Genomic DNA, 57,671 nt, shown 5'->3' with positions numbered 1-57,671 from the left:
CACTGCCGAGACGGAACTACAAAGTTGCCGATGGGGGTTGACTTTAAACCCAAAATGTTGTAGCCATTCCAGCAATTCCCACTGCGTCTGAATTTGAGCGTACTCTGTCGGTAGATAGAGCGTATAGGCAAAAAAATCCAACCGGCGCGCTGCCACAACTTTGGGATCGAGTTGCCGTAGGGTTCCTGCCGCAGCATTGCGGGGGTTGGCAAAGGGCATTTCGCCGTTATGTTGTCGTTTTTGATTGATTTGCTGGAAACTTTCCAGGGGAATCAGGGCTTCCCCGCGAATTTCTGCCCAAGCAGGTGGGTTATTGCCATACAAGCGCAGGGGAATGGTGCGGATGGTTTTAATATTGGGGGTGATATCTTCTCCTGCCGTGCCATCGCCGCGGGTAGCCCCCCGTACCAAAACCCCGTTTTCGTATCTCAACGCCAGGGCACTGCCGTCAATTTTTAACTCGCAAACGTATTCGGAGGGCACGTCTCCACCCGCCAGTCGCTGCCAGCGACCTTGCCAATCGGTAAATTCTTCGATGGTAAAGGCATTTTCCAAACTATACAGAGCAATGGCGTGCTGTACCGTGGGAAATTCGGTAGCAGGCTTTTCCCCTACCCGTTGCGTGGGGCTATCGGGAGTAACCAGCTGGGGATATTGCGCCTCCAAAGATTGTAGCTCCCGGTACAGCCGGTCGTATACCTCGTCTTCCATAGTGGGATGGTCCAGTACATAGTAGGCGTAGCTAGCTTCTTGCAGCTGCTGGCGTAGTTTCGTTGCCCGTGCTGTCACATCCTGGGGTGGGGATTCGGAAGGCGTCATGGCTTACTGAGGGGCGCTAGCGAAAGTTGGGCAGGTATCTTGAAAGAGATGCAATCAATGCAAAGTTGGCGTATTTTGCATACCTTTCGTTTAGATAGTATGAAAATACGCCACGAAACCCGACAGGGAAACTTGCTTCTGCAGTTGGGTTACATGCCGGGGAGATTTAAACCTTCGGTGATTTCTTCCATGCGTTCGCGCATGGTGGTGGTGGATTTGGTGTAGGCATCTTGCAGTGCTTCGGTAACCAAATTCGATAGGGAATCGGCACCTTCCCCCATGACATCTGGCGAAATTTCTACGCGACGAGGTTCTTGGTTGCCGCTCATGACAACTTTCACCATGCCGCCGGCAGCTTCGCCGGTTACCTCCATTTCGTCGAGTTCTTCTTGCAGGTTTTTGGCTTTGTCTTGAACCTGTTGGGCTTTCTTGATTGCTTCGGTGAGCTCTTTCATTTTGCCCAAACCGAAGCCAAATCCCTTTCCTTGTCCTTGTGTCATGATTTCACTCGCAAACGAACGGTTGAAAAATGGTCTGTTTTCTAGGCTACCTTTGATGTTCCCCAGCTTTCAAAGCAAGTCGATCGCTCAAAGGTGAAGAATTGCCAGGAAGTTGGCAGGATTCCGTTTTGGCTCTCCAGGATAGGGTGTATTTTCCACCGATTCGGGGGGTGGATTTTGGGCTAGCCTGGGGAGAAAAAACTACTTCTAACTATAGCATTAGGAAAGCTGGATTTTGGCAGAATGCTTGCGCGATCGCCGGGCTAATAAACAAATTAAATTCCCCACAATCATGAGCCGAGAATTGGGAAAAAACGAACTGCGATCGCTTCTTTGGAGAAAGTTTGCGCACGTTTGTCCCCCCCAAAATATGCCAGTAAACGCTGCTCGTACGCCAGTCGGCAAGCAGGAGGATTGGCAAAGATTGCTGATAGCTCAAACCAGCACTTGAGTGGGTTCGCTCAAGTCGGGAAAGTCTCCTAAAATTTTCACTTCCGGTTGCAGTTTGATGGACCAACGGTGGGCAACTTGTTCTTGCACGTGGCGAATCAACCGGAGAATATCGCTGGCACTAGCTTTCCCACAATTGAGAATAAAATTAGCATGTCGTTGGGCGACTTGTGCCTGACCGATTTGATAGCCCTTCAACCCCGTTTGTTCGATCAGCCAACCGGCGGCATAGGGATAGCAATTGCGAAAGACACTGCCACAGCTGGGGCGGTGGTAGGGCTGGCTGCGGCGACGCTGGCGCAGTTGGGCGGCGGTATCGGCCACCACCTGTTCGGGATCGAAACCGGGTTGTAGCTGCAGGATCGCTTGGGTGACTACGCGATCGCTTCCTTGTAAAATGGAACGGCGGTATTGATAGTCTAAATCTGTCGGGGCGTACCCTTGGCAAGTACCATCTGGTTCCAACACCTCCGCCCGCACCAAAATATCCGCCATGCAACTGTTGTGTGCCCCCGCATTCATGACCGTGGCCCCACCCACGGTGCCAGGGATGCCCACCATCCATTCCAAACCGCGCCAACCCAGTTTCGCCGCTTGCCAAGCCAAACGAACCAGGGATTCACCGGCAGCTACCGTTACCTGTCCGGTTTCCGCATCAAAATGAGCGCCGTTTAGATGGCGAGTACAAACCACCAAGCCGGGTAAGCCACCATCGCCAATCAACAAATTGGAACCAGCCCCTAATAGGGTAATGGGAATATCTTGCGATCGCCCCCAAGCCAGAGCAGCCAGCAACTGCTCCCTATCCCTGGGGGAAGTATACCATTCAGCTTCACCGCCAACGCGAAAAGAGGTGCGATCGCGCAGGGAAACACGGGATTGAATAGCACCTTGCTGTTGGGGTAGCCAAATCAACGGGCAAGCCAACGTGTTGGCATGGTCTCCCCCTGCAGGTAAGGAATTGGCGTGACGGTCCAGAGAAGAGTCGGAACTAACCATAGCGTGTGACAGTGTTTCGATGGGGTTATCAAGGTTGATGCATGCACCCTACATCCAGGCAAACCTCTAAGTTTCCAAATTACCATTGACAAGCTCGTTGGCTGGAAGAAGCCGGCTTGCCTGCCAGGGCAGAAAAAACAGCGGTTGGATACGGCAGCAGAGGGGTCCCAATAGCAGCCTTTTCTCTGCCATCGCGATTTCCTAGCAGTAGGAACTGGAAGCTGGGGGACGGTCCCAAAAGCGGTAAAACTCCATAATTTCCGGAATGACTTGGTTTAGATTGCCCGCTCCCAGGAACAAAACCACATCCCCCGCACGCAAAATTTCTTTCAAACGGCGGACCACATCCGCCAGCGACGGTTGGTACTCGACCCCATCGTGATATTGTGCGATCGCTTGCGTCACGCACTCTCCGTTCAGATTTTCCAAATTATTTTCCCCAGCCCCATAAATATCGCTAACAATTGCCAGATCGGCGGCGCTAAAGGCCCGGGCAAAGTCTAATAAAAATCGTTGGGTACGGCTGTAGCGATGGGGTTGAAAAACAGCAATCAAGCGGCGTTGGTTCTGTGCGGGGTTGTCTGTAGCGCTGCGGTCGTCAAACTCTTGCATTCGCAACCGCGCCGCCGCCAGGGTCGCTTGAATTTCATTGGGATGGTGGGCGTAATCATCTACAAATAAAATACCACCGTACTGACCGCGAATCTCAAAACGGCGGCTGGCCCCTGCAAATGTTGCGATCGCGGCGGCAATGGTGGGAAAATCCAAACCCAACTGACGGGTCGCCGCCACCACCGCCAGGGCATTGCTGAGGTTATGCTCTCCCAACAACTGTAACTGCAACTCGCCCAAGACGCGATCGCCTTCCAGCACCGTAGCCACTGTTCCTGTAGCACTGTAGCGGACATTTTGCACGGTATAATGGGCCCCCCTATGGGGGTGAATGCTGTAGCCGATCGTCGAAGGCAACGCCTGCCGTACCGTCTGACAATCAGCACATCCCACCACCGTCTCGCAGCCGTGGGCAAAGGTTTGAAATGTGGCCACCACCTGTTCCAAACTCTGATAGCAATCGGGATGGTCCAGTTCGATGTTGGTAATAATACCAATTTTGGCCTGCAGCTTCACCAGAGAACCATCCGATTCATCGGCTTCCGCCACAAAATAAGGGGTCTTGCCCACGCGAGCATTGCCCTGCCACGTGGGAACTTCGCCACCAATGGCCACGGTAGGGTCCCATCCCGCTTCCACCAACACGTGACCGGCTAAACTGCTGGTGGTGGTTTTACCGTGGGTGCCAGCAACCGCTATACTGGCATCGTACTGCTGCATGAGAGCAGCCAGCACATCCGAACGGTGAAAAATAGGACATCCCAAATCAAGGGCGGCTTGGTATTCTACATTGGCGGGATCGATGGCAGAAGAACAAATCACTTGCGGTACGCTCTTACTGGCAGCGCATCCATTGGCCGCAGCAGAGGTAGCTTCCGGATGGGGGCGATCGCCATTTTGGGCGGCAGCAAAACTGTTAGCAGTAGAGGAAGGGAACACCTGATTGTTGGGGTACCGAACCAAGGAACTGGTTTCCCGCATGCCATCTTTTTGAAACCAGTGCAAATTTTCAGCTTCCTGCCGCGAAAAAATCCGAACACCGGTTTGCTGCAAACGCTGGGTAATATGACTCGAACGAAGGTCGGATCCGTATACAGGCAACCGGCGTTTCGCTAAAATATAAGCCACCGCAGACATCCCAATCCCCCCTATACCGATGAAATGAAACGGTCTGCCACTAAAATCAACAGAATTCGGCATCTTAATCTTGGCTCCTCACAAACCACACCACTGGTGAATAACACGCGATATCATATCAACAAACTTCTATCTGGTAAAATCCCGATGCGGTTGTGGAAAATTTGGCTTGCCAGCGTGGTTGCATCCAGAAAAAACTTACAGCGGGAACTTTTGCGCGCACCTTTAGCAGCTAGTTGGCAAATGGGAGGGGAGACAGGAGCACGGGTAGCAGCACCAAACCACATCAAACAGCTATTGGGAAGAAAAAGCCAAAAAGAACTTCCTAGAGGACAACAGAGCACCTTCATAAATTCCTTAGAACATTTTCGGCGATATATGCACTTTTTTTTCGGCCGAAAAACGATTTTTTCCGAAAAATTGTTCCCCAAAATTCCCCAGGGGGGATTGAAAATTTCCCAAGCAACGGTGTATGGCGCAAAAAATTGGTATTTTGGGAGGAACGTTCGATCCGGTACATTGGGGGCACCTGCACTTAGCAGCCGCCGCCCAAGCACAAGCGGGATTGGATCGGCTGCTTTGGCTCCCGGCGGGGTCTCCTCCCCACAAAAGCGATCGCCCCCTAGCCCCATGGACCCATCGCCTGGCTATGTTGCAACGCGCGATCGCCGGCGATCCCATCTCTACCATCTGTACCATTGAAGCAGAAAGCACCGCTATTACCTACAGTGCCGATACCTGGGCACAACTGCAAAAACAATCCCCCAACGCCCAGTGGTATTGGATTGTGGGCACGGATACCTTGCAAACCCTACACCATTGGTACCGCCGCGAGGAACTAGTACGTTGCTGCTGGTGGTTGGTAGCCCCCCGCTTCCCCACCCAAACCCCACAGCAAGCCCAGCAAATCGCTCGCGAAACCAGCGATCGCTTAGCAGCAGAATCGATCCCGCTACACTGGCAATTGTTGGCAATGACCCCCATCCAGATTTCCGCTACCCAAGTACGCCAAGCCGTCTACCAGAGGCAGCCGCTACAATCATTAGTTCCCGCAGCCGTTGCCGACTATATCGCCACCCACCAGCTTTACCAAACCTTCTGTGGGTGAACGTCCACCCGCCGCGATCGCAGTTTCTGAGGTCTATATCAGAAATTCCGCGCCCAAATCGCCCCCGCGACCTTTTGACAAGCAATTTTCCGCCCATTTGAAAACCTAAAAAAAGTTTAAATTGTCCGGTCTTTACGATATGATTGGGGGCATTATGAGGCGCTCAATTGGGTCCCCAATACCGTAGAAAAAGATGGATTTTTGCATTTCCATCCCATCATGGCCAACGAAAAGCGATTCTCCCAAGCTCTACGCCTGCGCGGATTGACCCAACAACCGTGGTAGACTGACGACCGGTCGCTTTTCTCAACGGCTCGGTTCCCATTTGGGTGCCTGCGTAGCTGGTTGCCAAGAAGGCTAGCCCTATTTGGCCAAGTTCTTCTCGTTTCTAAGGGAAACAGCAACCACCCATCCATATAGCAAAACCTTTTGCCTTCCCCGAAGCTACCGAATGCCAACCTGAGGAGGTCTAACGTGATTAGAGTTGCGATTAACGGTTTTGGCCGCATAGGACGTAATTTTCTCCGTTGCTGGTTAGAACGCGAAAATAGCCAACTTGATATTGTTGGCATCAACGATACATCCGATACCAAAACCAACGCCCACTTACTGAAATACGATTCCACCCTAGGCACCCTCAATGCCGATGTCACCTGCGACGAAAATTCCTTAATTGTCAACGGTCGCACCATTAAATGCGTCTCCGACCGCAACCCCCTTAACCTTCCCTGGGGGGAATGGAACATCGACCTCGTCGTGGAATCGACGGGGGTTTTTGTGAAATACGATGGTGCCTCCCAACACATTGATGCCGGGGCGAAAAAAGTCCTGATTACCGCTCCTGGCAAAAGCAGCAATATTCAAACCTATGTCATGGGGGTCAACGACAAAGACTATACCCATGAAAATACCCCCGTCGTCAGCAATGCCAGCTGTACCACCAACTGCCTAGCCCCCGTTGTCAAGGTGCTGCACGAAAGATTCGGCATTGTGAAAGGCACCATGACCACAACCCACAGCTACACCGGCGACCAGCGCCTGCTCGATGCCAGCCACCGAGATGTGCGTCGCGCTCGTGCTGCCGCTCTCAACATTGTGCCCACCACCACCGGAGCGGCAAAAGCGGTGGCTTTGGTCATTCCCGAATTGGAAGGCAAGCTCAATGGCGTTGCGTTCCGGGTGCCAACACCAAACGTTTCCGTGGTTGATTTTGTCGCCCAGGTAGAAAGAAAAACGTTTGTTGAAGAAGTGAACGAAGCGCTGCAAGAAGCCGCTGAAGGCGAACTCAAAGGAATTATGGAGTACAGCGACCTGCCTTTGGTCTCGGGTGACTATCGCGGTCACAATGCTTCTTCCATCGTGGATGCCAGCCTGACCATGGTGCTCGATGGCGATATGGTGAAAGTGGTTGCCTGGTACGACAACGAGTGGGGCTACAGCCAGCGGGTTCTCGATTTGGCAGAACTCGTTGCCCAAAAATGGGCTGGCTAGAGAGTTGACTGTGAAGTGACAAGCATAGCGGTGGAGACCCTTTGCTTCGATTCGCTTGTCACTTCTTTTATCTTATTGCGGGGGGGGATGAAAGTGTTGAAAGCTACTGCTGGGACAGAGCGTCTGTTCGCTGTAGCTGTGGCTGCTATCCCCAAGAACGATGCCAGGTTCGCTGGTAATTTCGCCAATAATGGCAGCCGGTGCCCCCAGTTGCGATACCAAGGTGGTGGCTCTCGCCGGGGGCAGACACAAGACTAGCTCAAAGTCTTCTCCTCCGTACAAAATCCACTGCCAAACCACTTCCGGGGTAGCCATTTGCCAGAGTGCTTCTGGAACGGGAATGTTTTGGCGGTCCAAACGCGCACCTACTTGACTTAGCTGACAGATTTGCCAAACGGCATCTGCCAAACCATCGCTGCTATCCATGCCCGCGATGCGCCAAGGGTCGTCTAACAGGTTCTGCAACACAGGCAAAACATCGAACCTCGCTTGCGGGCGTTGGTGGGCGGTAACCAGTAAGTTGCGTTCTGTCTGGGAAAACGAACGCTCCCGTTGGGGATCTAGCAGCAATTCCAAACCAGCCCGGGAAAGTCCATGCCAGCCAGTGACCGCGATCGCATCCCCCGGTTGAGCGCAAAAACGGCGAATGCTACGTTGGGGATGCACTTCACCAAAAGCGGTAATGGCGAGGGTTCTCTGGGTAGAACGCACCACATCGCCGCCAAGGAGGGGGGTTTGGTATTTTTGCAGGTACTCGCTGATGCCTTGATACACTCCTTCCACCCAAGTTAGGGGCGTTTCTCCAGCCACCCCCAACCCTACGGTCATGCCCGCTGGCATCGCCCCCATCGCCGCCAAATCAGAGAAATTGGCAGCAACAGCGCGCCATCCCACATCTTCAGGATTGGTGGTGCGATCGCTAAAATGAACCTCCTCGACCAACATATCGGTGGTCACCACCAGGTGGTATCCCCCGCGGGGGACTTGGGATACGATGGCCGCATCATCCCCAATAATCTCTGGTTGGCCATATTGGTGTAACTTTTGTAAAAGCGCTCTTTCCCCAAGGTCTCGAACCAACATATATTTTTCTGGTGAGTGAAAGAATATTTTTTAAACGACGTAAAAAGGCCAATAGCAATATTTGATATTACTGAATTTGGGGGAAATAATAAATCATTGTACCGTTTTCATCCACATCCAACCGGGCAGAAAATATTTGAGCTTGACGTTCTAAAAACTGGCTGGCAACCTCCGGTTCTACCCGGGCTTTGGCGGTCAGTTGGATAAGCGTAATTTTTCCATTGTGGCGCTCTAAAATTTCATAAAACGCATCTTCCAAACGTTTTCTAACTTGTTGCCTGCGTAGGGAACTCAAAACCACAACGCCAAAAATACTGCCCAAAACCAGCAACAATAAAAAATTATAGACCATAAATATTCCCGCTGCCCTCTCGTGGATTGTTTTCTGCCTAGAAAAGGGCGGTAAGCATACCAGCACGACCGTGGTAGCTGAATGCTTACCCGTCCACCATGTTTCAACCAATTGCGCGATCGCCAACTACGCCGCTTCCGTTTCCGTTTCTGTTTCTTCCTGCGGCACCACCAAATTTTCCAATCCTTTAGTTACCTGTGCCGACATAATTTTATCCCCTGCTTGCAAGGTTTCCAAAACATCTTTGCCATCAATAACATATCCAAAAACCGCATACCGACCATCAAGCAAATTGGCACCAGCCGGCGTTAAATCCGGTTCAAACAGAAAAAAGAAAAACTGCGAAGAACCGCCATTGTTATTCTCCTCCGGGCGTGCCATCGCCACCGTTCCATAAGCAGAAAACGGCAATTCCGGTTGCGTTTTGTACAAACCTAACTCTTCAAACGTAAACCCATAAATTGGTTCTTTTTCCGATTTGGGCTTAATCTCTAAAGGAATGGTACGTTCGGTTCCCGTTTCCGGATCGACAAATCCTTCCTCAGGACCAGGTGGATCGCCAGCCTGCAACACGTAATCCTGCTCGGAACGAATAAACTCCAATCCGTCGTAAAAATTCCGCTGCACCAAATCCACAAAATTCCCAGCAGTAATGGGAGCGCTATACCCATCAACCACCAAAGTCAAATTCCCCTTATTGGTTTCCATCTCAATGGTAGCGCGTCCTTGGAGCTGGGGCAGATCGCTATATTCTTCGGGAACTTCAAAGGGAAATTCATCAACCATTAACTCTTCCAAATCGCCCAGCTGGGAAATTAACTCGCCGCGGCGAATCCAAGCTGCTTCTTTATCTTTTACCTCAGCAATTTCTTTGAAATCATCAACACCGGCTCGAATATCATCGAGGATTTTTTGCGCTTGCGCTTGCTTTTCTGGAGCAATACTGGCTAGAATTTCATCTTCCTTGCGTTGCAAAACCCTAGCCGCCGCTTTCACATCAGAACGAATCGCCCCCCAACGGCGGCGCGCCCTCAGTTGGGTAGCAATATCTTCCAAACTTTGTTGCAATTGGCGTACGGGAGGATTGTCGATGGGTAGGGAATATTGCAACAGAGATTCCCCATTGGTGACCGGATCGCCGGTGGGCAAGCTACTTTGACGCTCGTTGTTGCCGCTGAAAAAGTCCCACCAAGCACCGCTAAGACCGACCGAGAGGCTAGCTAGCAATACCACCAAAACACCATTGAACAGCCACCTTTGCCATCCAGGGTTGCGAGTGCGAGAACGATTGAAAAGAAACATAGTGTGCCGAATCCTTTTGGTTACAACTGCTACCTGTTCATATTGCCACAATCAGGGAAGGGCACAATGAAAAAAGCCAGCCGCAGCCATGGTAGCCTTGAGAGCTTTCCCCAATACGAGCGCTGTAGCAAAACCTCTAGACAAAGCAAATTTTTCCCCTGTAAAAGGTACAATGAGGTGCTGATTGCTTTGCCCAAATCAATATAGAAACTAGATAAACAGCCATGATCTCCACCAACGACTTTCGCACCGGAGTCACCATTGAGTTGGAAGGCGCTGTATGGCGCGTTGTCGAATTTCTCCACGTTAAGCCTGGCAAAGGCTCCGCGTTCGTGCGTACGAAACTGAAAAACGTACAAACTGGTAACGTGGTGGAAAGAACTTTTCGTGCTGGGGAAACCGTTCCCCAAGCAATTTTGGAAAAAGTTCCCATGCAGTATACCTATAAAGACAAAGAACAGTTCGTCTTTATGGATATGGAACAATATGAAGAAATCCCCCTGACCGCCGAGCAAATTGGCGAACGTTCCAAGTATTTGAAAGAAGGCATGGAGGTAACAGCCATCCGCTGGCAAAACCAAATTTTGGAAGTGGAGTTACCCAATTCCATCGTCTTGGAAGTGACCGAGACCGATCCTGGGGTGAAGGGGGATACAGCCACCGGCGGCAGCAAACCGGCTACGTTGGAAACCGGTGCCGTGGTGATGGTTCCTTTGTTTATCTCCGTTGGAGAACGCATTAAAGTGGATACCCGTAATGACACGTATATAGGTCGCGAATAGGCAGGATGGGGATAGGCAGCTATGCAGATAGGCAGTACGGGCATAGCTGCAAACGTTCCCCTACCATCGGCTATGACCTGTATGGTTTGAACAACTGTGGCTGCTTCTAGACTCCACTTGGAATCTGGAAGCGTTTTTGTTTCTTGAAATTGACTGCTTGTAGGATAGCTTAATGGAATTCGGTTAACTGTGGATTTAGATGTTAATACCCTCCGGGAACTCTTAACGGCGTTCAACCAGACCAATATCTCGGAATTAACGCTGAAAAGTGGCGATTTTGAGTTAACCTTGCGCAAAGATTGGCCCCTCGGCGATCGCGCCGGGGCAGGAGAGTCTATGGTTGCTGGTTTTCCCCAAACCACCCCGCCAGAAGCAAACGCCGCTGGTACAGCAGCACCCCCAGCCGCCGCGCCGGCATCTAGCGAGAGCGCTCCAGAGGGAGGAAAACCTCCCAGCGCTCCCCAACCAAAATTGGTGGATGTTACCTCGCCCATGGTAGGTACATTTTACCGGGCACCCGCTCCTGGAGAAGCACCGTTCGTGGAAATGAACGACCGGGTTGGCGTCGGGCAAACTGTATGTATTATCGAAGCGATGAAGTTAATGAACGAAATTGAAGCGGAAGTTGCCGGTCAAGTGGTAGAAGTTTTGGTGGAAGATGGAGAACCGGTGGAATACGGTCAAGTTTTGATGAGAATTCAGCCCAATTCTGAAGGAGTTTAATTACTCTATTGTCATGGATGGTTATACTGGTACCATAACCTATAATTCTGTAAAGGAAAATTACGATGACATCAACGCCTAATAACCTTCCTAAAGAAGTTCTACAACATGTCGCCGAATATTTCAGTATTTTAAGCGAACCCATGCGCTTGAAGATTCTGAACTTGCTGCGCGACGGTGAGAAATGCGTCCAAGAGTTGGTGGAAGCCACCGAAACCAGCCAAGCCAACGTATCGAAGCATCTCAAAGTGATGTTACAAGCAGGCATTCTCAGCCGTCGCAGCGAAGGAACGGCGGCATACTACCGCGTTGAGGACGACCTAACGTTTGAACTATGCACGCTAGTGTGCGATCGCTTAGCCGCCCGCATCGAACAGCAAGCACAGAGTTTCCGGGCCTTTAGCCTTTCCGGGAAACAATAATCTCGCTGGAGTTGGCTACTTGGGCTAAAGTGAGAAGTTCTTCCCAGGAAAATTGGGAAAGCAGCTTCTCACTTTTTTTTATAGAGCAAATTCCCGCTTGAAGGATTCCCTGGTAATGGGTTGCGGTACTTGTAACCCTTCTCCCCCCAACAAGGTCAGCGGTTCGCCACTTACAGAAATCCAAACCTTTGCCTGGGGGTCGAAACTAGTCGCTGTATAGACTACTTGCCCCAATCTCCCCATCATCGAGGTACTACCGCCGCCGCGGATGAATTCCTCAGACAGATCCACATAAATGCCATCTTCCGCCACGCGCAGCGATCGCAGTTGGGTCGCCTCCGGAATCGTAGAAAAAGAGTTGCTTGCCGCCGACTGGGAAGGCGATGCCAGCAACCGCGTGAAAGCTCGTTCCAGAGCTTGTTCCGGTGTGGCCTTTGACGCCACTTGCACCGGCGTCGGTACCAAAGCAAAGCTGCCTCCCCGATCTTGTAAATAAAAAGCTTGGGCGCGCACTTCAGTGGCAGGCGCGGTAGGAGTTTGGGTAGGCTCTTGGGTAGAAGGGGCACCATTTTGAACGGAAGATGGCGTTTCGCTCGGAGCGGGGGGATTGGCTGTGCGCTGGTTGGCCACCAACCAAGTCGTTCCAGCTCCCACAGCCAACACAAGTGCGGAAACGCCAGCTACCCATCCTCTAGAAAGGCGGTCTTTGGTTTCTTTTTGCATATTCGATCGATCCTCGTACAAACGGCAATCGGGTTTTTCAGGGGTTACTTAAGAGGGAGGGAGCACGAACCAGGGAAATAGAAACCAGCGATTTCAGATTTGGCGCGACGCTTTGCCAAGATAGATGCTTCCCTAACCAGGAAAGTTTCACATAAATCCTCGATACGTTTGGAAGCCCTGTCGCTTTAGCGCCGGCAGGAAAAACGAACGGCGACTTTAGTCACCTATAGTATGAGCGAACGCATAAGCATAACCATCCCTTTGGTAAATTGGTTGGCAATACCTGTGGCTCATTCCACCACACCCGACCCAATTGAGTCGTAATATCAAAGCTGCCGGATGCGCGAGCGAGAACTCGCCCAACATAAGACCCAATTTTCTTGCCTTTGGTGACAATGGCAGTAACGATATCGCCAGTGCGAAATCCTTGATGAATTTGCACCCGTGAGCAGTCACGAGTAGGAAACCCATATTTATCCGTCCCGCACATCTGTCGAGTCCCATGTCCTTTGGCTGCAATTAGCAACGGTTTTGTGGTCAGGACTTGAAGTGAATCGATTTTCCCGACACTGGCAGCATCTAGCCAGTAGGTTTTGGGTAGGTCTAATCGCGTCCGATGAAACTTGGTTTGTCCCCCCGTGCCTGTCGCCACCAGCAAGCCTGTTTGTTTCAGGGCATTGAACAACGCCCATCGAGTCGAGTTAACAGCAGCCGCATCTTTGAGCGGTGATTTGGCCTGCTCAAGAATACGGTTCCATACGTCAGGGTTGCCTGATAAAAAGTCTCGAATGTCCCCATTGCTTTTGGATTGATTGCATGAGTGGCAAGCCATCGTCAGGTTGGAAACCCGGTCGGTTCTCCCTTTAGACTGGGGCTGAATATGCTCAACTTCAAGCGCTACATTTTTAGCCCCGCAGTAAGCACATTTCCGATTCCATTTTTCCAATGAATATTCCCTGACTTCATCATCTTGCAGTTCCCCCTGCTGATATTCAACACCCGATCTCTCAGGGTTGTGCATGAGTTGCAGGTCGAACCTTACTAGCTCTTGAGTTATGCGGGCAATTGGGGCCAGCCTGCGAAAGCGGTTAGCCCATGTCATCGTGGTATCTACCCGATGTTGTAGGCTAGGGGAGAGCCAACCTTTTGGACGAGTCCAATTCAGAAATCGAGCTTGGCGATAGCGGGTCTTGCGATTTCGCCGGCTTCGTCGTAATTGACCACGGGAAAGCAGCGCATCCTTGATTTGCTGAGGTCGGTGCTCAAGCTCCGCCCCGAAGATTACCTTCGTGCCCTGTACAACCGCCATTCCTGTAACCTTAGCAGCAGGATCGAGTTGAAGTTCCAGCTCTTGCATGGGGACCTCTGGGCAGGCTGGTTTGAGAATGATGGTGAACGGATAACGGCGAAATACGGCGGCATTCCCTGTACTGAGGAGTCGCCGAGCTTTCCCCGGATGCACTGGGTCAAGTGGCCGCTGGTTGGTGTCGAAGACAAAAACCAAATTTGACATGGAAATCTCCGTCAAACGGGTAATGTTTTCCTCGCCAAGGTTTTTAGGGCTTGTTAGGCTAACGGCACTGCCTTCCCCCTGGTAGAGCTGTATAACCGTTAGCGACAGGGGGACAAACACCAAAAGTATTTGTCGGTACCATGACCCTAAAAACGTAGCCTCAAAGGGCGAAGGGCTGGTAGCTACCTGAAGCTGGAGGCAGGAACCCCCCGTGCTTCAACCGGGGGTGCTGACCAATGCAGCTAATTTGTTTCCAGTTTAGCGCTTTGCGGGTCATTTTTTTGGGCAGCAGAAAAAGCATCTCCGGCAGCATTTGCCTGTACAATAAAGAAATACAAGCACGACGCAAGCTTGATGCAATGGTGCCAAATGTCTAGTTGTACGATCCACATTCGCCCTGCTGCCGCTCGCGAAATTCAACGCCTGCTCGGACAGCGTCAAAATCCTCACCTGCGATTTCGTCTCGGCGTTCAAACTGGTGGATGTGCCGATCTATACTACACCCTTCAATTGGATGAAACCGTACATCCTAACGATTGCCTGTTGGAATGTGGCGATCTACCAGTTACCATCAAAGATGAGGATAGACGTTACTTGGAAGGCACGGTGGTTGACTATTCGGAAGATTTAATGGGAGGCGGTTTTCGCTTTCACAATCCCAATGCCACCCATAGCTGTAGTTGCGGTATTTCGTTTTCCGCAGAGGCAGGCGAAAGCTCGCCCACCAAGGATTGACACCGATAGCATCAGCAGTATAGGATAGTAAGGTTTGCAAACAAATACCAACTATCTCAGCCCACCTGTAAAGATTTGAAAGCAGAAAGAACCAATCGTCGCCCATGCCAACCATTCAGCAACTCATTCGCAACGAGCGTCAAAAGCTCAAAGAACCAACCAAATCTCCCGCTTTAAAATCCTGTCCGCAAAGACGGGGGGTATGTACCCGCGTTTATACGACCACCCCGAAAAAACCCAACTCGGCTCTGCGCAAAGTAGCCCGGGTGCGTTTGACTTCTGGTTTTGAAGTAACCGCCTACATTCCAGGCATCGGTCACAACCTGCAAGAACACTCCGTGGTGTTGATTCGCGGCGGACGTGTTAAGGACTTGCCAGGGGTCCGCTACCACATCGTTCGCGGTACCTTAGACGCAGCTGGCGTGAAAGACCGCCGTCAGGGGCGTTCCAAGTACGGTGCCAAGCGTCCTAAGAAATAGGTGATTCGGAAAGTACGGAATCCGTGCAAGAATGCTAGCAACTGGTTTGGGTGGAACCAGGCGGGGCGTAAGAATATCCCTGCTTGCCAAGCTGAAACCTCCCTCCCTATTGTAAAGACGTTAAAGTTTCAAAACTTAAATCGGGGCCATCCCGTTGTCCGTTTAAGATGGCTGTTTGTTGGTCGTTTGGAAAGCGGTCGTCCGTTGTAATTTTATTAGCTTGCATAGTAAGTAAGGTTCAATATGTCTCGTCGTAGTGGAAGTCAAAAGCGTCCGATTTACCCAGACCCAGTATACAACAGCCGTTTGGTTAGTATGCTGGTTTTGTGGGTCATGCGGGATGGAAAAAAATCCCTAGCGCTGAGAATTGTTTACAATGCTTTTAAGATCGTAGAGGAACGCACTGGTAGCGATCCTTTAGAGGTATTTGAAAGAGCGGTGAAGAATGTCACGCCGTTGGTAGAAGTGAGAGCACGGCGTGTCGGGGGAGCTACCTATCAAGTTCCCGTGGAAGTACGCCCCGAACGGGGAACCACCGTAGCCTTGCGCTGGATCGTGCGTTTCTCCCGGCAACGGGGTGGAAAAAGCATGGCTGGCAAGCTAGCATCCGAGTTAATGGATGCGGCTAACGAAGCGGGAAGTGCCGTTCGCCGGCGGGAGGAGACTCACCGCATGGCAGAAGCCAACAAAGCCTTTGCCCACTATCGCTACTAGGGGCGATACGGGGGAGATTTTCTGGCCAGCGGATAGGTTTTACCCCAAAAAAGTACAAAGAAATATTAAAATACTAGGAAGAATTAGCAGCTCGTTGCTGTCCTTAGGGACAGCATCAAGTCGTTGGTGGGAAACCGTTTTGCTAGGGAACTACTGCCGCAGCCCGGTCGTTCCCAAAAGCCAAGCCCCTTTCCCATGCAACTGGCGAGCGTGCTTGCTCCTAAAACATCCCGAATTCCAGCGCGATCGCACAGCGTTCTGTTTGGGATAGCCAAACCGTAACATTCAGCAGCAACAAGCAAGGAGGTAGTCGTGGCACGGAGTATCCCGCTCGAAAGAGTCCGCAATATAGGTATTGCAGCTCACATAGATGCCGGCAAAACCACCACCACCGAACGGATCCTATTCTATTCTGGGATCGTTCACAAAATTGGGGAAGTCCACGATGGCAACACGGTAACTGACTGGATGTCTCAGGAGCGAGAGCGGGGTATTACCATTACAGCCGCCGCTATCAGCAGCTTCTGGAGAGACCACCAGATTAACATTATCGACACCCCCGGTCACGTGGACTTTACCATCGAAGTGGAACGGTCCATGCGTGTGCTCGACGGGGTCATTGCCGTATTCTGTTCGGTAGGCGGCGTCCAACCCCAATCGGAAACCGTTTGGCGTCAAGCCGATCGCTACCAGGTACCGCGCATGGCCTTTATCAACAAAATGGACCGTACCGGTGCCAACTTCTACAAAGTCTACGAGCAGATTTGCGATCGCTTGCGTGCCAACGCCGTTCCCATCCAACTGCCCATTGGTGCGGAAAACGAATTCAGCGGCGTCATCGACCTAGTAACCATGCGCGCCCGCATCTACACCAACGACTTGGGCACCAACATGTTGGATGAAGAAATTCCCGACCACATGCGGGAGCTGGCCGAGGAATACCGCGCCAAAATGATCGAAGCAGTCGCGGAAACCGACGACGCCCTCACCGAAAAATACCTAGAAGGGGAAGAATTCACCCAAGAAGAAATCCAACAGGCCCTGCGCCAGGGAACCATTGACGGCAGCATCGTTCCCGTTCTGTGCGGTTCGGCGTTTAAAAACCGCGGCGTCCAGCTTCTGCTCGATGCTGTAGTAGATTACCTACCCGCCCCCACCCAGGTACCAGCCATTCAAGGGTACCTCCCCGACGGCGAAATGGCCGAACGCCACGCCGACGACGAAGAGCCCTTGGCAGCATTGGCCTTCAAAGTCCAAGCCGATCCCTACGGACGCCTCACCTTTCTGCGGGTTTACTCGGGAGTCCTGCAAAAAGGCACTTACGTGTACAACGCCACCAAAGGCAAAAAAGAACGGGTTTCCCGCCTGATCGTGCTCAAAGCCGACGAGCGGATCGAAGTGGAAGAACTGCGTGCCGGCGAACTGGGCGCTGTAGTCGGCATGAAGGAAACCACCACCGGGGATACTATTAGCGACGAAAAAGCACCCATCGTGCTGGAGTCCATGTTCATTCCCGAACCCGTGATCTCGGTAGCGGTGGAACCCAAAACCAAGCAGGACATGGACAAAATGGCCAAAGCCCTGCAAGCGCTCTCGGAAGAAGACCCCACCTTCCGCGTCTCCACCGATCCGGAAACCAACCAAACCGTGATTGCCGGCATGGGCGAATTGCACCTAGAGGTGCTGGTGGACCGGATGCTGCGGGAGTTTAAGGTAGAAGCCAACGTAGGCGCTCCCCAGGTTGCTTACCGGGAAACCATCCGCAAACCCATACGCACCGAAGGCAAATTCATCCGTCAAAGCGGCGGTAAAGGGCAGTACGGTCACGTAATTGCGGAAATCGAACCAGCGGAAAAAGGCACCGGGTTTGAGTTTGTTTCCAAAATTGTCGGTGGTGTCATTCCCAAGGAATACATTCCTTCCGTAGAAGAAGGAATGAAAGAAACCTGTGAATCGGGTATTCTGGCTGGGTTCCCCATGATCGACGTGAAAGTCACCTTGGTGGATGGTTCTTTCCACGAAGTAGACTCTTCGGAAATGGCCTTCAAAATTGCTGGTTCCATGGCCATGAAAGACGGTGCCATGAAAGCAGAACCCGTCTTGCTGGAACCAGTCATGCAAGTCAACGTGGAAGTACCGGAAGACTTTCTCGGCGATGTAATTGGAGATTTGAACTCCCGTCGCGGTCAAGTAGAAGGCATGAATACCGAAGAAGGGGTGGCCAAAATCAACGCGAAAGTGCCCCTGGCGGAAATGTTTGGGTACGCCACCGATATTCGCTCCAACACCCAAGGACGAGGTCTGTTTTCCATGGAATTTGACAGTTATGGAGAAGTTCCTCGTAGCGTTGCCGAACCCATTATTACTAAGTACAAAGGGAGCGAATAGAAAGGAGCAAGACGCTGTGGCAATGGTGGCTTTCCCACGGTAAGAAGTCGCCCACATGCCGTCAAGCATAACAGCTGGCAACTCACGAGATGCTGGGAAAAAAGCGATCGGGGAGCAAAAATGGGATACTATAAAATTGGGCAGATTCCATTATCCCCAATCGCTCGTTTTCCGGCTCTAAAAAAAAGGGGAAAAGCCAGCCAACTTTACCGGTGAGAATTTTTTCTAAAACTCTCCGAAATTTTAGAATTTTGGTTTTCCACCAAGATTCTAAAAAATGATAAATTCTAAAAGCTGGTAACCAGACAGTGATTCGCTAATCGAGACAAGAGGAACATATCATTCATGGCACGCGCAAAATTTGAACGGACCAAAGACCACGTAAACATAGGAACCATTGGTCACGTAGACCACGGCAAAACCACACTCACAGCCGCAATCACCCTCACCCTCTCCAGCAGCGGTCGCGCGCAAGCTCGCAATTACGAGGATATTGACGCTGCGCCAGAGGAAAAGGCTCGCGGCATTACCATCAACACCGCTCACGTAGAATACGAAACCGACAACCGCCACTACGCCCACGTGGACTGTCCCGGACACGCCGACTACGTGAAAAATATGATCACCGGTGCCGCACAAATGGATGGTGCTGTTCTGGTGGTTTCCGCGGCTGACGGTCCCATGCCCCAAACCCGGGAGCACATTCTGTTGGCGCGTCAGGTGGGCGTTCCCAACATTGTCGTCTTTTTGAACAAGCAAGACCAAGTAGACGACGAAGAATTGCTCGAACTGGTGGAATTAGAGGTGCGGGAACTGTTGAGCGAATATGATTTTGATGGCGACAACATTCCCATCATCAGCGGTTCCGCTCTCATGGCCACCAACGCTTTGGTGGACAATCCCGAAATTACCCGCGGCGATAACAAGTGGGTTGATAAAATCTACGACCTTATGGATGCTGTGGACGAGAACATTCCTACCCCCGAGCGGGATGTGGACAAGCCTTTCTTGATGGCGGTGGAAGACGTGTTCTCGATTACCGGTCGCGGTACGGTGGCTACCGGTCGTATCGAGCGCGGTGCCGTCAAAGTGGGCGACCAAGTAGAACTGGTGGGCATCAACGAAACCCGCAGCACCACGGTCACCGGCGTGGAAATGTTCCAGAAAACCTTGGACCAAGGGATGGCTGGCGACAACGTGGGGTTGCTGCTACGCGGTTTGCAAAAAGACGATGTGGAACGGGGCATGGTGCTGGCCAAACCCGGTTCTATTACCCCGCACACGCAGTTTGAAGCGGAAGTGTACGTTTTGAAAAAAGAAGAAGGCGGCCGCCATACGCCCTTTTTCCAAAACTACCGCCCTCAGTTCTACGTGCGTACCACGGATGTTACTGGTACGATTACAGCCTTCACCAGCGACGATGGCAGTGCTGCAGAAATGGTTATGCCCGGCGATCGCGTTAAAATGACGGTAGAACTGATCAAGCCGATTGCTGTGGAACAAGGAATGCGTTTCGCCATTCGCGAAGGCGGTCGCACCGTGGGTGCCGGCGTCGTCTCCAAAATCCTGCAGTAGCTGACATTGGCAGGTAGGGAGACGCATCCAGTCTCTCTATCGCTGTCGGACGGTCCTAGAATCCTTTCTAAGGGGGGAGCAGAGTCTTTTCTGCTCCCTACCTTTGGTGTCTTGCCTCCGAAAAACCAAGCAAACCGAACCTAGACAACAAAATCGCTATCTATCATGGCTATTCTCAAGCAGCAGAAAATTCGGATTCGCCTGAAAGCATTCGATCGCAGATTGCTCGATACCTCCTGCGAGAAAATTGTGGATACGGCCAATCGCACCAACGCTACGGCGATTGGACCCATTCCCCTCCCCACCAAGAAAAAGGTATATTGTCTCCTGCGCTCTCCTCACATCAACAAGGATTCCCGGGAGCATTTTGAAGTGCGCACCCACAATCGGATTATCGATATTTACCAACCCTCTTCCAAGACCGTCGATGCTTTGATGAAGCTCGACTTGCCTTCGGGTGTGGATATTGAAGTGAAATTATAAGCCGACCGCCGTTGCCCGTCAGTCTCCAAGTTCGCGTTGGTTGGGACTGATGGCTGGCGGTTTTAAGAAGAAGATTGCTGTCGTTGCTGAACAATACGCTGCAAGGCCAAAGCCAGCAACCCCAAGGTAGCAAATGCAAATACAAACGTAGCCAATCCTGCCACACCCACGACCAAGGTACGGACCGCCGAACCAATGCTGGTGGCGGTGGCGTTGGTTGTATCGATGGGTTTTTCGGCATAGGTTTGTGCGATCGCGGCGGTCAAAGCATAAGCGGCCGTAGCAATCCCCCCCGATATAAACGCCCCCAAAACGCACTGCCACCAAGCCGGTAGCCGCTCGCTTGCTTTTTCTGGGTTGGTTTCTTGGTTAAAATCGCTCATAGTTTTGCCAATCGATTCCCGTACTGGTCAATTTGGCGATACAAAATTTGATATCGCTCTCCCCGACACTTGCTTTCACATTTTCCTGCAATACCTGGGCATCTTCAAGGGAAAGGCATAAACCAAACACGGTGGGTCCCGATCCGGACATTAGCGTCCCCAATGCCCCCGCCGCAACAAAAGCCTCCCGCAAAGCCTGTACCTGCGGGTAAGCTGGCAACACCACTTTTTCCAGATCGTTATGCAACTGCTGGGCAATTTTTTCGCGATCGCGTGTTCCAATAGCCGCTACCATTTCCCCGGAATGGAATCGCTGCCGGCGTTCTGCCAAAGTTAGCGCATCCTGAGGATAAGTACTGCCAAACTGCTGGCGGTAGGTTTGGTACGCCCAACCGGTTGACACGCTAACCGATTTATGCTTGGCTAGCACCACATAAAAATCCTCCAAGTCCGGCAACGGAGAAAGGCAGTCTCCGCGACCAGTAGCCAACACGGTTCCCCCAACGATGCAAAAAGGAACGTCAGCACCGAGCTTACTTCCTAACCCCTGCAATTCCGGTTGAGTCAATCCCAAATTCCACAACGTATTCAGCCCCACCAACACCGCTGCTGCATTGCTAGAACCGCCTGCCAGACCGGCTGCCACGGGAATGTACTTGTCGATGGTTATATTGACCCCGCCGTATTGCGCCCAACTGTCGGGAAATTCCGCACGCATCAAATCGGCAGCACGATAGGCCAGATTGCTGCTGTCGTTGGGAACTTGGGGATGGTGGCAAGTTAGGTGGAACGTTTCCAAACCATTGAGATTGAGGGAAACGCGATCGCATAAATCGATGGTCTGCATCACCATCACCAGTTCGTGGTACTGCCCGTTGCTGGCGATATCCTCCCCCACAATTTCCAAATAGAGATTAATTTTGGCCGGTGCTAAAAAAGAACAAGCACGCATGGTTGATTGCCCCTATTCCCATAAAAACCAATTACCCCTCATCGCGGCGATCGCTTGCGGCGGCCACCCAATTGCTCAAAGCCACCCACTCCTCTACACCCAGGTCTTCCGCCCGACATTGAGGGTTGGCTTGTAATTGTTGCAAAAATTGGCTCAAGCGATCGCGGCTCAAACAGGATTTTAAATTGTTGCGCAGCATTTTGCGCTTGTTGGCAAAACCTAATTTTACCAGAGTTTCCAACAAACGCGGATTTTCAGCAGAAACTTGCCAACGGCGAGGATGCAACCGCACCACCGCCGAATCCACCTTGGGCGGCGGTGTAAAATAGCGGGCTGGCACCGACGTTACCCACTGACAATCCGCCAAATACTGCACCCGCACCGAAAGCGCCCCAAACGTCTTCGACCCCGGTGATGCCTGCAACCGTTCGGCCACTTCCTTCTGCACCAACAAAACCAACGTATCGAACGCCGGCGTTACCGGTTGGGCAATCGTCCCCAGCAACTTCTCCAGAATCGGACCGGTAATATTGTAGGGAATATTCGCCACCACCTTATTGGGCTGTTGTTCCCAACCATAGGTATGCTGCAACTGTTGCCAATCCAACGATAGGATATCCGAGGACAGCAAAATCAGATGCTCGCGATCGCCCAATTTTTTCTGCAAATCAGCATACAAATCCCAGTCAATTTCCACCGCCACCACCGAACCCGCAGCTTCCAGCAACCGCCGGGTCAGCCAACCCGTTCCCGGACCAATTTCCAACACAAAATCTGCCGGTGACAGTTGCGCCGCTGCCACGATTTCGTCCAAGATCGTGCCATCGCGCAGCCAATGCTGGGCAAATCGTTTGCGCGGCTGGTGCTTGAGGGAGCGATCGCTCATATCAAAAACCTCAATCAAATTCTTCACTAATATAGAAATAAAGCTTCCCCAAATCTAAATTTATATAAAATCCCCATCCTTTCTTTTTTGCCAGCAGCTTCCCTTTCAAATCCCCTTTCCTGGGGGATAGCAGTCAAAAAGCCGCACCCAGACCAAAAGCGATCGCCACAATTTGCCAAAACTTTATAAAATCTCTTGGGGAAAATTCAATACTTTTTGTTAAATTTACAATACTTCGGGAATTCTGTTAACCAGGATACCAACCTCCTATTCAAACTTTCCGATTTATTTATCGTACGTATACCCATATCTTAACCATGCGAGAACTCGTTGCCATCCTAATATTCGGAATTGCTACCCTAGCCTCTGCCTATCTGTTCGGTCTTTTAGGCTATTTCTTCACCGGTATCTTTCTCATTCTCGAACACATTCCCGAATGGGTCTGGAGTGCGACCCTGCTATCGCTAACCATTGTCATCTCCCGGAGCTTGCCTTCTTCCTCCGCCTAACCGTATGCCGCTTGTGGTAGGATGTTGTCCGTATATATGCCCGTTTGCCGCCCTTGAGTCCAGCCACTTTTTCCTTCCACTGCCAAACTCGGTGTAGCAAAACCTACGCCAGAGCCGGCGTTTTCACTACGCCACACGGAATTGTCGAAACCCCCCGATTCATGCCAGTTGGCACCCTGGCAACGGTAAAAACCGTCACCCCCGAACAATTGCGGGCAACCGGTGCCCAAATGGTTTTAGCCAATACCTATCACCTCCACCTGCAACCGGGGGAAGACATTGTGGCTGCCGCTGGTGGCTTGCATAAATTCATGAACTGGCAGGGTCCCATTTTGACGGACTCTGGCGGTTTTCAAGTGTTTAGCTTGAGCGAAATTCGCACCATCAACGAAGCAGGGGTCACCTTTAAATCCCCCAAAGACGGGCGCTTAATTTCCATGACCCCGGAAACTTCCATCCAAATTCAAAACCAACTGGGGGCAGATGTGGTGATGGCGTTCGACGAATGTCCGCCCTATCCCGCCAGCGAGGAAGCTATTGTTACCGCCACCGATCGCACTTATCGGTGGTTGCAGCGATGCATCGACGCCCACCAACGGGAAGACCAAGCCTTGTTTGGTATTGTGCAGGGGGGTGTATATCCCGAACTGCGCCAGCAAGCTATACGTGATTTAGCCAAATTGGACTTGCCCGGTTATGCCATCGGTGGGGTTAGCGTGGGGGAACCGCCGGAACTCATTAGCCAGATTGTGCGGTTGAGCGCGCCCTATTTACCCGAGAGCAAACCCCGCTATTTAATGGGGGTAGGTACCTATCGAGAAATGGCCCAAGCGATCGCTTCTGGGATTGATTTGTTTGACTGCGTTATCCCCACCCGACTGGCGCGCCACGGTGCGGCTTTGGTGCAAGGAGAGCGCTGGCATTTAAAAAACGCCTGTTTTCGCGAAGACTTTACGTCCCTAGATGCCACCTGTTCTTGCTATACCTGTCAAAATTTTAGTCGTGCCTATTTGTGCCATTTGGTACGTTCTCGGGAAATGCTCGCCTATACCCTGCTATCGATACACAACATTAGCGAACTCATTCGATTTACCCAGGATATCCGCCGAGCGATTTTGGAAGACCGACTGTCGGAAACCTTTGCCCACTGGTTGAACTAAAAGATTTTTGCCAAAATTTTCCCCAAAAAGTATTGTGCTGTTGGAATAGGCTGTGTTACTATAAAAAATTGTTGGGATGAAGGAAGCGCCAAGCCGACAACTTCCCAACCAGGCAAGCAAGGGCTTGTAGCTCAGTGGACTAGAGCACGTGGCTACGGACCACGGTGTCGGGGGTTCGAATCCTCCCAAGCCCGTTTTTAGCAACTCTGCGACCGAGTTTTTTCCTTCGTCCCGGTGGAAAAAAGTGTAGCAATGATTCTATCCCTACCCCCCTGGGCAAGGGGGGTTTTTATTTTCTATTTTTTGCAAGAATTTAGAAATGGGGGATTAGGAATTGCCAGAACGAACGGCGTGCAAATCTGGACCGCGACCGGTGGCAAAGCGTAAAGAGTGGGAAATATCTTTGTTGTTCAGCAGCACAAAGATTGCCAACGCAATGCTAGCGAAGATACCGGAAAGGGAAAACAAGGCCCGATAGCCAAAGCTTTCGGCAACCATGCCCAGAACTGGTCCGGCGATCGCGATCCCCAGGTCAAAGCCGCCGATGCTTAAAGAAAACACGCGTCCCCGTTCGCCAGCAGCAGAGCGATCGCCCATCAAAGCAATGGTCATGGGAATCAACACCCCAGCACCCGAACCTTCTAGAACACCAGCAATCAAGAAAGCAATCGGAGTGTTGGCGTGGCTTAACAGTTGCATGCTGATGATATAGGAACAGAGACTGAGAGTGATAAACAATCCCCGTCCCAAGCGATCGCTGGCTTTCCCCACAAAAAAGCGCAAGCTAAAACTCGCAATCGCAGCGGCGGTATAAAACCAACCGGGATTGAGAGCAACATCAGTATCTTTAATATACAAAGGCAAAAAGCTAGCCAGGGAACCAAAAACCAAACCAATAAACAGCATCACCAACGCCGGTACGCGCACCCGGGGACTGAACAAAAGCTGCCACATGGACAGTTTCGGAGTCAACTCGGAGGTACTTTGGCTATTCCCTGGTTCGTCTTTTGGTTTCGATTCTGGAGAAGGAGATTTGCCAATTAAAGTAGCGCAAAACCAAGCCACTGCCCCAATTACTGCGGAAACCACAAACAACGGGGCGTGGCCAAAAGACTCTTGCAGGAAACCACCCATCGCCGGTCCGATGGCAACCCCCAACGGCTGCACCAAACTCATGTATCCAATTAACTCACCGCGATGTTGGGGAGGTGACAGATCCGTAACCAGGGTACTGTAGCCGATGGTAAAAGCAGCAATACTAATGCCGTGGAAAGCGCGCACTGCCATCAGTAAAGGCACTGTAGCTACCAGCAAATACAGCACTGGGGCTAGGGCAACCACCGCCGAACCAATCAACAGCACCAGCTTGCGACCCCTGCGATCGGAAACTTTGCCCAGGTAGTTGCGGGTTAGCAGCAAGCCAATGGCAAATGCCCCCATTACCCATCCCACTTGTCGATCGGTGCCACCGATATCCTGTACGTACAGGGGCAGGGTGGGCAACAAAGAAGCCAAACTCGACCAAAACAACAAACCGGCAGCAAACAGTGCCAGTAAATTGCGACGTACCTGTGGCTGTAGCTGTTGAAAGACGGTCACAGCGTTCCCCTCCGATAAGATTTGGTGCCGCGAAATTGTGTTGGCAAGCAGTTACTGGTGGCAAGGAAATACCAGCAAGTTGCTTTCTCCAGTGTGACCCATTCCATTTTGTTAAGCAATGTTAAGAATGCGCAGGGATGGTTGGGTGATCGCTTGCCGAGATACCTGCTTCCTTGCTGGTGCCGATATTTGTTAAGTTTTATAAACTTTCTTAAGCATTTACGATCGATTCCTGCTAAAAATCTTATGGAAGGTCAAGGTAAACGAAGATAGATCGGTTTCCAGACCCATCCATCAATTGATAGAAAGTCAAGATAAGGAGATAGAACCATGGGATTTCTCAAGAAAATCTTCGGCGGCATTTTCGCTTTTCTCGGTAGACTCCTGGGTCTCAACAAAAAAGAAGAATACTATGTAGAGTTTGCCGATGGCGGCAGCCAGAGCGCGAGTTCATCCAACCCCTCTCAAACCGCGACTGCTTCCAATACCAGCAGCGATCGCCAAGCTTCCAGTCAAAGTGCCACATCTACTCAAACTGCGCCACCATCAGCAGCAACGCAATCCTCATCCCAGAAAACATCCACAAAACCAGCAACCTCCCCCCAACCTGCGGCGCAAACTTCTACCGTAGCACAAACCCAAACCAAGCCCCAACCCAAACCAGCGCAAAAACAGCAGCAAAAAGAAGCTGCCGATACCCTGTTTGCACCGAACTTTCTGAATCCTTTTAACAAATCTACACCTCGCCGTCGCCCCAGTGCCAATATGAATTCCTTTCTACAAATGGCCCAGGAAATGAACGTTAACCGGCGATAGGTTGGGTTCGTTCCTAAGAATCTGAAGAAATGGGAAACTGCTGGCAGAACACCAATCCACTGTACAGTTGAAAAGCTGGATCCCAAGCACTGGGATACTTGCGAGAAATATCCATATAAAACGGCAGACGAGAAAGCAATTCGGGAAAGTCTGCCACCGCTGTTTCCGCAAAGGGGGAAAACAAAGACCAAATTGGAACTTGAGATAAGTGACTGGCAAGGACCTCTCGAAGTTGGTTCCATTTCGGTCGATTGGTCATTTGCAAGGAGGTTTCTGTAGGATTTGGCTGCTGGGCAAAACTGTAGCCTTCATGAAAGTTGTAGCTGCTGTCGCAAAACCGAAGAATGCTTTGGCGTTGCGGTAGGTGGAGGTCGCACACGCAAGTATAATCGTGGGTTTTGGTTTTGTAGCGTACTTGTTCCGCGCGGGGTCGGCGGGGGTCGAAGTCGAAGCTATCTATGAATAGAGGTAGCAGACCTTCGACGATTGCACGAACTTCCGACCACTGGAAGGAAATTACACCGAGTTGGTTGTTTTGGTCGTGACAAACTACCGCGGGTTGGGGGGTCAGTTGCTGAAAATAGCTGACACGAAATGTATGCAGTTGCTGAATGTCTGCGGTGGAGGTACAAAAATTGGCAATCCCTCCCTGCCGCATTTGGCGGCTGTACACTTGGAGTTCTGCCATGTTGCCAGTACGATATAACCGCCAGCTACGGGTAGGAAGTTGCAATCTGGCTGTGTAGGGGTCGGTGTCGGTCAGACGTGCCAAATATTTGGCAGCGTCGGCTTTTTTCTCTTTGGCTATTGGTTCGAGAATTAAAACGCCTAGTTGGTCGCTACCGGGTCGGGTTTTGGCTTGCGCGATCGCATTTTCCAGAGCTTGTTTTTCCTGCCGTTCGAGACGAGACAATCCCTGTCTGGCTTGGGATAAAATTTTAGCATTGGACGTGCTACGCAGCAGTTGCCGATAGAGCTTTTCCGCCGCTTTGGCTTTATTGCTCGCTTCGTAAATTTGTCCCACATACAACTGCACCCAAGGATTTTCCGGGGATGACTTGGTCAGCGGTTTGAGCAATTGAGCTGCCTGGCGATAATCTTGCCGTTGCAAGGCGGCAGCAATTTTTTCTAATTCCTCATTCATAGCTTACCTCCTACTATTGGAAATTGTGCTGGAATGGTTTTTGGCATCGTTCGGATGCTCCCTCCCGTTCGCAGATCAAGATTCGCATTTTTGAAGTGGAGACAATTCACGCAGTTTCCCTACTTTTGACCGAAAAACCCAATCGACTTCTTGAACCATTTTCTTAAAACTTTTCAAGAGATAATCGGAATACTTTGGTAGGGATGCTTCGCGAAACGATCCTACCAAGGAAACTGGAAAATTTCAGAAATCGTATTGCCGGAGATTCTTCCCCCATTGAGGGCATTTGAAGCAACTTAAGTTTACGGCAGGATTTCATATAAATTTCGATGTAAGAAGTTTCCAGACGTCCATGGTTGGCAGTCCCAAGCAGCCTTTTTACTGATGAAGAATATGATAAAGCGTTTTATAGTTCAGGTCGATTCCGTGAACTTCTTTTAGCCAAAGCTGAATTTCTTTATAGCTGGAAAATCTTTCTGGATAGCGAATTTCCTCTCGAATTTTTTTCTTGGTTTCCGCATCAATTTTCGGGGGTCTTCCCGAGGGCTTTTTCTCTTCCAAAAGTGCTTCCAATCCTCCTTCTCTATACAAACGCAACCAGCGATGAACGGTGGCTTCATTTCGTCCGACAATTACCGCCAAAGTACGCACCGTATCCACCACCTGACTTTGGAGAAGGTAGAGAGCTTGTACTTTCACAAAGTTGAGGACCGTTTTTTGTTGCTTCATTAGTTTTTGCAGGGTTTCTGAGGATTCCGTAATTTCAATTTTCGGAACGCCTGACATGGTTCCCTCCTGTCTCAAGACCAGCTCGCTATCTTTACTTTACCATAAGTGTTGCGCAGTTTTTTAGAGATAGCATGCAAAACTCATTTTTCGTTGAAATACGCGATCGCAACTTCTCAAAAACAGTCCTAACTTGCCAACGGTGCCAACTTCATTCTTAACTATTGGCATTTCCAAGGAAACTGAATTGCGCGAGTATCTTACCGAGATATATTGGGACTGTCATGAAAAGGAGATTTTTAGCCCGATCGTAACATGATGTCATCTTAGCTAGCGCCTCGGGTTTTATAATAGATTTGGTAGATAACTCGAAAAAATAAAAAACGAGCTACAAACCATTTTTGTAATTTTTGTTCAGAGGTTACAGTTGAATGAATATCGCTTTGGGAACCTTGTTGCTAGTGGCGATCGCGTTGCTTTTGGCTCAGCCCCTTCTCGCTGCTCCCATCAAGCGAGCTTCAGAAGCTTTAGGATTTCACACGCGCTATCAGTGGCCTTTCATGTGGTTGGTAGCGATCGCTTTGCACTACATCCAAAGAATCATTCTAGCTTTCTGTAGAGGCATTACCAGCCCCATCGAACGTTACCGGCGTTTGCAAACCCCACTCCAAAAATCGGGATTTTGGTTTTCCATTGCCAATACGTTTTTTGCGCTGTTGGTTTTCCGACCCGACTTGCTAATTGCGTGCGTTTTGCAGGGGAGCTTCGCGCCGCTGTCTGGTATTGAAATTGCGCCGCATTTGATTGTGGGCTTTATATTTGGCGCGATCGCAGCGTGTACGGCATTTTACCATACATTTTTTGTCGATTTCTTAAAAGGACAGCATCACTACGAGCACGTTCTCGACACCACCCTGGAAGAAGCCCTCAAGGTGGAATTGCCAGAAGAACTCAAAGGCGATACTGCTTTCGAGCATTACGCCAGCACCAGAAAGCTTGCCCTAGACGGAATGGCGTCTTTAGGAGGCGTAAAATCGGCGTTTGAACTGTTTTGCTTTCACTTGTTGAGTGGCACGCTTCCGGAAAAGTGCCCCACCCAGCATCGAGGAGCGGCGTTTTATTTCTTTCTGTGCGCCCACTCTCCCGAATACGACACCGATTGGTACGCTTATTCCAGCCTCTTTGATGCCAATCGCAATCCTGCTGGCAAATCCAATTTAATTTCCATGGGGGCGGAAACCTCTAGAGCGATCGCGGGTTGGTTTTGGGGTCGCCCGGATATGGTCGGGGAAGGATTGTGGGGCGCTAGCAAAAAGGTTCTCATTATTATTGCCACGCTCAAGCCTCGTTTGCTGAAAATTTGGCACAGCCGGGCGGCGCGCGTTGACTTTTTGCGCCAGATTCACCAACCCCCACAAAAACCTGATTGGCTCCAATATTTAGAAAAGCAGGCGTGGTATGGTTCCTTTGCTAGCTATGCCGGCAATTTGAAAGCAACACTTACCAACGATATATCTTTGGTCATCGATCGCCTTTACGCCTCGGTTGCGATTTATGCGATTTTGTTCGTGATGCCTGCTTTTCTCCAAGATGCCTGGCACGAAGCCACTCACGGTGCTGCCAACCATAGTTTTGTTGGGCTGGTAGAAGCAATCTCATTCAATTTGAGCCACGAACCGGTGGCTTTGTTTACTGTGGGAATGGCTTTCTTTTTGCCCCTGGGTTTCGTGGAACTGGCTTTTCTAGACAACCAAGACCCGCCTGTGGAAAAGCCAGAGTTTACGCACTCTATAGAGGAACCAGTGAGTTGGGTGCCGCTGTACGTTCTGGAAGATATTGCTGGAGATGGCAATACGGAAGAACAATTCAAGCGCCTGGCAGCAATTATTAAAGATTGGCCTTCGGTAGAACAAGCGGCAGAGAGACTTGGCATGGGAACGCCTCTCACCAAACCCGCACAACTGTTCAAGCTGGTTTTGGGGCGGTTTATATCTGAGAAAGGTCGCGATCGCAGCGAAAACCCCGTACGCGCTTATATTGAGGAGCTGGATGCGCTTATCGAGCTACAGGAGAGCAAGCAAGATGAAGGAGAGTCGCTGGAAGAGCCAGTTGTCGTCTCGAACTAGTTACCGAAGTTTTCCACTGTAGGATGGGAAGCACTGGTTTTTGCGATCGCAACAATGCTAGCAAAGACCGGTGCTTTTGAATGATGGCAACATCCCAGGGGTGATTCGCGAATCGCCCCTACTCAAGCATCATAAATAATTTTATATCTTGCAAAAAGTCTACCATGATTTTCTTGACAAAAAGTATTTTTGGTAATATTTGTACCATTTCCTTCATAGTCTGCAAGAGATAATAGGGGCATTTTTGTAGGGGCGCTTCGCGAAGCGCCCCTACCAGGGCAATTGGGACATTCCAGACAATCATTGTTTTTTAGAAATGGTATTACAAGCAACCATCGCTTATTGAAGCATAATTGATAAAAATGAGTTAAACAATCCACGCTAGTTGGTTAGAGAAAACATAGTTTCCCAGCTTGAAGTTGTTTAAAACAGGAACATATACTGGATAAATGCTGACCATCGTTAAGTGGAAACTATCGTTAACGACTGGTTTTCATTTTTGGCTCGATCGCTTGTTAATAATGGAATTTAGGAAACACGCACGCATCGAGCTACACTTGCCAACAAAGCATCTAAGTATCGATATCCGTGTCTGAAAACGCTTTCGCTAATTGGTTTGAACGGGTGACAGGTTATCCACCTTACCCATATCAAGAACGTTTGGCAACAAAAGATGAGTTGCCCTTGTTGCTGGATATTCCCACAGGTTCTGGAAAAACAGCAGCTATTGTATTGGCGTGGTTGTGGCGACGAGAAAAAGCCGATCGCGCAGTTTCCCAACAAACGTCAGTTGCAGGGAGCGATACCGAACCGCGACGTTTGGTGTACTGTTTGCCCATGCGATCGCTAGTGGAACAGACGTATAGGGAAATTCAAACATGGCTGGAAAAAGCTGATTTACAAAACCAAGTGGAACTGCACCGACTAATGGGTGGTGCGGTGAGCCAGCGTTGGGATATCCATGCTGACAAAAGCTGCATTTTGGTGGGAACTCAAGACCAGCTTCTTAGCCGCGCCTTGAATCGAGGCTATGCTATGAGTCGGTACAAATGGCCGGTTCATTTTGCTCTGTTGAACAATGACTGTCTCTGGGTCGTTGACGAAACCCAACTCATGGGAACGGGGTTGAGAACAACGATGCAGCTACAGGGATTTCGGGAGCAATTTCAAACTTACGGTCCGACGCATACCTTATGGATGAGTGCCACGTTAGAACTGGTGCGGAACGGCGGCGAAGCATCGAACCAAATGCAAACGGTGGATTACCAACGTGTTAGCCAGCTTGTGCGCAACGGTGTCGAAGCAACCGATAAAATCGAACGTCTCAACGAGCAGGATTTGGCGAACGAGAAACTACAGAAACTCAATTCAGCTCGCAAACCCCTACAATGCGCCCAAACTAGTTTGTTGGGAACTGGCAAAAAGGATACGAGCAATTATGCCAAAGAACTGGCTGCCGAAGCGATCGCAGCCCACCAAGAAAATACCCTAACCATTGTTATTTGCAATCGGGTAGACCGAGCGCAAGAAGTATATCGGCAAATTGAGAAACAGGGCAAAACGCCAACGCTGATTCACTCTCGGTTTCGAGAAAAAGAGCGATCGCAGCTTACAGAATGGCTACAAGGCAACCCGAAAGGGATTTTGGTGGCAACGCAAGCCATTGAAGCTGGGGTGGATATTTCGGCAACGACTTTGTTTTCGGAACTTGCGCCTTGGTCGTCGCTGGTACAGCGATTTGGTCGTTGCAATCGACGCGGCGAGGATAGCCATGCCAGGGTCTACTGGATCGATATCGACCTATCCAAAAAGGGTGTGGAACTGCCATATACGGAAAAGGAACTAACCCTGGCGCGCGATCGCTTGTTAAATTTGGAAGATGTCGGCATTCAATCCGTACAAGGCATTGAAGTTCCCAGTTCGCCACCAGAAGGGTTGGTACCTCGCAAACGAGATTTGCTGGAACTGTTCGATACTTCCGCCGATTTAGCCGGGCACGATATTGATGTGTCGCCGTTTATCCGCCATAGCGAAGATACAGACGTGGCGATCGCGTGGCGGTCATGGTCCGATACAAACGAATTGCAGGCCATGGGAGCCTTGCAGCGTGCGGAACTCTGTCGCGTCAGCATTTGGAGAGCTAAGGAGTTTCTTACCGACCCCCTCAAAGCTTCTCAAGTATGGACTTGGAATGGATACCAGCAAAAATGGACTGTCGTTCGAGACATTTATCCGGGGATGTCGCTGTTGGTTCCATGCAGCGTGGGTGGATATTCTTCCAATTTGGGTTTTACAGCGGATAAAAAAGATAAACCCGAGCAGGTGGCAACGGAAAAAATCGAAAACGATGCCGATAGCCGCGATAAATTATCTTATTTACGGCAGTACGTCAGTTTAAAACAGCATTCGGAAGATGTTGCCGACCAGGCGCGCCAGCTTTGCGAGGCGTTTGCGGGTTTTGGCTTGCCTGCAGAATACATCCAGCGATCGGCATACTGGCACGATTTTGGCAAAGCCCATTTTACGTTCCAGGAAATGCTAACGCGCGATCGCCCAGAAAAACAAGAAACGCTGTGGGCAAAATCCGATCGCCAGTCGCAAATAGACGCCCAACGCAAAGGTTTCCGCCACGAACTGGCGAGTGCCTTAATAGCGTTGCAGCAACAGGAAGACTTTCTGCTGGCGTATTTGGTAGCGGCGCATCACGGCAAAGTCCGCATGACCATTCAGCCGCAGCCTTACGAACCATATCTCCAAGAGGGGGTAAAGCGATACGCGCGCGGAGTTTGGGAAAACGATAACATCCCTGCCATTGATTTTGCCGGGATTCCGAAACAAACCTTGTCGCTGGATTGCATGGAGTTGGGCAACAATTCCTGGACCAGCCGTGCGATCGCACTTTTGCAAGAATACGGTCCCTTTCGCCTGGCATTTTTGGAAGCGTTGGTTCGCATTGCCGACTGGCGGGGGTCTGCCAAACGAGACGAACAGATATTAGGAGAAACCGATGCCTGAGATGTTGCCGGAGATTCTACTGAAAGGATGCGCGACGCAACCGCTGTCAAACTATCTCAAAGCGTTGGGAATTTTGCGGTTGGTGGCGGAACAGGAAGATTCCCAAGCAAAGGGATATTGGTATAAAAATGGGTTTGTGGTGCAGGCGCACTTGTCTGGCGAAGAGATTGTGCAATTTTTGCTGCATTGCTACCAACCCACACCCTTGATTTCCCCTTGGAATGGCAGTACGGGGTTTCACGAAGAAGACAAAAAAGCCAATAAAAAGACTTTGGAGGCAATCGCCACCTCAACGGCTTCCCGATTTCAAGATTATCGAAAAGCGATCGCAGTAGCTAGCGAACAAGTACAAGCGTTGCGCTCTACCCTGGATGACACCATTAAAAATAAAAAAGAACACATTACCAAAAAACTTAAATCTACTCTGATGGTGCGCCTGCGCAATCGCCTTCCCGACGATGCGTTAAGGTGGTTGGATACTTGTGCGCTGGTTACCGATGAAAAGCTGTCGTTTCCGCCTTTGTTGGGAACGGGAGGCAATGACGGTAACTTCGAGTTTAGCCGTACTTTTATGCAGCAGCTTTTGGAACTGTTCGACCTGCAAACTGGCAACCCCCAGCCACCGACAGAAAAGCTCCTGCGAGCAGCATTGTTTGGCGATGCAATTCCCAACTTGGATTTTAGCGGCAAAATCGGTCAGTTTAATCCCATAGCCGCAGGTGGTCCCAACGCATCCGTTGGCTTTCAAGGGGAGTCGAGGGTAAATCCTTGGGATTACATTCTGATGGTGGAAGGAACGCTGCTGTTTGCGGCTGGCGCGACACGACGCTACGAACGTTCCGAACGGGGAACATTGGCATATCCGTTTACCGTGCAAACTTCGGATGCGGGATACGGTAGCGCTTCGCCTGCTGATGCAAAAGACAGTCGGGGAGAGTTGTGGACTCCCTTGTGGTCGGCACCCACTGGTTTGCCGGAGTTGCAGGTACTATTTCGCGAAGGAAGAGCCAAAGTGGGAAATCGCAGTGCCAAAACTGGGGTAGACTTTGCCCGTGCCGTATCGAGTTTGGGCATATATCGCGGTTTGGATGGGTTCGTGCGCTATGGCTTTCAAGTGCGCAATGGTTTGTCCTATTTTGCCGTGCCATTGGGTTGGTTTGACTGTCGTCGCTCAAGGCAGCGAGATTGGTTGCGTTCTCTCGATGTATGGTTGGATCGGATGCAACGCGCTACCCGTAGCGACAAGACGCCAGCATCTTTAAAACGTGCTTACCGCCGGCTACAGGGTGTCATTATGGATTTTACGCAAAATCGGGCACGATTGCTGGATGTGCTGGTGGCTTTGGGAGAAATGGATAAAGCTTGCGATCGCTCGTTGGGTTTTATGAAAGAACAAAATATTCAACCACTTCCGCAGTTACCCACTGCCTGGATAAGAGAATGCCAGCAAGAATGCAATCAAGAAGAATCTGTAGAATTTCGTTTGGCTCTCTCCCTTCGACACAGCTCAGGGCAGGATTTGCGGAAACGTTTGGTACGAGTTCGCGAGCAGCCACAGAAGCATTCGTTACAAGTTCGGTGGCGGGAGGATGATGACAATATAACCACCTGGCGGGAAACCAACCTTGTTGACAACCTCATTAGTATGTTGCGGCGGCAGGATATCGAACAACAACAAGGGGAAAAGCAGGAAGGGGAAAAGCAGGAACAGGCAGAAACACAATTGCAAGAACAAAGGGTTCCCGTTCCCGAACCTCCTTATGCCGATCTCAAGCATATTTTGGCTTGGATTGATGGTAAAACAGACGATCGCCGATTGGAAGCTTTCGCGAGGGGATTGTCATTGGTTTGGATACCTGACAAGGACCAACGACAGCAATTCCATGGGCTCCCTCCCTATTTCAAATCCACTTGGAAATCCCAATTTCCCTTGTTGGTGCGGCCAGCTTATGCGTTAGTTGCGATCGCGCACCGTCGTTGTGTGGATGTCCAACAATCTGTGGCAAACAACGTCGAATCGGCAGAACAGGTAAATACAAATCATTCCCAAGTGACGATGCCCAGGGTTCCCGCGCTTTTGACCCAGTTGGCAGCCGGCAGATGTATTAAAGCAACCCAACTGGCTTCCCGTCGCTTGCGTGCCAGCGGACTCAGACCTGCCATTCCTGAAGTTTACGAACCGCGCGATCGCACGCGGCGAATTGCGGCAGCGTTGGCTTTTTCCCTTTCTCCAAGGGATGCCCAGCAATTGCTTCGTACTATCCAAATAAGCGATGGCAACGATCGAAATGCCGAACAGGGGCAAGTGGACTTGGAAGACGAACACAAAGGGAATGTTAATAATGGAGATTTTCAGCGATCGCAATCAGAAAATCAAAATGAGAGTCAACCAAAAGCTCAGTTTGGAGAGCAATTAAGCCTATTTTAGGGTACAATTTAGAGTTAAATTTCTCAGTTGTAACTATAAAAACGAAGGAAGTATCTGATATGGACTTTTCCCAACTCAAAGACGAATCTCGATTGTTAGTAGAAGCCGACCTCCAACCTTTACAGGGAACGCGGTTTCAACCGACGGGTTTTCCCGATTTGGGAGCGGCTGAATACAGGCTACCAGACGATACGCGCATGTTGTTGGTGGAATCTGCCCAAAGTGTTGCCAATCGCTTGGAAAATACGATTTGGGACGATAACCAAAAAGATGTGGTAGAACCTTTACGGGGAATTTCTTACGTTGTGGTCAAACAAGATGGTGAGGTTTTGACCAATTCGCTTTTGGAAGCCCATCGTATCAACTCGTTTTATATTTTGGAAGGCAAGGACAAAACATTTTTCGAACAGCTCAAGCAAGAACTTGACATTTTGGCTTCCGGTCCTGTTGATTTTCACAAGCTAGCCAAAGTCTTGGTGAAATATGACATTAATTCTTTGCTGCATGGGGTTTTTCTAGCCAAAAAAGAGCTAGCTGGTGGCAGATTTAAACTGGCTAGAGCCTTGTCAGGGTTTATTGAAGCCAGCAATGTGTCTGATGTGCAGCTGGGTGGTGTAAAAAACGATCGCGTCGATCCCACAGCAGATTCGCAAAGAGGAGGGGGCAATATTCCCTATCACCGTCAGGAATACACGGCGGAAAGTATTACCGCTTATTTTAATCTCGATTTGGCACAAATTCGCGGCTACCAGTTAGGGGAAACGGTGGAAAATTTGCTGATTGCTATGGCAATTTGGAAGATTCGGCGGTTTCTCAATGATGGTTTGCGCTTGCGAACAGCATGCGACTTGGAATGTCTGGATGTTCGAGTTACGCGCCCGCAAAATTACGAACTTCCCAGCCACGAAGAACTAACGAAAGCGTTGCCCAAACTGGTAGAAGCGACTTCCCAGTGGTTTGCCGATCCACCGGTGACAGAGGTTCAATATCAAGCAGAAGAGAAGTCAAAGGACAAGAAAAAATAGTTTCTGCTAGCGATAGTAACGAAAAACGATCTAGAAAATTGGAACCATGCCCACAGCTATTTCTATTACCTTTCTCAACGGACAGTTTCACGCCACACCTTGGAACCACCAGGTGAATGAGGGGGTTGTGGAATGGCCGCCGTCACCTTGGCGTATTTTACGAGCTTTGGTTGCGGCTGCCTATGCCTTACCGGAACCTCCCCAGCGTCAGGAATTGCAGCGGTTGATGGAACTTTTTTCCCAGTCGTTGCCTACCTATTATTTGCCCCCGTCGAATATTGCCCATACCCGTCACTACATGCCGGTTTGGCGGGAGGGAAAAGCTACGAGTTCTAAGGTTTTCGATACGTTTCGGGTGATGGAAAAAGGGGCAAAAGCGATCGCAGTATGGCAGGATTTGGCGTTGGATACGGAAAGTTGGCAGTTGCTGGAACGTCTTTGCAAGCAAGTGAATTATTTGGGGCGTTCGGAATCTTGGGTACAGCTAGCGCCGTTGCAGGAAATAGATCAAGAGACGTTGGAAGAAAAATCAATGGTAGCTGAGGTGGCTCCATCACCAGCCGCCCCTCGACTTCGCCCGGGGCTAGCTCCTCAGTCTGGCTCGGGGGGAACTTCTCAGGTTGGTTCGGGGGTTGATTTGGGAAATACAACGGAGGTATTGGCACCGCTGACACCGGAAGGATTGGTTCAATTTCGCCAAGGTTTGGAGACGGCGGGGTTGATGCCACCCAAACCGAAAAAAGGGAAAAAACCTAAGTGGACGGTTCCGGAGACGATTTTGGCGGCTTTGGAACTGAATGTGGCGGATTTACACGCGCAGGGATGGAACGGCATTCCGGGAGCGCGTTGGGTGGACTATTGTTGGCGTGGTGATTCCCAATCGAGTTCGGCGGTTCCTACCCGGGGGGAGGCGCAGCATGAGGAACTACCGACGTTTGCTCGATATGCCCTGGTGTCGAAGGTACTGCCAAAGCTGACGGAATCGCTTTATGTGGGCGATCGCGTTCGGGCTATTCTCAAGAAGTTGAGTCAAAATGGGGAAAATGGACCGGAATCGGTATTTTCTGGTAGGAATGACTCGGGCAAGCCTCTCAACAAGGACCACCAACATGCTTACTTTTTGCCGGAAGATAGCGATGGGGATGGAAGAATCGACCATTTGATTGTGTATGCCCAGAAAGGATTTTCTCAAAATGCTGTGAAGGCGCTGGCGCGTTTCAATCGGTTGGACCAAGTAAGTGGCGTGCCTTTGCAGTTGGTGTTGGTGGAGTTGGGCAAGGTGGAACAGTATTGCAGTAATATTGATTCGTTGGATACCGAAGGGCGATCGCTGCTTGTGGGGAAAAGCCGTCGTTGGCGGAGTATGACGCCTATGGTATTGCCCCGGCATCCGAAAACTTACCGTACGGGGGAACCGAAAATGGACCCCAATACGGGATTGCAAAAAGATGGTCCTCAAGACCAGGTGCGCAAGTTGTTAAAATACCACGGTTTTGACGAACCAACGGAAGTGCGTCCGATTGATGGTGCCGAGGCTTGCGAACGATATTCCTATCCTTGGTGGCAGTTCCGACGTTGGCGGCAAAGAGGAAAGGGGAGGAGGGGACGAGACGTTGCGTATGGTTTTGAGCTAGTATTTGAGAATCGGCAATCGGGACCGATGGCGTTGGGATATGCTGCCCATTTTGGTTTGGGAATTTTTATGCCAGTACCGGATGGCTGCGACGATGGGTAGGTGTTTGAAATGGAGATGTTTGAGAGGAGGGTCAATCCGGTGCGGGGTGGGCGTTTGCGAAAAATGCAGCCATTTTTCACCGTCGCAATTTCTGAAAGCTTTGTCAGGAGCGAGTTTTGGAATTTTCGACTGGAGTTTTTTTTGATGGAACGAATGCTGAAATCCAATTTTTGGTTTCACCGTCGCAATCGGGCTCTGAAATGCTATTGTGGTAAGGGGTTCACGCTCCCGCCGTCTCACCGCGACTCTCACTCGCGGCTCCATTGAAGCACAATAGTCGAGGGACTAAAGAAAGCAGCTGCCCTGTCTCAGTCTCACCGCGACTCTCACTCGCGGCTCCATTGAAGCTACGTATTAGCAGCTTGCGGTACAACAAAAGAGAGTCTCACCGCGACTCTCACTCGCGGCTCCATTGAAGCAGGGATTGAAGCAAAAAGGAACCTTGCCCAAAAGTCTCACCGCGACTCTCACTCGCGGCTCCATTGAAGCCTAATAATATATATAGGACCATTCACGCCCCCTAGCCGTCTCACCGCGACTCTCACTCGCGGCTCCATTGAAGCATCCCTGCACCTCGCTTGAAAGAAGCTTTTTCTGGGTCTCACCGCGACTCTCACTCGCGGCTCCATTGAAGCCGATGGAAGTGAAATATCAAGCAGTTGGGGAAATTGTCTCACCGCGACTCTCACTCGCGGCTCCATTGAAGCCCACTTGGGTCAATGCAAGTAAAGTATAGGGCAGTTGGGTCTCACCGCGACTCTCACTCGCGGCTCCATTGAAGCCCTAGCTCAATATCGGGAGCGTGCCCGCGAATGGGAGCCAGGTCTCACCGCGACTCTCACTCGCGGCTCCATTGAAGCTTTTGGCTTTCCTGGCTTTTTTATCCTTGTTCGGCTTCAATTGTCTCACCGCGACTCTCACTCGCGGCTCCATTGAAGCAGACCAAAGAACTCCCTCTGATTGATTTGAATCAGGTCTCACCGCGACTCTCACTCGCGGCTCCATTGAAGCGCTGCCGGGCGGAAGTTGCCCCCCGCCAAGAATCTGTCTCACCGCGACTCTCACTCGCGGCTCCATTGAAGCTTCAAGTTTATATAATTCAAAATTGACCCCGCGCGGTCTCACCGCGACTCTCACTCGCGGCTCCATTGAAGCTTTGGAAGCTTCGCTACCTGGAACGAAGCTGAAGAGTGTCTCACCGCGACTCTCACTCGCGGCTCCATTGAAGCCTAAGCCCCTTCCAAGTCCGCTTGGCAAGCCGGTTGTCTCACCGCGACTCTCACTCGCGGCTCCATTGAAGCCTGGACCCGCGACTTCCCGGAGGGGTTGGGCGGGTGTCTCACCGCGACTCTCACTCGCGGCTCCATTGAAGCCGAATCTTTGTCGTCGCCGGCGATCGATTCGCTGCTGTCTCACCGCGACTCTCACTCGCGGCTCCATTGAAGCCCCTAGAGTTTGGGCGAGGCTTCGCGAGAGCATCGTCTCACCGCGACTCTCACTCGCGGCTCCATTGAAGCAGACCATACAAATTCTCACCCCTATTTCCCAAGGCTTGAGTCTCACCGCGACTCTCACTCGCGGCTCCATTGAAGCCTCATACTTAGCCTGCTTGATCATCCGCCCTTCAAGTCTCACCGCGACTCTCACTCGCGGCTCCATTGAAGCCTGTTGACACCTATTACGATAGGCGTGGAAACAAGGTCTCACCGCGACTCTCACTCGCCTCCATTGAAGCAGACCAAAGAACTCCCTCTGATTGATTTGAATCAGGTCTCACCGCGACTCTCACTCGCGGCTCCATTGAAGCCAGCTCGCGCAAAGCTCTCCCGATTTCTTCTGGGCTTTGTCTCACCGCGACTCTCACTCGCGGCTCCATTGAAGCTTTCTCGCGTTAACGATTCCAGCCATAAAAAGAGTCTCACCGCGACTCTCACTCGCGGCTCCATTGAAGCTATCTGGAGAAGCTTTTGCGCCCACTTCTTTTGGCTCGTAGGTCTCACCGCGACTCTCACTCGCGGCTCCATTGAAGGCAGCTACCATTTTCGAAATAATATTCATTAATTTCTGTCTCACCGCGACTCTCACTCGCGGCTCCATTGAAGCGATTGCTGCAGCTTTTTGCGCGTCGCTTACTTTCAAGGTCTCACCGCGACTCTCACTCGCGGCTCCATTGAAGCTGAATTCCTCTTGCAGCTTTATCCAGAATTCCACAATGTCTCACCGCGACTCTCACTCGCGGCTCCATTGAAGCACCCGAAAGCCCACAGCCAATACAGCCCCTAGGCAGGTCTCACCGTTACTCTCACTCGCGGCTCCATTGAAGCGTATCCTAGTGATAAGACATAATCGATTATCTCATGCCATTTCTGAAAAACAACGATTGTATGGAATTTTCCAATTGCCCTGGTAGGGGCGCTTCGCGAAGCGCCCCTACAAAAATGCCTCTATTATTTCTTGCATATTATTAAGGAAATGGTATCAGAGTCTCACCGTAACTCTCACTCGCGGCTCCATTGAAGCTGAAATATTTGGAATTTCCCGATTTCCTTGGTAGGGACGCTTCGCGAAGCATCCCTACTTTTTCATACGATTCCTCATCGCTTGGAAAGCTACCCAAGGATGAAATAGAGCAACCGGAGAGCGTACCATTTGATGAACACCCATTAAATAAGCATGAAATTGCGCGTCATGATGGGCTTGTCGCGCCACCCAATTGATATATTGGTTCAACCACCAAGAAAACCAATCAAATGCGATCGCGCCTTGCGTCGTTGTAAATTGAGAATCCTGTTGCGTTGCTATCGACCAAGGGGATGCATACCGTTTCGCCAATTGCTTGTGAAACCTTTCAGAAACAAATCGCTGTTCGCTATCCTTACTAGCCTCTTGTTGCAGCCACGTTTGCAGAACCATACTGGATATTCCCCCCATAGTCATGCCCTGACCGTAATAAGGACATGGCGCGCAAACCGCATCCCCGACAGCCACCAACCCAACCGGCAAACGCACCTCCTCATATCGATACAGGCGATTGGCCGTGGCACGGTGAGCGCAAATAGGGGTTGTCAGTTGTGCTTCGTGAATGGCTTCGTAAAATATAGGACTGGGCAGACTTTTGGCAAATTCTAAAAACCCTTTTTCATCCAACGGTGGATAATCCCGTCCGTACCCTCCCAACGTAGCAATCCATTCTTCTCCCTCTACAAGAGCCAAATACCCCAGTCGCTTTTGGTTCGGTGGACCGTGTTCGATTAAGATAACTTTACCCTCGGGTTGTTTGTCGGCAGGAATGCGGTAGCGACAGGTTGCATATCCCAACAACGGATCGACGACGGTGGTTGGTGGTGGCTGATATCCCAATTGTTGCAGCCAGTGGGGCAGTTGGGAACCACGACCGCTGGCATCGACCACCAGTTCGCCATTTCGCTCTTCTTTGGTTTTGCGATGGAAATCATATAGAGAAACACCTACAACGCGATTTTGGGAAGCATTGCCCAGCAATCCGACAACGCGGCATTGTTGCTGGAAGCTAACATTTTCTAATTTAGCAACCTGTTGGCGAAGGGTCGCTTCTAACAGCGGCCGGGTACAAGTTACAGAAACCAATGGGGAAGGTGATGCCAGCGTTGCGTTCCATCCTCCCTTATCGATATGAAAATGATATAGTTCCCGATTCCAATCAATAGGAATGGCACCCGCTGCTTGGAGTTCTTTTCCTATGTTGGGAAACAAGCTTTCTAGAATGCGATACCCTTGAGCCAACAGAATGTGCGGTTGAATGGACTGGGGAACGCCCCGCCGTGTTTGCGGGGTTTCCGGTAATTTATCCCTCTCTACAATGGTGACATGGGAGAAGAAATCGGCTAGAACGCGGGCAGCGAGCAAGCCCGCCATGCCACTACCAATTACGATTGCGCGATCGCCTATTTTTTTCATAAACAAACGGATCGAGTTGAAAATCTATTTCTGGATTTTAGCTAATTGTAAGGAAGGAAACCATCAAGATTTCTTCTGACTTCCCTTAGAGGGGTAAACAGGACGGCTAGCGATGGAGAAATGCGCGGTAGTGGAAACTGTTCGCTGGCTTCCAAATGACCACGGGCATATTTAATAACTTAGCAGATATGGGGCGATCGGGGACCAAATCTGCGGTTGGTAAAAGGGGATACCAATTTTGGAAAAAGTTAAAATCGTTATTCATAACAATATAGTTATTTCAAATCCTTGTTTGCTGGCAATATCGATTCCAAATTAACAAATTTCGATAACTTCTCCCATCACGCTCATTTTCCTTATCCTAGAGAGTTTTTGTAGGGTGGGCATTGCCCACCCTACGATTTTAAATGTGGTTTTGATATGGCGAATTTGGTATGAAAGCGAAACATACATAATGTTGAATATACTGATGGTACAAAATTTATAGAGGCATTCTATTGATGACCGAACCAACCAACCATACAACCCAACAACCCGGCTTAATTTTGGGACCAGGTCCGTCCCAATGGTGGGATTCGGAACGGGTTTCCTGCCCGCGCGTTTTGCGCTGTTCCGACGGCATGTGGCGGATGTGGTACTATGGTCGCGATCGCAACTTCGACCGCGACATTAACCTTCCTACTGGTCATTGCGGCATGGCCATTTCCGAAGACGGTATCCACTGGCAGCGCGTGCAAGGACCGCTAACCATGGGCGCTGTGTTTGAACCTCACCCCGACCCCAATCGCTTCGACTCGGCTCACGTAGGCGTTAGCGATGTGAGGTACAGCGACGGCTATTATTGGATGTGGTACTTCGGCGGCGATAATAACTTCACTCAAGTAGGCAACATGCGTGCCAAAGGAGTCCGCATGCAACCCGGTTGTGCCATTTCCGGCGATGGCTTGCATTGGGTGCGTTTGGAAGGTCCGCATCGCGGTGCTTTCTTACCAGTTGGCGAATCGGGGGATTTCGACGAACTGTTTTGTGGGTTTCCGCAAGTGCTGCGGGAAAACGACGGTTCCTGGAAACTCTACTACCATACCCTCCATCCAGAAAAGGGATTCCTGGTGGGGCTGGCTGTTTCTAAAGATGGCTTGCATTGGGAGAAAGTCGGTCAGGTTTTGGGACCGGGGGCTGCTGGGCGTTTTGATGAGCGCGGTGCCGGAACCCGCTATGTTCTTCCCATTGACAACCAATACGTCATGTTTTATGAGGGCGTAAATAACAGTGGTTACCATTGCATTGGCATTGCCACTTCTACAGACGGACAGCACTGGCAAAAACAAGATGGCGATGAGGTTGGCGGGGCGGTTTTTGCTCACGCCCAGCCAGGGTCCGGGCGTTGGGATGCCCGTGCTGTGGGAACGCCTTGTGTGGTGCCTCTGGAGAATGGCGGTTGGTATATGTACTACATCGGTGCCAATGAGGGCGGTACGGATGAACTGACGACCCAACACCAAATTGGCTTGGCTGTAAGCGATGGGAATAATTTTGCTAAATGGAAGCGCTGGGGAGAGTGATAGGAAATTCCATGTGTGCCCATCACATTTTATATAGAAAGTGGGAGGAGGGGGAGGAGTAAGACAAAGAAGTTCTAGCCTGGGGGGTTTATTGGGTCTTTGTCGTGCGGAGTTCATATGAGAAAGCGATCGCATTTTCGTTGCATATCAATAACCGTACGCCCGTATGGTTTTGTGCTAGGGTGCGAACGTAGCCTGATTGGGCGCATTTCATTTGCAGTAGGGTGGGCACTGCCCACCCTAGGATTTTGCTGCTGCGGATGGATGTTTGTGGGAAGTTGCTTGCAATTGGTTTTTGGAAATTGGATTGCTGGGTGACTGAGGCAATCAGTTATAAAAACTCAAAAAGCTAGCTCGCGATCGCTTCAAAAATATTGGATTATCCTAGAAATAGGAATTTCCGGGAATTGTTAAGCTTGTAGGGTGGGCAGTGCCCACCCTAGGATTTTGCTGCTGCGGATGGATGTTTGTGGGAAGTTGCTTGCAATTGGTTTTTGGAAATTGGATTGCGGGGTGACTGAGGCAGCATCAGTTATAAAAACTCAAAAAGCTAGCTCGCGATCGCTTCAAAAATATTGGATTATCCTAGAAATAGGAATTTCCGGGAATTGGTAAGTATCGTTTCTCATACCTGGAGAACGGTTGCAAGGCTGCGTACTGGCGGTTTTCATAGCTCAAACCGGAAAATATTGCCAGCTATCTTAACAATGTGTTACATTGAATTTACAAAGTGAAACAAAGTTCTCAAACACCACTGTAAAGGAGATTTAGACCCATGGCCACTACCACCGACCTACGCAACACCTTTTTTAACAACAGCACCCAAGCAACTGCTGTCGAAAGTGCGATCGCAGCATTCCAACGTCTCAGCGTAGACGACCGTTTGGGCTTGCTCTGGGTCGTTTACGAAAACATGGGCGGCAGCATTACCCCGGCAGCCCCTGGGGCGGCACGCTTGCAACTGGTAGAAGGCTTGCTGCAACAATTCCGCACCATGTCTTACGACGACCAACTGCAAGCCATGCGCGATTTGGTCAATCAAATCAACACCCCCGTTACCCGCGCTTACGGCGTCTTCACCAACAACAACAAACTAGCTTTTTGGTACCAACTGGCAGAAATGATGCGCACCGGCGAAGTGGTGCCCATGCCCGAAGGCTACAAACTTTCCACCGCCGCCACCAGCGTCTTCAATCAAATTACCGCGCTAGATTTTGGGCAGCAGCTCACTGTTCTGCGTCAGGCAGTGGCTCAAATGGGCTACGACCCTTTCGCATAAACCATCGACGGTCAAGATTCTCTCGCTGGCGTCGCTAGAGGAGGTTGACCGCGATGGGCTTCCAAAAAGGTTTCCACTGTACGGTTAAAAGCGTCTGGTTCTACCAAAAACGTCCAGTGATTGCCCGGAACCCGGCGGAGTTGCAAGTTTGGTAAATGTTTTTTATAAGGTTTTAGCTGCCATTCCATGCGGTTGACGCCGCGCTCTGGTTGTACAAACAAGGTAGGTGTCTCAATAGATTGGGTTAGTCCAGCTACCTGCATAACCTCAGTGAAAATTTCATCTCGCGCTGGAATGGTAAACTTGCTGCCCCAAGTACCGTCGGGTTTCTCTTCGATACTTTCCACAAATACTTGCTTTTGCCAGTCGTTCCAATCGCGATACTGGCTCATTTTTTGCCCTTTTGTCAAAGCTTCTTCGTAGTTGGCAAACGGTCCCATTCCCTTGAGAAACGGCAGTACCCGGTATAGGAAAGGGAATGTGACTTTGCTCCAGTTGGGCATTTTGAAGATAAAAATGGGGTCTACCAACGTCATGGTTCGCAGGCGTTGGGGATTTTGTGCTGCCCAAATGGGGAGCAATTTGCCGGTCCAAGAGTGACCGACCACATGGGCATCCGACCATCCCAAAGCATCCATCAACCCTTCTAAATCTGCGATCGCATCAACAAACCGATACCCTGATTCTGGTTTGCTACTTTCGCCGTGACCGCGCATGTCTACCGCTACAATATGATAGCGATCGCTCAGATCATCTCCCAAACGCAACCAGACCAAAGCATGGTCCGCCAAACCGTGAAGCAACAACAACGGTTCGGTTCCTTGGTTCCATTCCAAATAGGAAAGGTGAATTTCGCCCAATTGGCAAGTTTTCCGTACGGGTTCCATAAGTAGAAACTTGTGACCGCGACTAGCGATTCATTGCTACGCCATAGAATTGTAGCTTCCCCATCCTGCTACCACCAGAGGGAGGCGGCGCTCTCGCCTACTGCCAGTTCTGCGGTCGCAGCACCCCAGGTCATTTCTGCCTGTGGGTAGATAGTTGAAAATACAATACCAACTTTTGCCCCGTTCCCTACCTTGACGAATCGGGTGATGCCGGGACTTGCAGGGTTGGTTTCCCTCGCCAAGCCGGTCTTGTATCTACCCATATCTCCAGAGTTCTCGCCCTGGTGGGTAATAGTGCCATACTGGGCTGAGGTGATTATACCCCATCCGCCGCTAACTAGCGCGAATGACGTTTCGCGTTCATTCGTAGGATGCGCGGCGGTTTTGCTCAAATCCAACCTGCCAGCTACCCCAGTAGCAGCTAACAGATCCCTATTTTAGCGAAATCCCGCCCAGCAATTTCTCCTTCCTTGGATCTAGTCTAATGCCAGAAAGTACGCTATCATAGCTCTAGTGGATAAACTTGTCGAAAATTGGCACGTTTGTAACAAAACCTATGGAAGCATTAGATTTAAGACGCGAAATCGAAACTTTGTCGGCTCGCCTGGGTAAGACCCAGGACTATCTTTGACGTAGAGGCAGTCAAAGCGAAAATTCAGGATTTAGAATATCAAGCTTCCCAACCGGAATTTTGGAACGACCAAGATGGTTCCGGTGAAACCCTGCAAGAACTCAACGAACTGAAAGCCAACCTGGAACGCTATCGGCGTTGGGAACAACGTCTCGAAGACATCAAAGCCATCTTGGAATTGTTGGAAGTGGAAGAAGATGGCAGTCTGCGCCAGGAAGCCGAAACCAATATCCAACAGTTAAATCAAGAGTTGGATAAATGGGAGTTGCAACAGTTGCTTTCTGGCAAATACGATCGCCGTGGGGCTTTGCTAACAGTGAATGCTGGTGCTGGCGGTACCGATGCGCAAGATTGGGCTGCCATGCTGCTGCGGATGTACACCCGTTGGGCAGAAAATCAAGGGTATACCATCCATGTCACCGATTATTCCGACGGGGACGAAGCTGGTATTAAATCGGCTACCCTAGAAATTGATGGTTTGTATGCCTACGGGTATTTAAAAGGCGAGAAAGGTACCCATCGGTTGGTGCGCATTTCCCCTTTTAATGCCAATGGGAAGCGGCAAACCAGCTTTGCGGGGGTGGAAGTGATGCCGACGTTGGAACAGTCGGTGGAAAAAGATATTCACATTCCCGATAAAGACCTGGAGATGACCACCTCTCGTGCCGGCGGCAAAGGCGGTCAAAACGTCAACAAGGTGGAAACTGCCGTGCGATTGCTACACATTCCCACCGGAATTGCGGTACGCTGTTCTCAGGAGCGATCGCAGTTACAAAACCGAGAAAAAGCCTTAGCCATTCTCAAGTCGAAGTTATTGGTGATTGCTCAAGAACAGAGAGCAAAAGAGATTGCCGAAATTAAAGGCGAAGCTGTAGACGCTGCCTGGGGCAAACAAATCCGCAATTACGTCTTTCATCCCTATCGCATGGTGAAAGATGTTCGTACCGGTGTGGAAACAGCAGCTATTGACGCAGTTATGGATGGTGAGATAGATTCTTTCATTGAAACCTATCTGCGCCAAGAAAATCAATTTGTAGAAGGTGTCTCCGCGTAACCGAGAGGGGAAATGGCGATCGCAGTTTGTGAGAAAGAGCGATCGCTGTTTCCCTTCCATTTTTATTTGCCAGCGATACTGCAGTCACGAAAACCAAGCTTCCATAGTGGTATGTAAGCCAGTTAAGGTTTCAAAGCCAAAACCAATGCCAAATCCCGCCAAAGAAGTAATTAAAATAATCGCAAAATCCTGATATTTATTAAAATCGTAACTTTGTAAGTCCAGGCGTGCCAAGATGCCTGCCGCGAGCAAAACCAATTCGTGGATAAAAATATGAATCCACGTAATCACAAAAACAGCAAACAGGGTACCAATTACCACGGTAATAAACGCACGAAAGTCAGAATTGAGCCAGCGGAAAAAGAACGCCCTCAAAATCGACCAAGGAGAAGCCAAAGCTTCCGCGACCAGGAAAATTAAAACCAGGGAGGCAACCACAAGCCATCTAGGAGGCTCTTCGTTGGCGAGAATCAAGCCAAACAGAGCATGCGCCAACAGTAAAATCCCAAGCGATGCCCAGGGGAGTTGGTTGAGCAGTCGTGGAAAACGCAAAGCAAGTCATATTGGTAGAGAAATACCTTGTTTATTATCGCCGAAAAGCAGAGCTATGGCACAAACGAAATCAATCTATCGCCCCCAACCACTGGTTAAATATTGGTGGAAATGGCTTGTACCGGGCAAGTGGGGATACATTGCTCGCACACAACGCATCGCGATCGCGTAAAATTGAGCTGGAAGGTTTCGGGATGTAACGTCAGAGCTTGTGTCGGGCAAACGCCGGTACACAAACCGCAGTCAACGCAGGCATCCTCATCGATGGCAATTTCCGCACTAGCCAAGGATACAGTAATATCCTGCGATCGCATCCAGTCAATCGCATCTTCCAGTTCGTCAATATCCCCGGAAAGTTCCATGACCAGTTTGCCCTCTTGATTGGGGGCTACTTGAGCGCGGATAATGCTAGCAGCAATATTAAAATCTTTCGCCAACCTGTAGGTAATGGGCATTTGAATGGCAGGTTGGGGAAACTTGAGCGTTACACGTTTTTTCACGGCAGTTCCACCTTGAAAATGTTCTACTGTTACCCAAATCGGGAATGGGAAAACCGGCAGCTTTTCGCGTTGCTTTGCTGCTTGACTCCCAACATTCCCTAGTCGTAGTATCTATACGATTAATGATATTGTGATGCGCTAAGATCGATGCGTCAAGATTGGTGAATTTGAAAAAATAACGTATGACTGGTAGTCCTTCCGAAACCAAGGAAACTGGCGGAAATCGCATGCGCAATTTTATTGTAGCGCTCGTCGCGATCGCGCTCGGTGTATCGGTCTTTTTAGGTCTGCAAACCAACAGTAGTTCCGCTTCCCTAGGGAAACTCGCGGAAACCTCTACCCCCTTAGAAACCGCCACCACGAACGGCAAACCCACTTTAATGGAATTTTACGCCAACTGGTGTAGCACTTGTCAGTCCATGGCACCAGAAATGGCACAGTTGCGAGAAGAATATGGCGATGACATTAACTTCGTCATGCTGAACGTAGACAACAACAAATGGATGCCGGAAATGACTGAGTATCAGGTAGACGGGATTCCCCATTTCGTCTATCTCGATGGTTCGGGAAACGATGTGGCAGAAGCCATTGGCGAAGTTCCCCGTCAAGTCATGGAAGCCAATTTGGCAGCTTTGTTGGCGGGAGAACCGCTTCCCTACGCCAGAACCACCAGCGGCGAATCTTCGCAAGTAGAAGCCGCCAACCAACAAAAATCTGTCAGTTCCACCAATCCCCGCAGTCACAGCAGCCAATCGGTTAATTAATTGTATTTGTCAACGGTTCGAGTCAAATCACCGTGCAATTTTTTGTTGCTATCTTTCCTGAAAAGTTAACTATGAGACAGTTTCTTGCTTTTTTAATTGCTTTGATGGTAGGCGTAGGTGCGATCGCTGGCTTTTCGCAACCAGTATCTGCCCAAACGACTGCCAATTCCGCCGAACTAACAGAAACCATGAATGCCTCCCTCGGCAAACTTCCCCAAGGTTTCTATGCGGTCAAAAGCGTTGACCAACTCAAAGATATAATGAAAAAAGACGACAAAACCTTGTTGGTGGATGTGCGATCGCGATTTGAATACGTCAAAGGTCATATTCCCGGTGCCATCAATATTCCCCTGCGGGAATTGGCAGAGAATGTAGACCGCATTCCCCGCAAAGGCAATGTAGTCTTATACTGTACTTCCGGCTATCGTACGGGAATTGGCGTCATGTCGCTGCATACCTTGGGATACGACAACATCCAAGGATTCGTTTCCGGGATTGTGGGTTGGAAAGAAGCGGAAGAACCCGTTGCATTTCTGGGTGACTAACCGGAAAAACAAATTTAGGAAAAATCAAATTTGGTTCCCACATGACAGGGAACGCAGCGTTCGGGAAACTGGTGCCAGAAAAACGTTGTGGCTGGCAATCCGGTACAATGGTTGGGAGCAATTAGCTGTACGTCGTATTTCGTAAAAGCATCCGCTGTTGCCTGAATGCGATCGCGACTGGCATGGCGCAAATGCATCCCGCCAAGAACTGCCCGAAATTTCCTTTCCCCCGTCTGTTCGGCGATATAATCTAACGTATTGATAACCCCAGCATGGGCGCATCCCAAAATCACCACGATTCCCTGGGAAGTATAAAGATAAATCGCCTGGTCGTCGGGAATAGAATCGACGCGCGTGTGTTCTTCATTCTGGTAGAAACAACCCCCGGTGTCTTCTAAAGGATGGCGTCGGGGGATTTCGCCGGTGACCCAAACCCCAGGTACAATTTCTGTAGGTTGTTCTGTCCAAACTACATGACGGGCGCAATTTTTCAGCGTTTCCACATCCTGCAAAGGCGATCCAATATCCCCACGCGGGCTATATTTGGGTTCCATAGCAGCCGGATGTAAAAACAAAACCGCTTGTACGCATTCTTGGAGAACTTGCTTCAAACCACCGGCATGGTCGTAATGGCCGTGGCTTAACACCACCGCATCCAGGGGAGACAAAGAAACGCCTAACTGTTCTACATTATGGCACAAAACCTGTCCCTGTCCGGTATCGAAAAGAACGCGATGGGCACCGGCTTCAATGAAAAAAGAAACGCCGTGTTCTCCCAGCAATCCGCGACCCGTAGCGGTATTTTCCACCAATGTGGTAATGGTCAGTTGTTCGATGGCAGTTTTGGTTGCGGTCATGGCAGCTATTCCAGTGTTCGAGACAACAGGGCTTCTTTATAATTTGTAACATTTTTGCGAATATATAACAATTCAGTTATTTTTGGAGTTTTGTATGGTTTTCACCGAAACGCCAACCCTCACCAAAGCCTTAAAAGAATGGGCAGTTGCCGTCAATGCCATCCAACGCGGCGAAACCATCATGCTGCTGCGAAAAGGCGGTATTCGCGAAACCAACCACCGCTTTCAGGTAGATAGCGATCGCATCTTCCTCTATCCTACCTACGAACATCAAAATCCCAACCTCCTCAAACCCGAATACGCCAGTCAAGTTACCCCCGTCACCTCCGGCTGGCATCCCGAAACCATTCCCATTGCCGCCGTTGCCGACATCACCCATATTTTCCGCATCCAAGAATCCGCCACCCTAGATGCCTTATTCCCATTTCATATTTGGAATCAAGATTTCGCCAGCAAGCGATTTCGCTGGAAACCCAAACAACCGCTTTACGTATTATTACTGCAAGCTTACCAACTTCCCCAAACCGTAGAAATTTCCTACGATGCCGATTACGGCGGTTGTCGTTCTTGGATCGATTTGAAGCAACCTATTTCTCTGGAAGGCATGACACCAGTTCTAACGCCAGCGGCATACGAACAAAAAGTGGAAAAAATTCGTTCCATCGTCAAGTTAGAACCATCTGCCACGGAAACCCCCTAGTATAGATATTTTCTCATGGTGAAACGCGATCGGGGGATGGCTATTGCTGCCTTCTTAGCCGTTGTCAGCTTGCTTCTTGCAGTCATATTCTATCCCTTTCGGGAAGTCAAAATAGAACCGATAGCCATTCCCATGGATGCCAAATCTGATTTGGTGGCACGTATTTATACACCCAAACAAGCCTCTCCTCCCTATCCCACCATGATTTTGGCACATGGTGTTAGCAACAGCAAAGCCATGATGGCACCGTTGGCAACGGAATTTGCCCGCCACGGCATAACCGCGATCGCATTTGACTTTCGTGGTTATGGAGAATCTTCCCCCCTTCCCCTGGAAGCAAGAAACAAAAATGCCCTCGCCGATACCACCGAAGAAGACCTGCAAGCCGTATTTGCTTTTTTACGCAGTCACCCGCAACGTTTCGACTTAGAAAAATTAGGCATTTTGGGACATTCCCTGGGCGGCAATACTGCCCTGCCTTTCGCCCACAGCAACCAGCAACTGCAAGCAACCATCGTTCTCAGTACCAGCGGTTTTGCAACCCCCCAATCGCCGCCCAATCTTTTGCTAGCCACTGGTATCTACGACCAAATCAATCCTGCTGCTTATGCCCGAGAGAATTGGCAGCCAGCAACCCAGGAACCAGGAAAAACTTGTATTGATAATGGCCTTTGCGGTCATTTTGCTCGAAAAACAGCCCGCCAGTTATTTCTTTCCAGTACCAGCGACCACGTTATTGCGCCCTACGACCCGCAAATTATCGCGCAATCGGTGCGTTGGGGGCAACAGGCTTTGCCAATCTCGGAAAAGCGATCGCTTGGATTCACTTTTCCGTATTTTATTTTGGCTGCCATGATATGTTACATCAGTATCGTGTTTTTAGGAATTCAAATTTGCCAGCGCTATAGCAGCCTAACCAAATATCGCACTAGTTGGTTTTTGGGAATGGTGATGGCAGTGGTTGCGGGGATGGCATGGGGTCAGTTGATGCCAACGCATCTGGCTGCCCAAATATTATTTTTGGTGTTTTTAGGACAATTGGCTGCTAACTATAGTTTGCTTCATTTCCCAACTATATGGATAAAATTGCGGTTAGTGGTATGGTATGGATTATTTTTTGTGGTGTTTTTCTGGCTAGCAACTTGTATTTGTGGGATAAGTGAAGGGATTCAAACCCCAGTTAAGCTTATCGATATGCCCCGATTTTTCCTGCAATGGCTATTTTTTATTCCCTATAATTACAGTCAAGCCATGCAATTGGCATTATTTCCGGTTTCTACGTTGGGATTGCAACTTAGTTGGTTGTGGTTGGTACTGGTAGCCATCGAACTTTGGCAACCGGGATGGATATTGACAGGTATGGAGTGGGTGGCGGTTCGATTGGTGAAAAGGTTGCGCTTGCGGTGGCAGTTGGCGGGGGTGGGTCGTTTTTCCCGAAAAAGCCTGTTGCTGTTGGGAGGATTGCTGGTGGTGGCAGTGGCGGTGATTTGGTGGCAGACGGTTAGCGGTCAACTGGCGATCGCAAGTGCCCAAATCTGGTTTGTGCTACGGTTGGGGGGATTGTTGATACTCTTGCCTGCAAGTGCTATGGTGTGGGTGGTGCGATCGCGTTGGTTTCAAGGGGTGGAATCTTGGCTTTTAAAACACTAAATGGTTATAAAAGCATGAAATCTTTGCAGCATTTTCTGGGAAGTTTGGGCAATCCCAAGTTCGCCCCCACGGCTTTGCGCGTTGCTGCTGTGGTTGGGTCGATTGTGTTTGCCATCAACCACGGTCCGGCTTTGGCGAAAGGAAATATGACCAAGACACGCTGGGCATCGGGATTGCTAACTTATGTGGTGCCTTACTTGGTGAGCGTCCACGGACAGATAAGCAATCAATGTCGTTCGCGATCGCGTGAGGAGTAATACCAATTCTCTGTCGAACTTGGGCACGGACAAAACAAAAAATCGCTGGCGAGTATTTCGGAAAAATCTGGTAGAATGCGATCGCGTCACTTCCCCGATTTTTTAGAATTGGCAAGTTTTTTTGGGGATTTTGAGATAATGGGGATTCAGTTCGGGCGATCGCTTTGTGGTTGTTTGTCTACCGCCCAGCGGCGGGAATGGTTGGTAACGAATGGCATTGGCGGCTATGCATCGGGAACTGTTGCCGGTGTTTTGACCCGTCGCTACCATGGTTTGTTAATGGCAGCGTTGCAGCCGCCGTTGGGTCATACGCTGCTGCTGGCGAAATTGGATGAAGTGGTTGGTTATCGCGATCGCTATTATCCCCTCCATGGTAATTTATGGGCGGATGGCAGTGTCAATCCCCAAGGATATCAGTTTATCGAGCGTTTTTTTCTAGAAGGAAATATTCCGGTGTGGCAGTATGCCTTTGCCGATGCTTTGTTGCAAAAGCGGATTTGGATGCAACCGGGCAGCAATACGACCTACATTCGCTACACGTTGCACCGGGGGAACCAACCGCTGACTTTATCGCTGACGGCATTGGCTAATTATCGCGATCGCCACGGCAATACCCAAGGCAGCAACTGGCAAATGCAAGTAGAATCTCGGGAAAAAGGCATACAAGTGCAAGCATTTCCGGAGGCGGTTCCTTGGTATTTGCTGGTGGATGCCCCCAATTCCCCGAAAATAACAACTGCCAGCGATTGGTATTGGGGCTTTGACTTGCCGGTGGAACGGTATCGGGGATTGAGCGATCGCGAAGACCACGTTTGTATTGGCAAAATAGCGATCGATTTATCGTTGGGAGAGTCGGTAACTTTGGTTGCTACTACTGAATCCCAACCCAACTTAGATGGAAAAGCCGCTCTAGAAGAACGGTATCGCTACGAACGGGAAATCCTCCATCAATGGCAGAATTGCGATTATTTGCAGACGCAGGATACGCCAGCATGGATTCGGCAATTGGTTCTGGCAGCGGATGCTTTTGTGGTCGATCGCACGTTAGCCGATGGTTCCCCGGGAAAAACCATTATTGCTGGCTATCCTTGGTTTGGTGATTGGGGGCGGGATATGGCGATTAGTTTGCCGGGATTGTGCGTCGCAACGGGTCGCTGGCAGGTGGCGCGAACCATTTTGAAAACGTTTGCGGCTTATGTAGACCAAGGGATGTTGCCCAATTTCTTTCCCGACGGTACCAACCAACCGGAATACAACACAGTGGATGCCATGCTGTGGTATTTTCAAGCCTTGTATGTTTATTACCAGGCGACGCAAGATAAGGCATTGTTGCAAGAAATTTTCCCGGTTTTGGCAGCGGCGATCGCTTGGTATCGTGAGGGAACGCGCTATAATATTCAGTGCGATCGCGAGGATGGCTTGTTGTATGCCGGTACGGAAGGGGTGCAACTTACTTGGATGGATGCCAAAGTAGATGACTGGGTGGTAACACCGCGCATGGGCAAGCCAGTGGAAGTGAATGCCCTTTGGTACAATGCCTTATTGGTAATGGCGGAGTTTGCGACGCAAGTTGGAAAATCGGACCGGGAATACGCACGCATGGCGCATCAAGTGCGCAAAAACTTTCATCGGTTTTGGTCGTCGCAGTGGGGATATTGCTACGATGTGTTAGATGGTCCGCAGGGTCATGATGGGAGTTTGCGACCGAATCAGATTTTTGCAATTTCTCTACCGCCGACAGAACTGCCGTTGTTTTTGCCAGAACAGCAAAGGGGGATTGTGGATACGGTGGCAGCTAGGTTGCTAACCTCTTACGGATTGCGATCGCTGGATCCGCAAAATCCGCAGTATCGGGGAATTTACGGAGGCGATCGCGTGCAAAGGGATGGGGCTTACCACCAAGGAACGGTTTGGAGTTGGTTGTTGGGGCATTTTGCCACGGCGTACTGGCGAGCTTACGGCGACAAACAACGAGCAAGGGAATTTTTGAAACCGTTAGCGGATCATCTCACAGATGCTTGCGTGGGTCATACCAGCGAAATTTTCGATGGCGACCCACCGATGCATCCCCGAGGTGCTTTTGCCCAGGCTTGGACAGTAGCAGAAGTGTTGCGAGCTTGGTTCATCCCAGTTCTGTAAATCTTTGCAAAATAAAAATATGGGAAATTTAAAGCAAACACAAATGATATGAAATCCGTTTGAATAGATGGAATCGCTCTCAGACCCCCGGCTATCGCCGTCTCCCTTAGTAATACCATTTCTGAAAAACAAGGATTGTCTGGAATTTTCCAATTTCCCTTGTAAGGGCGCTTCGCGAAGAACCTTTGCGTGAGCATCCTTACCAGAGAAATCGAAAAATTCTATGGAATATAATAATCTGATACCAAATCCGATTCTCTCAACCACAAACGTAACCCGAACCGTCCCCCTTGACAAGGCTGACTACAGGGGGTTCTAACCAGGTTTTATTATCGGGTCTTGCCAGGACGGATTTGGTATGACTTTAGAAAAACGTGACGATGCGCTGCTAGGTACTCAATCTCATGGGGTAGTCTTTTTAGTGAGCTTGCCTGCCATCTTCGTCTGTATTTTTGGGGGAATCACTTTGGTAACCGCTCCGGCTTTACGGAACATGGTTTTGCGGTTAACTAAGACAATTATGAGAGCGGCTGCTACAAAGAAAAAGATGTCGTAGGGTTGAGCATCGGGCCAGATGGGGTTAATAAGCTGAAAGTGAAATAGAAATGGTAGCAAGATACTCCCTCGCGAAGCATTAAACATGGGAGTCACCATCAGGCTAAGGGCAATGGAACCGACCAGAAATGGCGTAAACGACCAGCCACTTTGCTGCGTACCACTCAGGAGAAAGGCTGGCAAGTGCCAAACCCCCCAGATGACCCCTAATATAAGTGCAGCCCAAATGGGGGCAAACCGCCGTTGCAGCAGTGGCAGTGCCAACCCTCGCCAGCCAAATTCCTCGATTGGTCCAGTGATGAAAGCAATGAAAAAAGCCGACAGCAGCGCTGACAACGAGGTAAAAGGGAATGGATCGGTGAAAAGATTGCCCTTGATGGCAGCCCCGCAGTAAAACAATAGTGGTATGCTAACTAAAAAAACGTACCAGGCTAGGGGGGCACGCCACAACAACATCCGCAACAGATAACGCCGTAAGCCTACCAATCCAGCATAGTAGCTGATGACTATAAATGCTGCGATCGCTGGAGTCCATACAGCCAGGATGAAGAGCGGATGATGTCCACTCATTTGACCAAATATCGCCGCCATTACTTCTGGTAGTAGGATATAAAGGGCAAGAATGCCCCAAGTCAGACCAAAGGTAATGAGTAGAAAAGGTGCCAGAGCGATCGCAGGAACACGGTTGCGGGTCACACCTTTCGAGTCAGGGTTCATGGTATTGTCCTCAGTAAAGATTCAAGCGATAGCGAACTTGGAAATCCAACTAGAGTTTGTTCGCGTTCGTTCTAAAATGGATCGAATTTGGGATAATTCCCCTTATACCTCCGTTCCTACAAAATCCACAAATGTCTGATAGTCGGCAGCCACGCAATCGGCATATTGAAACGCCACCTCCACCACAAACCG

At 50.2% G+C, this 57,671-nt stretch carries 49 protein-coding genes, 1 tRNA gene, 1 pseudogene and 1 CRISPR repeat array (1 of these 52 running past the window's edge); of the genes and pseudogenes, 29 read left to right on the top strand and 22 right to left on the bottom strand.

Going from position 1 to position 57,671, the window contains the following annotated elements:
• The 4 genes from ligA to murC form a co-directional block, all read right to left on the bottom strand.
• A protein-coding gene (gene ligA, locus AS151_RS09340) for an NAD-dependent DNA ligase LigA (RefSeq protein WP_071516778.1) crosses the window boundary here: on the bottom strand, positions 1–819 show its beginning. 1,230 nt of this gene lie to the left of the window's left edge; only the first 819 of its 2,049 coding nucleotides appear in the window; it begins with the start codon at positions 817–819; its stop codon lies off the left edge, out of view.
• Between the two features lie 149 nt (positions 820–968).
• Positions 969–1,319, bottom strand: coding sequence for a YbaB/EbfC family nucleoid-associated protein (locus tag AS151_RS09335; RefSeq protein ID WP_071516777.1), 351 nt, complete (start codon positions 1,317–1,319; stop codon positions 969–971).
• A gap of 435 nt (positions 1,320–1,754) precedes the next feature.
• Positions 1,755–2,768, bottom strand: a complete 1,014-nt coding sequence (gene murB / locus AS151_RS09330) for a UDP-N-acetylmuramate dehydrogenase (RefSeq protein WP_071516776.1) — start codon at positions 2,766–2,768, stop codon at positions 1,755–1,757.
• 201 nt (positions 2,769–2,969) lie between these two features.
• Positions 2,970–4,580: a UDP-N-acetylmuramate--L-alanine ligase gene (murC, locus tag AS151_RS09325; protein WP_071516775.1), complete on the bottom strand. Its 1,611-nt coding sequence runs from the start codon at positions 4,578–4,580 to the stop codon at positions 2,970–2,972.
• 409 nt (positions 4,581–4,989) lie between these two features.
• Between murC and nadD the strand changes: the two genes are divergently transcribed.
• Both nadD and AS151_RS09315 read left to right on the top strand, forming a co-directional pair.
• The gene (gene nadD, locus AS151_RS09320) at positions 4,990–5,625 is read left to right on the top strand and encodes a nicotinate (nicotinamide) nucleotide adenylyltransferase (protein WP_071516774.1); all 636 of its coding nucleotides are present in this window, start codon (positions 4,990–4,992) and stop codon (positions 5,623–5,625) included.
• A gap of 474 nt (positions 5,626–6,099) precedes the next feature.
• The gene (locus tag AS151_RS09315) at positions 6,100–7,116 is read left to right on the top strand and encodes a type I glyceraldehyde-3-phosphate dehydrogenase (RefSeq protein WP_071516773.1); all 1,017 of its coding nucleotides are present in this window, start codon (positions 6,100–6,102) and stop codon (positions 7,114–7,116) included.
• A gap of 72 nt (positions 7,117–7,188) precedes the next feature.
• Here AS151_RS09315 and thiL read toward each other — a convergent pair whose 3' ends face one another.
• The 3 genes from thiL to AS151_RS09300 form a co-directional block, all read right to left on the bottom strand.
• Positions 7,189–8,199 carry a thiamine-phosphate kinase gene (thiL, locus tag AS151_RS09310; protein WP_071516772.1) on the bottom strand — a complete coding sequence of 337 codons (1,011 nt, stop codon included), beginning with the start codon at positions 8,197–8,199 and terminating at the stop codon, positions 7,189–7,191.
• A 67-nt stretch (positions 8,200–8,266) separates the two neighbouring features.
• Positions 8,267–8,551, bottom strand: a complete 285-nt coding sequence (locus AS151_RS09305) for a hypothetical protein (protein ID WP_071516771.1) — start codon at positions 8,549–8,551, stop codon at positions 8,267–8,269.
• 126 nt (positions 8,552–8,677) lie between these two features.
• Positions 8,678–9,853 (bottom strand): peptidylprolyl isomerase, encoded by a 1,176-nt coding sequence (locus AS151_RS09300; protein WP_071516770.1) that lies wholly within the window; start codon positions 9,851–9,853, stop codon positions 8,678–8,680.
• Between the two features lie 224 nt (positions 9,854–10,077).
• On the opposite strand from AS151_RS09300, the gene efp reads away from it, so the two are divergent.
• The 3 genes from efp to AS151_RS09285 all read left to right on the top strand — a co-directional run bounded on the left by efp (position 10,078) and on the right by AS151_RS09285 (position 11,780).
• Entirely contained in the window at positions 10,078–10,635 is a 558-nt protein-coding gene (efp, locus tag AS151_RS09295) for an elongation factor P (RefSeq protein WP_071516769.1), read from the top strand.
• Between the two features lie 189 nt (positions 10,636–10,824).
• Positions 10,825–11,358, top strand: a complete 534-nt coding sequence (gene accB, locus AS151_RS09290) for an acetyl-CoA carboxylase biotin carboxyl carrier protein (RefSeq protein ID WP_071516768.1) — start codon at positions 10,825–10,827, stop codon at positions 11,356–11,358.
• Positions 11,359–11,423: 65 nt separating this feature from the next.
• The gene (locus AS151_RS09285) at positions 11,424–11,780 is read left to right on the top strand and encodes a metalloregulator ArsR/SmtB family transcription factor (protein ID WP_071516767.1); all 357 of its coding nucleotides are present in this window, start codon (positions 11,424–11,426) and stop codon (positions 11,778–11,780) included.
• 78 nt (positions 11,781–11,858) lie between these two features.
• Here the strand turns inward: AS151_RS09285 and AS151_RS09280 are convergent, their stop codons facing one another.
• Together AS151_RS09280 and iscB are read right to left on the bottom strand one after the other, a co-directional pair.
• Entirely contained in the window at positions 11,859–12,503 is a 645-nt protein-coding gene (locus tag AS151_RS09280; protein WP_071516766.1) for a GerMN domain-containing protein, read from the bottom strand.
• A gap of 216 nt (positions 12,504–12,719) precedes the next feature.
• A pseudogene (gene iscB / locus AS151_RS09275) lies at positions 12,720–14,016 on the bottom strand (RNA-guided endonuclease IscB).
• A 369-nt stretch (positions 14,017–14,385) separates the two neighbouring features.
• Here iscB and AS151_RS09270 point away from each other — a divergent pair.
• The 6 genes from AS151_RS09270 to rpsJ all read left to right on the top strand — a co-directional run bounded on the left by AS151_RS09270 (position 14,386) and on the right by rpsJ (position 20,390).
• Positions 14,386–14,751, top strand: a complete 366-nt coding sequence (locus AS151_RS09270) for an iron-sulfur cluster assembly accessory protein (protein WP_071516765.1) — start codon at positions 14,386–14,388, stop codon at positions 14,749–14,751.
• A 104-nt stretch (positions 14,752–14,855) separates the two neighbouring features.
• Positions 14,856–15,230 (top strand): 30S ribosomal protein S12, encoded by a 375-nt coding sequence (gene rpsL / locus AS151_RS09265; protein WP_071516764.1) that lies wholly within the window; start codon positions 14,856–14,858, stop codon positions 15,228–15,230.
• Positions 15,231–15,473: 243 nt separating this feature from the next.
• A complete protein-coding gene (gene rpsG, locus AS151_RS09260) occupies positions 15,474–15,944 on the top strand; it encodes a 30S ribosomal protein S7 (RefSeq protein WP_071516763.1) in 471 nt (156 codons plus the stop codon).
• 312 nt (positions 15,945–16,256) lie between these two features.
• A complete protein-coding gene (gene fusA / locus AS151_RS09255) occupies positions 16,257–18,332 on the top strand; it encodes an elongation factor G (protein ID WP_071516762.1) in 2,076 nt (691 codons plus the stop codon).
• A 345-nt stretch (positions 18,333–18,677) separates the two neighbouring features.
• A complete protein-coding gene (tuf, locus tag AS151_RS09250; RefSeq protein ID WP_071516761.1) occupies positions 18,678–19,907 on the top strand; it encodes an elongation factor Tu in 1,230 nt (409 codons plus the stop codon).
• A gap of 165 nt (positions 19,908–20,072) precedes the next feature.
• On the top strand, positions 20,073–20,390 hold the full coding sequence (gene rpsJ, locus AS151_RS09245; protein ID WP_071516760.1) for a 30S ribosomal protein S10: 318 nt from the start codon (positions 20,073–20,075) through the stop codon (positions 20,388–20,390).
• A gap of 62 nt (positions 20,391–20,452) precedes the next feature.
• Here rpsJ and AS151_RS09240 read toward each other — a convergent pair whose 3' ends face one another.
• From AS151_RS09240 to rsmA, 3 genes are read right to left on the bottom strand one after another with little or no spacing between them, the layout of a single operon-like run.
• The gene (locus AS151_RS09240) at positions 20,453–20,773 is read right to left on the bottom strand and encodes a DUF3082 domain-containing protein (protein WP_071516759.1); all 321 of its coding nucleotides are present in this window, start codon (positions 20,771–20,773) and stop codon (positions 20,453–20,455) included.
• Positions 20,760–21,725 (bottom strand): 4-(cytidine 5'-diphospho)-2-C-methyl-D-erythritol kinase, encoded by a 966-nt coding sequence (gene ispE / locus AS151_RS09235; protein WP_071516758.1) that lies wholly within the window; start codon positions 21,723–21,725, stop codon positions 20,760–20,762. Before ispE ends, AS151_RS09240 begins: the two co-directional genes overlap by 14 nt.
• 31 nt (positions 21,726–21,756) lie before the next feature.
• Positions 21,757–22,611 carry a 16S rRNA (adenine(1518)-N(6)/adenine(1519)-N(6))-dimethyltransferase RsmA gene (gene rsmA, locus AS151_RS09230; protein WP_071516808.1) on the bottom strand — a complete coding sequence of 285 codons (855 nt, stop codon included), beginning with the start codon at positions 22,609–22,611 and terminating at the stop codon, positions 21,757–21,759.
• 317 nt (positions 22,612–22,928) lie between these two features.
• Between rsmA and AS151_RS20735 the strand changes: the two genes are divergently transcribed.
• The 3 genes from AS151_RS20735 (at position 22,929) to AS151_RS09220 (ending at position 24,474) form a co-directional block, all read left to right on the top strand.
• Positions 22,929–23,120 (top strand): hypothetical protein, encoded by a 192-nt coding sequence (locus AS151_RS20735; protein WP_084639481.1) that lies wholly within the window; start codon positions 22,929–22,931, stop codon positions 23,118–23,120.
• A 44-nt stretch (positions 23,121–23,164) separates the two neighbouring features.
• A complete protein-coding gene (gene tgt / locus AS151_RS09225; protein WP_084639480.1) occupies positions 23,165–24,280 on the top strand; it encodes a tRNA guanosine(34) transglycosylase Tgt in 1,116 nt (371 codons plus the stop codon).
• A gap of 120 nt (positions 24,281–24,400) precedes the next feature.
• Positions 24,401–24,474: transfer RNA gene (locus AS151_RS09220), tRNA-Arg, on the top strand.
• 133 nt (positions 24,475–24,607) lie between these two features.
• Here AS151_RS09220 and AS151_RS09215 read toward each other — a convergent pair.
• Positions 24,608–25,879, bottom strand: coding sequence for an MFS transporter (locus AS151_RS09215; protein ID WP_071516756.1), 1,272 nt, complete (start codon positions 25,877–25,879; stop codon positions 24,608–24,610).
• Positions 25,880–26,209: 330 nt separating this feature from the next.
• Here AS151_RS09215 and AS151_RS09210 point away from each other — a divergent pair, with 330 nt between their 5' ends.
• Positions 26,210–26,695, top strand: coding sequence for a hypothetical protein (locus AS151_RS09210; protein ID WP_071516755.1), 486 nt, complete (start codon positions 26,210–26,212; stop codon positions 26,693–26,695).
• A gap of 13 nt (positions 26,696–26,708) precedes the next feature.
• Here AS151_RS09210 and AS151_RS09205 read toward each other — a convergent pair whose 3' ends face one another.
• Both AS151_RS09205 and AS151_RS09200 read right to left on the bottom strand, forming a co-directional pair.
• Positions 26,709–27,839 (bottom strand): tetratricopeptide repeat protein, encoded by a 1,131-nt coding sequence (locus AS151_RS09205; RefSeq protein ID WP_071516754.1) that lies wholly within the window; start codon positions 27,837–27,839, stop codon positions 26,709–26,711.
• Between the two features lie 378 nt (positions 27,840–28,217).
• Complete coding sequence (locus AS151_RS09200; RefSeq protein WP_071516753.1) at positions 28,218–28,625, bottom strand: helix-turn-helix domain-containing protein; 408 nt, start codon at positions 28,623–28,625, stop codon at positions 28,218–28,220.
• Between the two features lie 371 nt (positions 28,626–28,996).
• On the opposite strand from AS151_RS09200, the gene AS151_RS09195 reads away from it, so the two are divergent.
• A complete protein-coding gene (locus tag AS151_RS09195; RefSeq protein ID WP_071516752.1) occupies positions 28,997–30,691 on the top strand; it encodes a hypothetical protein in 1,695 nt (564 codons plus the stop codon).
• Between the two features lie 118 nt (positions 30,692–30,809).
• On the opposite strand, the gene AS151_RS22515 is transcribed toward AS151_RS09195, so the two are convergent.
• Complete coding sequence (locus AS151_RS22515; protein WP_071516751.1) at positions 30,810–30,995, bottom strand: hypothetical protein; 186 nt, start codon at positions 30,993–30,995, stop codon at positions 30,810–30,812.
• A 284-nt stretch (positions 30,996–31,279) separates the two neighbouring features.
• Between AS151_RS22515 and AS151_RS09185 the strand changes: the two genes are divergently transcribed.
• Genes AS151_RS09185 through csb2 form a run of 4 tightly spaced genes read left to right on the top strand, consistent with a single transcriptional unit; the run spans position 31,280 to position 38,894 of the window.
• Positions 31,280–33,706: a CRISPR-associated helicase/endonuclease Cas3 gene (locus AS151_RS09185; protein ID WP_071516750.1), complete on the top strand. Its 2,427-nt coding sequence runs from the start codon at positions 31,280–31,282 to the stop codon at positions 33,704–33,706.
• Complete coding sequence (gene csx17, locus AS151_RS09180; RefSeq protein WP_084639479.1) at positions 33,699–36,134, top strand: type I-U CRISPR-associated protein Csx17; 2,436 nt, start codon at positions 33,699–33,701, stop codon at positions 36,132–36,134. Before AS151_RS09185 ends, csx17 begins: the two co-directional genes overlap by 8 nt.
• 59 nt (positions 36,135–36,193) lie before the next feature.
• On the top strand, positions 36,194–37,159 hold the full coding sequence (cas7u, locus tag AS151_RS09175) for a type I-U CRISPR-associated RAMP protein Csb1/Cas7u (protein WP_071516748.1): 966 nt from the start codon (positions 36,194–36,196) through the stop codon (positions 37,157–37,159).
• Positions 37,160–37,205: 46 nt separating this feature from the next.
• Positions 37,206–38,894 (top strand): type I-U CRISPR-associated protein Csb2, encoded by a 1,689-nt coding sequence (csb2, locus tag AS151_RS09170; protein WP_071516747.1) that lies wholly within the window; start codon positions 37,206–37,208, stop codon positions 38,892–38,894.
• A 233-nt stretch (positions 38,895–39,127) separates the two neighbouring features.
• A CRISPR array of direct repeats spans positions 39,128–41,218; the repeat unit is 37 nt; unit sequence GTCTCACCGCGACTCTCACTCGCGGCTCCATTGAAGC.
• A 250-nt stretch (positions 41,219–41,468) separates the two neighbouring features.
• Here the strand turns inward: csb2 and AS151_RS09165 are convergent.
• Positions 41,469–42,830 carry a hypothetical protein gene (locus AS151_RS09165; protein WP_071516746.1) on the bottom strand — a complete coding sequence of 454 codons (1,362 nt, stop codon included), beginning with the start codon at positions 42,828–42,830 and terminating at the stop codon, positions 41,469–41,471.
• 500 nt (positions 42,831–43,330) lie between these two features.
• Between AS151_RS09165 and AS151_RS09160 the strand changes: the two genes are divergently transcribed.
• Both AS151_RS09160 and AS151_RS09155 read left to right on the top strand, forming a co-directional pair.
• Positions 43,331–44,392: a glycosyl hydrolase gene (locus tag AS151_RS09160; RefSeq protein WP_071516745.1), complete on the top strand. Its 1,062-nt coding sequence runs from the start codon at positions 43,331–43,333 to the stop codon at positions 44,390–44,392.
• 775 nt (positions 44,393–45,167) lie between these two features.
• A complete protein-coding gene (locus tag AS151_RS09155; RefSeq protein ID WP_071516744.1) occupies positions 45,168–45,671 on the top strand; it encodes an orange carotenoid protein N-terminal domain-containing protein in 504 nt (167 codons plus the stop codon).
• A gap of 11 nt (positions 45,672–45,682) precedes the next feature.
• Here AS151_RS09155 and AS151_RS09150 read toward each other — a convergent pair whose 3' ends face one another.
• Positions 45,683–46,558: an alpha/beta hydrolase gene (locus tag AS151_RS09150; protein ID WP_071516743.1), complete on the bottom strand. Its 876-nt coding sequence runs from the start codon at positions 46,556–46,558 to the stop codon at positions 45,683–45,685.
• Positions 46,559–47,114: 556 nt separating this feature from the next.
• Between AS151_RS09150 and prfB the strand changes: the two genes are divergently transcribed.
• Positions 47,115–48,243, top strand: a protein-coding gene (gene prfB, locus AS151_RS09140) for a peptide chain release factor 2 (RefSeq protein WP_139240590.1) whose coding sequence is annotated in 2 segments (ribosomal slippage) — positions 47,115–47,186 and positions 47,188–48,243 — 1,128 coding nt in all. Because the reading frame shifts where the segments join, the coding sequence is not laid out codon by codon here.
• 84 nt (positions 48,244–48,327) lie between these two features.
• Here the strand turns inward: prfB and AS151_RS09135 are convergent.
• Both AS151_RS09135 and AS151_RS09130 read right to left on the bottom strand, forming a co-directional pair.
• Positions 48,328–48,795: a hypothetical protein gene (locus tag AS151_RS09135; RefSeq protein WP_084639477.1), complete on the bottom strand. Its 468-nt coding sequence runs from the start codon at positions 48,793–48,795 to the stop codon at positions 48,328–48,330.
• 95 nt (positions 48,796–48,890) lie between these two features.
• Positions 48,891–49,295 carry an NIL domain-containing protein gene (locus AS151_RS09130; RefSeq protein ID WP_071516740.1) on the bottom strand — a complete coding sequence of 135 codons (405 nt, stop codon included), beginning with the start codon at positions 49,293–49,295 and terminating at the stop codon, positions 48,891–48,893.
• Between the two features lie 182 nt (positions 49,296–49,477).
• On the opposite strand from AS151_RS09130, the gene AS151_RS09125 reads away from it, so the two are divergent.
• Complete coding sequence (locus AS151_RS09125; RefSeq protein ID WP_071516739.1) at positions 49,478–50,059, top strand: thioredoxin family protein; 582 nt, start codon at positions 49,478–49,480, stop codon at positions 50,057–50,059.
• A gap of 71 nt (positions 50,060–50,130) precedes the next feature.
• On the top strand, positions 50,131–50,604 hold the full coding sequence (locus AS151_RS09120) for a rhodanese-like domain-containing protein (protein WP_071516738.1): 474 nt from the start codon (positions 50,131–50,133) through the stop codon (positions 50,602–50,604).
• A 14-nt stretch (positions 50,605–50,618) separates the two neighbouring features.
• On the opposite strand, the gene AS151_RS09115 is transcribed toward AS151_RS09120, so the two are convergent.
• Positions 50,619–51,461, bottom strand: a complete 843-nt coding sequence (locus tag AS151_RS09115) for an MBL fold metallo-hydrolase (RefSeq protein WP_071516737.1) — start codon at positions 51,459–51,461, stop codon at positions 50,619–50,621.
• A gap of 94 nt (positions 51,462–51,555) precedes the next feature.
• Here AS151_RS09115 and AS151_RS09110 point away from each other — a divergent pair, with 94 nt between their 5' ends.
• The 4 genes from AS151_RS09110 to AS151_RS09095 all read left to right on the top strand — a co-directional run bounded on the left by AS151_RS09110 (position 51,556) and on the right by AS151_RS09095 (position 56,207).
• Positions 51,556–52,161 carry a DUF1802 family protein gene (locus AS151_RS09110; protein ID WP_071516736.1) on the top strand — a complete coding sequence of 202 codons (606 nt, stop codon included), beginning with the start codon at positions 51,556–51,558 and terminating at the stop codon, positions 52,159–52,161.
• Positions 52,162–52,176: 15 nt separating this feature from the next.
• Positions 52,177–53,811 (top strand): alpha/beta fold hydrolase, encoded by a 1,635-nt coding sequence (locus tag AS151_RS09105; RefSeq protein ID WP_071516735.1) that lies wholly within the window; start codon positions 52,177–52,179, stop codon positions 53,809–53,811.
• A 14-nt stretch (positions 53,812–53,825) separates the two neighbouring features.
• A complete protein-coding gene (gene nrtS, locus AS151_RS09100; RefSeq protein WP_071516734.1) occupies positions 53,826–54,068 on the top strand; it encodes a nitrate/nitrite transporter NrtS in 243 nt (80 codons plus the stop codon).
• Positions 54,069–54,206: 138 nt separating this feature from the next.
• Entirely contained in the window at positions 54,207–56,207 is a 2,001-nt protein-coding gene (locus AS151_RS09095) for an amylo-alpha-1,6-glucosidase (protein ID WP_071516806.1), read from the top strand.
• A gap of 402 nt (positions 56,208–56,609) precedes the next feature.
• On the opposite strand, the gene AS151_RS09090 is transcribed toward AS151_RS09095, so the two are convergent.
• On the bottom strand, positions 56,610–57,479 hold the full coding sequence (locus tag AS151_RS09090; protein WP_071516733.1) for a type II CAAX endopeptidase family protein: 870 nt from the start codon (positions 57,477–57,479) through the stop codon (positions 56,610–56,612).
• Positions 57,480–57,671: the final 192 nt, after the last annotated feature.

The organism is Geitlerinema sp. PCC 9228 (genome assembly GCF_001870905.1).
Lineage (GTDB): Bacteria > Cyanobacteriota > Cyanobacteriia > Cyanobacteriales > PCC-9228 > PCC-9228.
Note: the sequence above shows the minus strand (reverse complement) of the source record. Positions and strands in the feature narration are given on the sequence as shown.

What these genes read in the sequence shown, in the direction of transcription:
- AS151_RS09115 (WP_071516737.1), bottom strand. Translation starts at nt 51,461, where the DNA reads ATGACCGCAACCAAAACTGCCATCGAACAACTGACCATTACCACATTG.
- nadD (WP_071516774.1), top strand. Translation starts at nt 4,990, where the DNA reads ATGGCGCAAAAAATTGGTATTTTGGGAGGAACGTTCGATCCGGTACAT.
- AS151_RS09120 (WP_071516738.1), top strand. Translation starts at nt 50,131, where the DNA reads ATGAGACAGTTTCTTGCTTTTTTAATTGCTTTGATGGTAGGCGTAGGT.
- AS151_RS09205 (WP_071516754.1), bottom strand. Translation starts at nt 27,839, where the DNA reads ATGAATGAGGAATTAGAAAAAATTGCTGCCGCCTTGCAACGGCAAGAT.
- AS151_RS09210 (WP_071516755.1), top strand. Translation starts at nt 26,210, where the DNA reads ATGGGATTTCTCAAGAAAATCTTCGGCGGCATTTTCGCTTTTCTCGGT.
- AS151_RS09160 (WP_071516745.1), top strand. Translation starts at nt 43,331, where the DNA reads ATGACCGAACCAACCAACCATACAACCCAACAACCCGGCTTAATTTTG.
- AS151_RS09285 (WP_071516767.1), top strand. Translation starts at nt 11,424, where the DNA reads ATGACATCAACGCCTAATAACCTTCCTAAAGAAGTTCTACAACATGTC.
- AS151_RS09165 (WP_071516746.1), bottom strand. Translation starts at nt 42,830, where the DNA reads ATGAAAAAAATAGGCGATCGCGCAATCGTAATTGGTAGTGGCATGGCG.
- nrtS (WP_071516734.1), top strand. Translation starts at nt 53,826, where the DNA reads ATGAAATCTTTGCAGCATTTTCTGGGAAGTTTGGGCAATCCCAAGTTC.
- AS151_RS09335 (WP_071516777.1), bottom strand. Translation starts at nt 1,319, where the DNA reads ATGACACAAGGACAAGGAAAGGGATTTGGCTTCGGTTTGGGCAAAATG.
- AS151_RS20735 (WP_084639481.1), top strand. Translation starts at nt 22,929, where the DNA reads ATGCGAGAACTCGTTGCCATCCTAATATTCGGAATTGCTACCCTAGCC.
- efp (WP_071516769.1), top strand. Translation starts at nt 10,078, where the DNA reads ATGATCTCCACCAACGACTTTCGCACCGGAGTCACCATTGAGTTGGAA.
- rpsJ (WP_071516760.1), top strand. Translation starts at nt 20,073, where the DNA reads ATGGCTATTCTCAAGCAGCAGAAAATTCGGATTCGCCTGAAAGCATTC.
- AS151_RS09105 (WP_071516735.1), top strand. Translation starts at nt 52,177, where the DNA reads ATGGTGAAACGCGATCGGGGGATGGCTATTGCTGCCTTCTTAGCCGTT.
- rpsL (WP_071516764.1), top strand. Translation starts at nt 14,856, where the DNA reads ATGCCAACCATTCAGCAACTCATTCGCAACGAGCGTCAAAAGCTCAAA.
- rpsG (WP_071516763.1), top strand. Translation starts at nt 15,474, where the DNA reads ATGTCTCGTCGTAGTGGAAGTCAAAAGCGTCCGATTTACCCAGACCCA.
- murB (WP_071516776.1), bottom strand. Translation starts at nt 2,768, where the DNA reads ATGGTTAGTTCCGACTCTTCTCTGGACCGTCACGCCAATTCCTTACCT.
- AS151_RS09090 (WP_071516733.1), bottom strand. Translation starts at nt 57,479, where the DNA reads ATGAACCCTGACTCGAAAGGTGTGACCCGCAACCGTGTTCCTGCGATC.
- AS151_RS09150 (WP_071516743.1), bottom strand. Translation starts at nt 46,558, where the DNA reads ATGGAACCCGTACGGAAAACTTGCCAATTGGGCGAAATTCACCTTTCC.
- AS151_RS09110 (WP_071516736.1), top strand. Translation starts at nt 51,556, where the DNA reads ATGGTTTTCACCGAAACGCCAACCCTCACCAAAGCCTTAAAAGAATGG.
- AS151_RS09200 (WP_071516753.1), bottom strand. Translation starts at nt 28,625, where the DNA reads ATGTCAGGCGTTCCGAAAATTGAAATTACGGAATCCTCAGAAACCCTG.
- AS151_RS09095 (WP_071516806.1), top strand. Translation starts at nt 54,207, where the DNA reads ATGGGGATTCAGTTCGGGCGATCGCTTTGTGGTTGTTTGTCTACCGCC.
- AS151_RS09280 (WP_071516766.1), bottom strand. Translation starts at nt 12,503, where the DNA reads ATGCAAAAAGAAACCAAAGACCGCCTTTCTAGAGGATGGGTAGCTGGC.
- AS151_RS09270 (WP_071516765.1), top strand. Translation starts at nt 14,386, where the DNA reads ATGTCTAGTTGTACGATCCACATTCGCCCTGCTGCCGCTCGCGAAATT.
- AS151_RS09240 (WP_071516759.1), bottom strand. Translation starts at nt 20,773, where the DNA reads ATGAGCGATTTTAACCAAGAAACCAACCCAGAAAAAGCAAGCGAGCGG.
- AS151_RS09305 (WP_071516771.1), bottom strand. Translation starts at nt 8,551, where the DNA reads ATGGTCTATAATTTTTTATTGTTGCTGGTTTTGGGCAGTATTTTTGGC.
- AS151_RS09195 (WP_071516752.1), top strand. Translation starts at nt 28,997, where the DNA reads ATGAATATCGCTTTGGGAACCTTGTTGCTAGTGGCGATCGCGTTGCTT.
- AS151_RS22515 (WP_071516751.1), bottom strand. Translation starts at nt 30,995, where the DNA reads ATGATTGTCTGGAATGTCCCAATTGCCCTGGTAGGGGCGCTTCGCGAA.
- cas7u (WP_071516748.1), top strand. Translation starts at nt 36,194, where the DNA reads ATGGACTTTTCCCAACTCAAAGACGAATCTCGATTGTTAGTAGAAGCC.
- csb2 (WP_071516747.1), top strand. Translation starts at nt 37,206, where the DNA reads ATGCCCACAGCTATTTCTATTACCTTTCTCAACGGACAGTTTCACGCC.
- thiL (WP_071516772.1), bottom strand. Translation starts at nt 8,199, where the DNA reads ATGTTGGTTCGAGACCTTGGGGAAAGAGCGCTTTTACAAAAGTTACAC.
- AS151_RS09125 (WP_071516739.1), top strand. Translation starts at nt 49,478, where the DNA reads ATGACTGGTAGTCCTTCCGAAACCAAGGAAACTGGCGGAAATCGCATG.
- tuf (WP_071516761.1), top strand. Translation starts at nt 18,678, where the DNA reads ATGGCACGCGCAAAATTTGAACGGACCAAAGACCACGTAAACATAGGA.
- csx17 (WP_084639479.1), top strand. Translation starts at nt 33,699, where the DNA reads ATGCCTGAGATGTTGCCGGAGATTCTACTGAAAGGATGCGCGACGCAA.
- ispE (WP_071516758.1), bottom strand. Translation starts at nt 21,725, where the DNA reads ATGCGTGCTTGTTCTTTTTTAGCACCGGCCAAAATTAATCTCTATTTG.
- AS151_RS09300 (WP_071516770.1), bottom strand. Translation starts at nt 9,853, where the DNA reads ATGTTTCTTTTCAATCGTTCTCGCACTCGCAACCCTGGATGGCAAAGG.
- rsmA (WP_071516808.1), bottom strand. Translation starts at nt 22,611, where the DNA reads ATGAGCGATCGCTCCCTCAAGCACCAGCCGCGCAAACGATTTGCCCAG.
- AS151_RS09155 (WP_071516744.1), top strand. Translation starts at nt 45,168, where the DNA reads ATGGCCACTACCACCGACCTACGCAACACCTTTTTTAACAACAGCACC.
- murC (WP_071516775.1), bottom strand. Translation starts at nt 4,580, where the DNA reads ATGCCGAATTCTGTTGATTTTAGTGGCAGACCGTTTCATTTCATCGGT.